Here is a 57,671-nt window from a genome sequence, read left to right as displayed (position 1 = left end):
CTTCCACGGGTTCCACATCATTACCGTCATTGGCGACCACGCTTATCTTACCGCCGGCGTATGTAAGCCAAAAATAGCTGGAGGCACCGCCGTTTGAAATCCGCAGGCGGACTTTATCTCCGGCTTTCAAGCCTTTCAGTGATGTATCCTCATTTTCGCTTTTGCCATTGATGAGAAATTTGTCATAATAAACGTCGCTTACATCCATTGCGAGCATTCGTTTCCATTCATTGTGAAGTTTTGTTTTGAAATGTCCTGATTTTATGGCTTCTGCATAGCTTTGTGTGGTTCCTTTTTTTATGGCAAACCAGTCTGATGCATTGTGGAGCATTCTATGTACATTTTCAGGTTTAAGGTCTGTCCATTCGCTCAAAACGATGGGAATGGTCGGTAAATCGTCTATCCCTTTTCTAAAGGTTTTATCATCTGATCTTTTATTTAATATCATAGAACCATACATGCCAATCTGTTCTTGAAGGCCAAAATGGCTGTGGTACCAATGGGTACCGTGTTGTATGATGGGAAACGTGTATTTATGGACAGTATGTGGTGGAATGGGCATTTGGGTAAGATAGGGAACGCCATCTTCTTTATTGGGCAAAAATAGGCCGTGCCAGTGAAGGGCCGTTTCTTCATCCAACTCATTGTGAACATATATTTCGGCAATGTCGCCTTCCGTAAATGTAAGCGTTGGCATTGGTATTTGCCCATTTACCGCAATGGCGCGTTTTTCCTTACCGGTAAAATTAACAATGGTATCGCGTACAAATAGATCGTAGCGCACTATCTTTTGTGCTTGCAAGGAAAGAGTCCCCAGAAATAGAAACACCAAGAGTATTTTTTTCATTTCGTTATCAAAAATTAGATTATTGTAGTGCTTCAGTTTTTAGTGTCAACGGTTTCCACAGTTGAGCCACAGCTTAACATTTGTGAACCGTAATACGGATTTTTAATAGTCTTGTCCTTGCTCAACCAATTGGCATCCTGCATTGGACAATATTGGTAATACAGAGTTTCCTTGGAGCTGTAAAAAGTTATGATATCGCGTATATTTTTCGACAGGGCTTTGAATTTTTCCCGTTGCTTGACGATATCCTTGGTGTCTGAGATGCCATTTGCAGCCCCCATTATAGAAGGCATCACTTTGATTACTGCGGTTTGTTCTTCCGCTTTAAGCTTTTCTATTTTCAGGGCCTTAATCGCGTTCAAAAGTTCTGCGGCTTTTGTAGTTGCCGTGGTGGCATTGGTTTTTACCAAGGCATCCTTTATGGCAAAATAATTGTTGAATACCGCGTCTAAAGCGTTTGACTCCATCATTTCAGGCATAGCCATATCTGAATGGTTCCCAGAAGTAGGCATATTCATTTCCATCTTTGATTCGGGCATTTCCACTGCCGATTTAGTTTGAGCCATAGTCATTGTAGGCCCTTTTTTCGACCTTTCATATTTGCAACACTCCGCAAGTTGTGCATACGTATTATCCGGCGCCAAATAGTGCTCATTGTCATAACCTGCCAAGGCTATTCTTTTTAATATTTCGTCCCGATTCGTTTTTTTGGAATCGAAGTTTATTTCCGCCATTTTGGTGTCTTTGTTCCAATTAATATTGGCGGTATTTTTGATGTTTCCAGCGTTTTCGATAGTGGCTTTACACATATCGCAGTTCCCGAAAATTTTTACGGTTTCGGTTTTTGCGTTTTTTATTTGGGCGGTAAAGGCGGTTGATGATAGCACCATAAGTACAATCATTAAATTTTTTAATGATTTCATTTTTATAAATTTTAGATAATTGTATATGAAAACGAATACTGACCAAAGCCTTGTATTCAAAAAAGGACAGCTTAAACACTGTCAAAAAAAAAAAAAAATTAAATTAGCTTATTTCTGGCGGTTGCCAGATGGAGAGAGATATTTTTTTTGGAGTGTTCTGAACACAGGTGTGGTCAATTTTCAAAACATACTTATAAGTAAGGTTTGCCTGTTCGGCATCTTCAATATAAAAAGGGATACTGACCGAACTTGAAAAATGGCAATACTTGCTACTACACGAACCACCACAACCCTTATCGCCAATATGGTCGTTATCGCAGCTCGATTTTTTTTCAGGAGCTGTGTCTTGACTTGAGCAAATGTGATTTTCTGTGTGATGTGTTTTAGATGAATTTTCAGATGCCCAAACTGTACTGGTAGAAAACACCAATAACAGGATAGATAGGGCAATTATGTAATTCTTACTTTTCATCTTTTTCAAGGAGCAAATATATTATTAATATGTCAGATTATATGTTAAAACTAATGGGCGTTGTATGCAATTTACTTCGTTTATTATTGACAACCAATAAGTTGTGGCATTCATTAGGTTCTATAAAACCAAAGGATTCTAAATTTCAGCTTACCAGTGCACCCGACCAAACTTGAAGCGGCAATCATAACAATTCATTTGCCACTTTGTTTTAATGTTAATACTAAACGCACGGTTTTGGGTGGCGCTGAAGTAAGTGCCAAAATATCCCCGGTTAGCTGCACTTTTTGGATATTTTCTTAAGAATATTATGGCTGTCGCCAAATTTGCAGAGTGCATCGCAGTGTTCCCTTAAATCGGAGAATAGAATATATTCAATTTTGTGGCTATTTCTTAAAGATGGTCTAGTAAGTTGCATTACCACTTCTTTTTCCCTTTTATCAGGCAACACGATGTACAGATGTTGCTCGCTACTTATAAAGGAATGTGCCAAATCCGTCAATCGCAAAATACCGGAGTAGATAGAAGTACTCTTTTCGACTTCAAAAGCACAGATGGGGTTGTTGGTGTCTTTTTCAAACCAGACCACGTCTATGAGCTCAATGGTTTTTTGTGTTTCTTTGTTTGGGCTCAATGCAGGAAATTTTGACAGGCTTAAGAACGAAAAGTTGTTGCCTTGATGGCATTTGGAACGGTCATTGGAGGCACTGATAACATCATAGCCCAATTGATTGCCTATTTTTAAAAGGTGGTACTGCATCTCAGAATGCAGATCTATTTCCAACTGTTCATTTACAACTTCTTTTCTTCTTTTCGCTACTTGATTTTCAAATTTTGTTCTTTCTTGCTCGGTTATAAATTTCTCGTTTCCAATAATCATCTTTTTTGAGCCAACTTCAAATAGCAAGCCCGTAATAGCTCCCAAATCATTTGATAAAACAGACCTGTATTTTTCATTAGTTTCAACTATGGTCTCCCGTAGTTTTAGGTATTCTGACCACGAGCCCAGTTTCTTTTTATCATTGAAAAGCGCATTGTAGCCATTTATTATAGCAGTATTGAAGGGTGGAATCATGGTAGGGTGCAAAAAATAGAGAATGCTTGCAACGGCAGGACCTAATCCTTTTATTTTAAGCTGGTCCAATTTAATGATTTCCTTAATAATGGTTTCTTCCCCAGCATTGTAGTCAAAACAGTTTTCCAAAAATTGGCCGAAGGCTATTTTATTGGTTTCATTTTCATAAATATCCGGGATCCTCAATTTGGGTTTCCAATAAAACGGGTGGGCAACCCCAACAAAAATTTGCTTCTGTTCGGCAATACAGGACAATACGAATTCCAGGGAGCTTCCCTTGAAGTCATTCGGGAATTTTTTCTCCTTTATATCATTAATGACCTGCTGTACACCTCTTCGGATGGAGCGAAAGGCCTTTAATCGATCGTCATTGTTCACAAACCAAGTGTTATAAACACTTTCAGTATCTGTTTTATACTTTGCAATTAATTCTTCCAAGTTGTTATTATGTTGTTGGTTGTTCGGCCTTCGTCCTTAGTATTGATTTATAAAGTTATGATTATTTTATCTGTTAATTTATTTTTTTTTAGGTCAGAGGGAAACCCCCTGTTAATCTGCAATGTGTTAATGGGCATTTCATGACTATAAAGCGTTTAATATTTTCCATCCTGTTTCGTTTGGACGATGGTACCATAAAATAGAGAGCCTTAAATCTCATCCAAGCATTTACGATTTTTATCAATCGATTTTTTAAACTGCGTAGGTGTCAAACCGGTTATCTTTTTAAACTGATTGCTCAAATATGCCACACTACTATAATTCATTTTAAAGGCTATTTCACTCAAGGTCAGTTCATCATAAACTATAAGTTCTTTTACCCGTTCAATTTTTTGACAGATGATGAATTGTTCAAATGTGATACTTTCTACGGACGAGAAGAGAGCGCTCAAATATTTATAATCCAGATGAATATTGTCACCTATATAATCTGCCCATTTAATATCCAATTCTTCAGATGAGTGATGGATTTTATCTACAACTAATGTTTTCATTTGTTCAATAAGCTGACTTTTACGGTCGTCAATCAAACTGAAACCAGCATTTTGAAGTCGTTTAGACAAATCAGCTTTAGCTTTAACATCTATAGAGGATCGTAATTTGACCTCTCCCAAATTGACTGAAACATAAGCAATTGCAAGTTGTTCCAGAATATAGGATACTGCTGTGATACATCTTGGACAGACCATGTTTTTTATATGGATCGATTCATTCATATTATAATTGCTTCAAAATAAAGTTAACCCTGATCTGTATAAAGAATAATAAACAGCAGCTAAAACAGAAATCACAAAAATCAATACCATCATCACAAAAGCTACAATTTTATCGGTTTTTGTAATATCACTTTTGAATTGATGTTTTCCTTTTCTTCGCTTTCTTCGCTTTCTTCTGCTATCACTCACCATCGTCTTACCTTATAAAACCAAAACAACCTTATGACCTTATTGAGCTTTCTCGATTAATTTATAACCTGTACTATTCTAATGTTGCTGTTACCTCACCACATGTTAACATTGCTGCTCCATAATAGGGGTTGCGAATTTCTGTTTCCAAACTTAACCAGTTTGCACCTTTGTTATTATTGACCATTGGGCAAAACTCGACATACACTTTTTGATTGACCCCAAAAAGCTGTACACTACTTATCAGATGGGCAGAAAGGTGCTTGAAATGTTCTCTTTGTGTTGCTATATCCGAACTGTTCCCAATGGCATTAGCAGAGGTTTTTAATTCCTTCTGAATAGTCATCCAATGGTTGTGTGCTTTTTCATCAGACAAAAGCTTCATATCTACTTTCTTCAAGGCTTGGCTTATTTGCTTTCCTGCCTGTTGTGCATTTTTAGTATCATCACTTACCAAAGCATCTTTTAAAAGGATGTAATCATCAAAAACCTGTTTTAACTGATTTTGAAATTTACTTGAAACTACTATCCTTTCCTTCATTTCTGAATGGTTGGTTTTATCCGTTTTCTCGCCAGAACTATCTTCTTGCATTCCTAAATGCCCTTCGTGGCCTGTCGTTGTTTTACCACCTTTTGCATTCATCATACTTTTTTTGCCCTGTAGCTGTGCTGCGGCATCTACGGTAAACGTTCCGTTAGTGACCACTTCATCTCCATTTTTTAAACCTTCAAGAATGGTATAGGTATCGCCATTGGCATTGCCCAGTAAAACTTCCCTCATTTCAAAAACAGACTCATTTGGGTTTGTTTTGACATATACTACAGAGCGTTCTCCCGTCCACATAACAGCGGTTGACGGGACAGAAACTGAATTAGTAGCACTTGCTTGAGTACCCTCGATGACTCCTTCCACAAACATTCCTGGTTTAAAGAGGTCATTCTTATTATTAAGCACTGCACGCACCACAATAGTTCGCGTTGCAGAATTTAATAAGGGATCAACAAATGAAACTTTAGCATCAAATACTTCATTGCGATACGCATTGGTAGTCACTTTAATGGTTTGCCCCTTTTTTAAGGAGGCTATTTGGTTTTCATAGGCATCAAATTCGGCCCATACTGTATTAAGGTTCGCAATTTTATATAGGGGTTGTCCTTGCTTTAAGTAATCCCCTTCTTCTACCATTTTCTGCGTTACCGTACCTGAAACCGTTGCAAATATTGGAAAGTTTTCTTGTACCTTTCCGGCGGATTCTATCGCGTTGATTTGCTTTTCTGAAAGTTTCCAAAGTTTCAACTTGTTTCTAACAGCCTTATAAAGTGCAGGTTGTGATTCTTTCAAGGATGAAGCGGTAAGTAGTTCTTGTTGTGCCGCAACCAATTCTGGTGAATAGATGGTTGCCAAGCGTTGTCCTGCTCCAACACGTTCTCCTGTTGAATTAACGAACAGTTTTTCAATTCTTCCTCCAAAATAGGTGACCTGTACTGCATTGGACTCTTCATTGGCTTTTATCTTACCCGACAATTTAAGAGAACTATTTCCCATTTGTCCTTGTCCTACAACCGAAGTTTGGATATTGGCCAGCGCCATTGCGTTATCTGTCATTTTAATTTCATTGGCACTAAGACCTTCTGCCCCCGTTTCGGCAGGAATTAAGTCCATTCCACAAATAGGACAATCTCCAGGTTCTGGTTGCATAATTTGAGGGTGCATGGAACACGTCCACATTTGGTTAGAAGCAATTTCTTCTGAATGGTCATGGTCGTCTTTGGCAGAATTTGTCGTCTTACCACCAAATAGTAGAAAACCTCCCAATAAGCCAATTATTAAGGCTATACCTATGTAAATGATATTCTTTTTCATTATTTATATTTTTATTTATTATTCTCTAATCGCTTGATCATGGCTTTCATTTCTTCAATTTCCTTTCTTTGAGCTTTTATAATATCATTCGCCAGTTTTTTAACTTCCGGATCTTTAATAGCTGCTCTTTCACTCGTTAAAATAGCAATGGAGTGATGTGGAATCATAGCTTTCATCCAAAGGACATCTCCAATAATTGGAGCTTGGGCTCTCACAAGGCCATAGGCCCCGCCAAAAAGAATAATGCTCCCCAAAACAATTGCTATATTCTTCTTTTTGTTTTGGTACATGTTACGCATAGCCACAAACATTATTATGGCCATTGCAGCGATACCTAAGCAACTCATATAAAAACGAGTAAGACTAAAATAGACGTGATCTAGTTGATACGTATTTAGGTACATGGTAATGTACATTGCTACAAAAGATGCTGCGAGCATTCCTACAAATTTTGTGTAGTTATTTTTCTTCGAATTTTGATGCGAATTTTCCATTTTATGTTGATTTTAGTGTTACTTGTTTTCGTTTCTTTTTAATTATTTTTCTAATTGTAGGCGATGATGTATACCAAAGTAAAAAACCACTTAATACCGTAATTAAGCCCAATAGTGAAAACGCTCGCAATACTATTGTGTTAAAATTATCCCGACCTCCATAATCCATTGTGTGGGTCATCCACAAAAAATCGAACCAACGCCAATCCCTATGCCTTACAGTTTGAAACACACCATTTTCAACAGCTACATAAGCCTTTAAATTTTGTGGTGTCTCATACGAAATCTCATAGGCCGGAAGTGGACGGCCACGATATTCGTGATGGTCTCCAACTACATCAATCAGTTCAATACCAGATATTTTGAGGTCTGAAAGCATATATCTTTTAGCTACCTGTTGTGCTTCATCTATAGTAATACCATTTTTTTTATCTCCCGTTTTGGCGTTGTAAAGTGTAGTCTCGTTTATCCAGTAATAAGGCTCTTTAGCTATTTCCAATAATTCCAAAGTTTTAATGGGCTGCAAAGTTTCAAGTTGAGCAGTCCCCATTAAGTTGTTGAAAAAAGTCTGTTCAGGTTGTTCTTTCTTAAATTGGTCGCCGTGGATTTCATCAATATCCGTCCAACTAAAGTACATTCCGCTAATGGTCCACATCAGAAATTGTATGCCCAAAAAGAGCCCCAGATAGCGGTGTGCTTTTCTAATTTTTAACGCCGTCTTTCTTTTAAACATTAGTTCGTTACTTCAAATGGGAAATCAATGGCAACCTTTTCCCAACTCATACTAATATTGCCTGATGTATTGCTGGTCTTGGTTATTTTATATTCTAGATGCTCCTGAATATCCTCGGAAATTTTTGGAATTACTTTAAATCGTAACACGTCTTCTTTTTCGTCATATTCGTCTTTTCCGTGTTGGTCCCAATTCGTGTTGAAAATAATCGTCCATTCTTCCTTATTGGGAATTACAAAAAAACCATATTTTCCTGCTTTCAATTTTTTTCCATCCATTTTTAAATCTTTGTTTGTTTCTATCCAAGTTGCCATATGTGCACCAGCTTGCCAAACAGCATCATAAGGAAGTAAACCGCCAAAAACAATACGGTCGCGAACTCCTGGGGATGAGTATTCTATATGGATATGAGCATCGTCTATCATAACCATCGTTGACGTATGTGGACTTAATGGTTTTTTTGGCGACTGCGATGTAGTTTCTGTTTTTGAGTTTTCCAAAATCGTTTTGGTTTCTTTTTTTTCTTGATTACAAGCCATTAAAAGAAGTGTACCAAACAAAATACTAAAAGAGATATGTGCTTTCATAAAATTCTATTTTTTATTTCTTGATGAAGAATGCGTTTTAATAATTTTCCATTTTCCTTCATTTTTTTTCAGAATAGAGGTTGCCACTCCTTTTTTACTAATGGTTCTTGTTTCTCCCTTTTCATTAGGGTTGAGTACAATGGTATAGATATAGGTTTCCGTAGTAAACGCATAAGGCGCATCTACTTCTACTTCAATTTCATAATCTGAAAATGTGAAGCTTTTAAAATGCCCCAATTCCGGTCCCAAATGATGTTCTATATAGTGTGTATATGACCCCTCGACACCTCCTGATTCAAAAACCTTGGAATCTTCACTAAACAATTCAAATGTGCCTTCGGTTGTTAGGTTTTGAAGGGCATCTTTATATGCTTCCATAATTTTGATGACAGCCTTCTTTTCTGTCTCTGTATTTACAACTTGGCTAAACATTTGGACTGATCCAAATGTCAAGAGCGTTAGAAAGATTGTGAGTTTTAGTGTTTTCATAGGATTGTTTTTTTAAGGGTTTATTTATCAACGTGTATTCTATTAATATTTGCAATACCAAATACCAGCACCAAAAAGCTCAAAAAAATCTCCATCATTACCAAAAGTTTACCTGTGATAGTTAATGGTACTACATCTCCAAATCCAACAGATGAAAAAGTAATTATGCTGAAATATAGAAACTCAAAAAACTGTAATGAAAATGAACTGTTGAGTACTGTTGTGGATTTAAAATTTTCTGAACTCAAAATATATAATGCGTGATAATCTGCTGAAAACGAGAGGACAATCAAAACAATCAACACCCCAAATAAAGTAAGCACGTGTGTAAGCTGATGACTTTCGCCTATTATTTTACTTAATTGTATAAAAGTGAGCCTGACAATAAAAAACGTTTTAATTAAAGCCAAACCAACAATTAAAAGAGACAGAAATACAGTTTCGGAATCCACACTAGCCCAGAGTGTATAACTTAACGATAACCCAATGACCACACTTGCAGTAAGTAATACCTTTTTGAATAGTTGCACGTAAAACCCTGTGTTTTCGGATGTTCCTATTTTATTTACTTTAGCCATTTTAATCTATTCTCTTAACTAAATAATTGAAGTACCAAGGCACTCCCAACTATTAAGATTGGTATATCTATACTATATAATTCAAGAAATACTTGACGCCACTTTTCTCTTTTTCGGTTTCAATACTGGGTTTGCAACATTCTTTCATACTCTTATATTTGTGCCTAATTAAGAGAAAGAGTTTTACTATCAAACCAACAAAACAGATTCCCCTTCTCTTATTAGGACTTAATTTTTCTTATCAAATTTCATTGTGCCTGACAAGGGAAGGATTTCAATTACGATCAACCTTGTTTTCCTTCCCACGACAGGTCTTAATAACTATTCAGATATCCTTATCCTTTTACAACCTTCTGTTAACTAATAACCAGAACATCGAAAAGGTTTTATACAATGGAATATCTATTGAATAGTTTTTTGAACTTTTCCACATTTAAGCATTTTGCTTCCATAATACGGGTTTTTCACTTCGTTGCTAGTGCTTAACCACGCACTGCCTTTATCATACATTGGGCAAAACTGTTCGTAAAGCGTGCTTTTTGTTCCCGTAATGGCAACCAAATCTGTTATATCCTTACTTAAAGTTTTAAAATGTTCGCGTTGATGGTCTATTGCACTCTCAGAAATATGTTCCGCGTGTTCGATAGCATCTTCAATGATATCAGCAAGTTCTTCTTTCTCTTCCTTTGAATAACTGCCAGCATCGAAAGCTTTTAGAGAAGCTACCAATTTTGACCCCGCTTGGGCTGCTTTTTTGGTGTCATCTCCCACCAAAGCATCTTTCAAATTGAAGTAATCACTTAAAATTACCTCTGCTTTTACATCACTTTTCATAGTTGTCATTTTACTATGATCCATTTTCATATCTCCGTGATCGTGGTTCATTTTTTCCTTTTCCTGTGCATTGGTAAAAGAAACGGCTAACAATAGTATTGCTACAATACTCATTTTTAAATTTTTCATTTTTTCTAAATTTTAATTATAAACTATCTTTTAATTGTGTAATAAAATTGATCACTTCTTCTGCTTCGGTTTCTGAAAACTTTGCATCTGTATGAATCAAAGTGTAAGAGTCCAAGGGCATTTCTCCACTTTCTATCTGTTTGATAATTGATCGAAGTTTACTTGATTTTCTTCGGCTTGAAAGCGAATCCCATTCGTTGAAATTAAGTTCAGCTTTCCCTTCCTTGATATGATCTTCCAAAATCCAAGCAGCGGGTTGAATTTTATTATACCAAGGGTATTGGGTATTATTACTGTGGCAATCATAGCAGGATATCTGTAACTTTTTTTGGATAGTTTCTGGAACATTATTGACCAGCATAAAATCAGTTGACGGGACAGTATCACTTTGATTGCGTGTCGTGGGAATAAATTGAATTCCCACAAACGCTACCAATAAAACCAAGGCTATAATTTTTATAATTTTCATAATAAATTTCACCTAAGACGTTAGGAACTAATACGTAAGACTTTTGGAATAATTATTTTAGTCTTACGTCTATCAGTCTTATGTCCTTTTTTAATTTATCTCATTTTGTACCCTACCGCAATCCAACATTTTACTTCCGTAATAAGGATTTTTAATGTCCTTGCTCATACTTAACCAAGCACTACCCCCATCATACATTGGACAAAACTGTTGGTATAAGGTGCTTTCAGATCCTGTAATGGCAACCATATCAGTTACATCCTTGCTCAATATTTTAAAATGCTCTCGCTGATGGTCTATGTCGCTCTCAGAAATATGTTCTGCATGTTCTACAGCGTCTTCAATTATATCCTTTAATTCAGATTTTTGAGTATCCGAAAAATTAGATAAAATATCAAGATTTCCTAAACTTGTCACAAGAGTTGCCCCTAGTTCTTTGGCTTTGGCATTATCATCTGCAACCAAGGCATCTTTAAGGTTGAAGTAGTCTTTCAATATCAATTCTGAATCGCCGTCTCCACTCATTGCCATTTCTTTTCTATCGCCATCGCTATGACCATCACTGTTCTCGTGATTCATTTTTGAATGATCTTCATCTGCACTCATTTCAGAATGGTCTCCATCTACGGTATTTTGTTCCTTTTTGCCGTCTTTACAAGACACTGTCGTTAAGGTTATAAATGCAATTGCAACGATACCTAATGTTGATTTTAATTTGCTCATTTTGTTATTGATTTTAATTGTTAATATTTGATTTAAATTCATTGTTTCCTTTATTGATATAGCTGTTTATAAAACTTAATAATCTTCTTATACAAGTTATATGTCTTTCAAACTTCTGCATTGCTTCTTACCCTTATTTATTTGAGTTTATGCTTTGCTTAATTTCTTATACTCTTCTTTGGTTATTTCACCTTTTGCGTACCTTTCATTCAATAGATCCAAAGCCTTTGAACTCATGGTACTCTTTATTTTCTTTCTTCCTGCATAGATAAAAATGCCTAGTATTATAACACCAAAAACGATTAAAAAATCCCATTTATAGTCCATAGCTGTATTTTTTTAATTATTAAAATCTTACTGATAGCCCTCCACCTGCTCCAAAACGGTTGTCATAACTACCCACAATTGAAAAATTTCTAGACAAGAAATACTCAATCCCGGCATTCCAAGTGACTTCCTCCTTAAAATTAATGCCTTGTGGTAACTCGTCCACCCATCCAAAGTCTGCTTGATACTCGTATACTCCAAAAACAACAGTTCTTGGAAAAATAGTTATTGCACGACTCAAACTAATTTGTGGACGTAGTTTACTGTCCATACGGACATCCAAATTAAATAGATAGGGTGTTAAATATCTAACTCCCGCTATAGCGGTTGTACTAATTTCATCAAGACTATCCTCTCCTTCATTTTCCATATTCACACCACCAAAAACACGTAGATAATCGTGCAGATAGCGTTCATAGGTTACTTCTACCTCAATATTTTCATTCCAGCCATATTCTGCGATCACATTGAACTGATTTCGGATATTGGATGTCACAAAATTGAATTCCGCCATATGTGAAGCTACATCAGCCATTCCCCAGGAATACCATAGGTCTGTTTCTTTAATTAATTTCGAAACAGGATATGCTTCCATTCTAACATCTCTAGGCGTATCATAGCTCATTACTCTAGCCATACCACCCATCATATGGTATAAAATATGACAATGGAAAAACCAATCTCCATATTCATCCCCATAAAACTCGATAGTTATTTCTTCCATTGGCGGAACATTTACGGTATGTTTTAAAGGCGAGTATTCCCCATTTTTATTAATAACTCTAAAAAAGTGACCGTGTAAATGCATAGGATGGTGCATCATTGTAAGGTTATTTAGAGTAATTCTTGTGACTTGGTTTCCCTTTATTTTTATCTTATCAGTTTCAGACAACGGAACACCATTCATACTCCATATATAGCGGTTCATATTCCCGGTGAGGTTCAATAAAATTTCATTTACGGGTGTATCTGGCGCATAGGTTGTTTTTTCAGGGGATTTCAAATAATCATAGTTGTATTCTGAAAACATACCTGCCTCGCCGGCATGCACGTCCATACCCTTCATATCGTTGGAATCCTTCCCATCCATATCCATCGTTTTAGACTTTGCAGGTTCCTCCATTCCTGCGTGTTGGGCAGGCGGGTTCATCTTACTGTTTTCCATTTTAGAATGATCCATATGTACCATTGTAGAATCCATCTTCATATGACCATCCATCCCTTTCATATCATCCATTTTCATATGACCATCCATCCCTTTCATATCGTCCATTTTCATATGACCATCCATCCCTTTCATATCATCCATCTGCATTCCATATTCCTCTTTCATCTCAAAACGTTCGTCTTTACCCGGTTGAAATTTAAGCGCATGCGCACCCATTTTCATTTTCATTTTGGCCATTTCCTGCATCATTTGGATTTTGTCAGGTTTCGGCACAATTTCCGCAGGCAAAATTTTACCATTACCGATGTAGGCCAAGGCAGTACCAGAACCATCTTGCGCCATTGATCGGAATTCAATTTTACCATCTTCGGGAACTGTTATTATAAAATCGTAGGTTTCTGCAATGGCGATAAAGGTTTTGCTGTGTTCTATAGGAACAATGTCCTTACCGTCAGCCGAAACCATGGTTGGTGCTTGCCCACCAAAGGTCATCCAAAACTGTGAAGAGGCAGCACCGTTGATAATCCGTAACCGTATTTTTTCGCCTGGTTGAAATTCGGGATATTCCGCAACCTCCTTACCGTTGACCAAAAAAGCAGGATAATAAATATCTGCAATGTCCGCACCTCCCATTCGTTGGCGCCAGAAATCCAATTGTGCGCCAAAAGCACCTCGTGCAATCACTTGATTTAACGGTGTAGAGGTACCTTTCTTCATTTGGTACCACTCATTACCACGCTTAAGATTTCGTAGCACATTCATTGGTTTTTCATTTGTCCAATCGGACAGCATCAACACTAGATCTTTATCATAGTCCAAGGTTTCTTCTTTTGGATGGATGACAATTGAGCCAAAAACACCGCTTTGTTCCTGTAGCATGGTGTGCGAGTGATACCAATAGGTACCATTTTGTTTGATTGCAAACTCATATTTAAAAGTAGTTCCGGGCTTTATGGGTGGCGTTGTTAAATAAGGAACACCATCGTGAAAATTCGGTAAAAGAATTCCGTGCCAATGCACCGAAGTTTCAACGCTCATTTCGTTTTTCACGTAAATGACCGCATACTCGCCTTCGGTAAATTCGAGTGTTGGGCCAGGAATCGTGCCGTTTACGGTCATCCCCATTACTTCCTTACCCGCTTTGTTAACCATTTCTTCCTTGAGCGTTAAGGTATATTCGTGAACCGGTAAATTATCGACATTGCCTTCCTCTGACTGAGCAAAAACAGCATGAAACGGGATTGATAAAAGGACTAAGAAATATTTAATATTTTTCATTTTATTTTTTTATATAGTTACCATTATTCTCTCTAAGATGTTGACTCAGAACGTTATAATTTTAATTCGTTAAATAATTAATCAGAGCGGACTGAACATAATAAAGTTTTATGGTCTCAATTTGTGCCATTTGAAATTTTAACTGTAATTCCTGAATATCTAAGACGTCATTAAAATTAATAGTGCCCGTCTCATAGTTTTTGATAAGAATTTCTTCGGCATCTTCAGCTTGTTTCAGGTTTTGCTCTTGTGTGTTGAATTTAATTCGCGACTGATTACGTTGAGAAATGGCTTTTGATAAATCAGCTTTTAGCACATTCAGGCGTTCATCTTTTTGGGATTGAATTTCCTGTTTTCGCAGTTCATTTTGTTTGGTCTGGGATTTATATTTAGTATTGAAAATTGGTATTGACACCGATAGCATAGGCATCACCATATCTTTAAAAGAACTGGTGATCATTGGGCTATTTTCTAGATTAATATACTCCACTCCAAAACCTACCATCGGACCACTTTCTTTTTGGTTTAACAACTCAGATTGTTCAATAGACTCATAAAGTTTGTCATATTTGAGCAACTCAGGATTTACAGATAGGCTCTCGTAGCTATAAAAATTATCGTCTTCAGGAATTTCCAGAGCGGAAACTACTGAGACTTCTTTATCATACTGGCGGTTCATTAAACTATTCATTGCTGCCTGTATCCCTTTGTTTTGCTGAGTTAAAACCTCTACCTCCTGTTGTAGCTCGTTCTGCCTAATTTGTAACCTCAAGACGTCTACTGCTGATGCCTTGCCCACTTCTAAGGAAGTGAGAGCAAGACGTTCATAAGTCTCCAAGAGTGCTATATTTTTATCAAGTACTTCCTGTTTGGCTCTAATATCATAGAGCAGATAATAGAATTGCGAAACGGAAAGCGCAAGCTTTCGTTTTGCGATGGTCACTTCCACAAATTGGGCATCAGCCATCGATGCCGCATAATTTTCCCTTGCGGATATGGTTCCAAACCACGGCAACATTTGCATTACGGAAGCTTTAAAACGTTCCATAGGATTATCCATCTCCGGAGCGATGGCCATAACACCGAAATTAAATTCGGTATTTGGCAATGTATTAGCTTCATTTACTTTTTCAGAAGCAATCTGAAACTGGAAATCAAACTTTTGAATCTCTGGACTATTGCCGATCGCTTCTTCTATTAGGATCCCTAAATCTTGTGCATTTACTTCCGCGAAAGCGAAAAAAACAAATCCTATAATATATATATATCTCATTTTGTGGCTCTTTTTAATTGAAATTCTTGTTTCCAGCTAAATAGAACTGGCACAACAAATAAGGTTACAAGTGCAATTAACATCCCGCCAAATGAAGGGATTGCCATTGGAATCATTATATCACTACCACGACCAGTTGATGTCAATACCGGTAGTAACGCAAGTATTGTAGTAGCCGTTGTCATTAGACACGGACGAATACGTTTTTCTCCAGCTTCAACTACAGAGGCTCTAATTTCCTGTTTTGTTTCGGGTGTATTTCTATCAAAGGTTTGGGTCAGGTAAGTTGCCATAACCACACCGTCATCTGTTGCAATACCGAACAAAGCAATAAAACCAACCCAAACGGCAACACTTAAATTAATAGTGTGCATTTGAAAGAGGTCCCGTAAATTTTCTCCAAAGAAATTAAAGTTTAAAAACCAGTCCTGCCCATAGAACCAAATCATTAAAAATCCTCCAGCAAAGGCAACTGCTATACCCGTAAATACCATTAAGGAGGTTGCTACAGAGCGGAATTGAAAATACAAAATCAAGAAGATGATTGCCAAAGCCAAAGGCACAACAACTGATAAGGTTTTTTCTGCCCGTAATTGATTTTCATACGTCCCTGTAAACTTATAGTTGATCCCTTTAGGCACAATCAGTTCTCCCGAATCGATTTTTCCTTGGATAAGCGCTTGTGCATTTTCTACCACATCTACTTCTGCAAAACCGTCAATTTTGTCAAAAAGAACATATCCCACTAAGAAGGTATCCTCACTTTTTATGACTTGTGGCCCTTGCTCATACCTAATAGTAACAAGCTCACTCAATGGAACTGGACTTCCTTTTTCAACAGGAACATAAATATCCTTGAGATCATTTGGATTGGCACGCAACTCCCTTGGATAGCGCACTCGAATACCATAACGCTCTCTACCTTCTACGGTTTGTGTAAGTACCATCCCTCCCACGGACACTTGTATAACTTGCTGCACCTGTTCAACGGTAATTCCATACCTCGCAAGTCGTTCTCTATCAATATCCAATAACAAGTATGGCTTACCTACAATACGATCAGCAAATACAGCTTCATTCTTGACACCTTCTGCTTGCTTTAATATGCCTTCCAGCTTCAATCCAAAGGCTTCAATCTCTCTTAAATCCTGCCCTTTTACCTTAATTCCCATTGGTGCTCGCATGCCTGTTTGCAACATCACCAATCGTGTTTCAATGGGTTGTAATTTGGGTGCTGAGGTAACCCCTGGGAGTTTTGTAACCCTCACAATCTCCTTCCAAATATCATCTGGAGACTTAATCTCCGGCCTCCAGTTTCTAAAGTACTCTCCATCATCATCATCTGGAATAAGTTGTGAACTCGTCACAGAAAAGGGATCTTTTAATTTGGATGTTTTGTAATTTGAATTATCATCTTCCAATTCATTATTTGGATTAATAACCAAACTCCCATCCTTTAGAACAAACAGTCCATCCTCATTTATTTTAAAGCGCTGTCTTTTTCTATTCTCATTTAGTTTGTACTCTGATTTATATTGAATTATATTTTCATACATCGATAAGGGTGCTGGATCCAATGCCGATTCTGTACGCCCGGATTTACCAACGACTGTTTCAATTTCTGGAAGGCTAGCTACTGCCATATCCAATTGCTGCAATACCCGCTTGTTTTCTTCAACACCAGAATGTGGCATTGAGGTAGGCATCAATAAAAAGGAACCTTCATTAAGGGATGGCATAAATTCTTTACCAGTATCACGCATAATCAACACACCCAAAATCACTATGGCGGTGGGGACGGAAAGAAATAAAACCTTATTACGCAGTGCCCAACTTAAAATTCGCACATAATACTTTCTGAAAAGTGTAAATACACCTAAAAGACCAAAACAGATAAGACCTACAAAAATTAGATTTATAAAGAAGCTTCTATCAACTCCCAATGGCCTCCAATATTCTCCCAGTAAAAATATAAGAGCAAATGCAGAGACGAATATGTTGATAGTATTGGCGCGTTTTGCGGTAATCATTTCCTTTAACGAAAGAATACCAACCGCACCAAATGCTATTAATATTAATCCTAGCGGGTATCCGAAAATAAGGGATACAATACCCAGAATAATCATCGCTCCATTTAAAATATAACTAAAAGAAGTCTTTATGCTTCTCTTTTTAAATAAATAGGCTGCAAACGGTGGAATTAAAAACAAGGACACAGTTAAGGCTGCTATTAGGGCAGCAGTTTTGGTAAAAGCCAATGGTCTAAACAATTTACCTTCAGCACCGATCATTGTGAATACCGGAATGAAACTTATAACAGTGGTCAGTATTGCCGTCAGTATTGCCCCAGAAACTTCGGCAGTGGCATTGTACACAATGGTATCCATTGGCACATTTTCATCACTTTCGTCTATATGCCTCAGCACATTTTCTGTAAGGATAACCCCCATATCTACCATTGTTCCAATAGCAATAGCAATACCCGATAAGGCCACAATATTCGCATCTACGTTAAAGAGTTTCATCGAAATAAAAACCATTAACACCGCTATAGGCAATAATCCCGAAATCAATATGGAAGCCCGCAAATTAAATACCATTATGATGATTACGAAAATGGTAACTAAAATCTGTAACGACAGTGCTTCCTCCAGCGTGCCTAAGGTTTCTTGTATCAATTCTGTTCTGTCATAAAAAGGAACAACGGTAAGTTGTGACGTTCTACCATCACTCAATGTTTTAGAGGGCAAGCCTGAGCTCAATTCATTTATTTTCTCTTTAACGTTATTGATGACCTCCATTGGATTTGCGCCATAACGTGCTACCACAACACCACCTACAACCTCTGCTCCTTCTTTATCCAAAAGTCCTCTTCTGGTAGCAGGTCCGTGAGAAACTTTTGCAATATCCTTTAAACGTATTGAGGTAAAATTTTCTGAAGTAACCACAGCATTTTCCAAATCTGCAATGGATTTGACATACCCCAAACCACGTATAAGATATTCGGCCTGATTGATTTCTAGGGTTTGGGCACCAACATCCTTGTTGCTTTGCTTAACCGCTTTGACCACTTCATTCAAGCCAATTTTGTACTGTTTCATCAACTCCGGATTGACATCTACCTGATATTCCAGAACATACCCACCAATAGAGGCCACTTCTGAAACTCCGCTTGCTGATGACAAGGCATATTTGACGTAAAAATCCTGGATGCTCCGTAATTCTTGTAAATCCCAGCCACCAGTTACATTTCCGTCTTTATCACGACCTTCAAGGGTATACCAATAAATCTGTCCTAACCCCGTCGCATCTGGCCCAAGGGCTGGATTTACGGCATCAGGTAAAAGTCCTGCTGGTAATGAATTTAACTTTTCAAGGATTCGGCTGCGGCTCCAATAGAACTCGATATCCTCTTCAAATATGATATAGATACTGGAAAAACCGAACATAGAAGAACTACGGATGGTTTTTACTCCTGGGATACCGAGAAGCGATGTAGTTAAGGGATAGGTAATTTGGTCTTCAATATCCTGTGGGGAACGACCATCCCATTTGGTAAATACAATTTGTTGGTTTTCACCAATATCGGGGATGGCATCTACAGCTACAGGATTACGTGGTAGGGAACCAGTATTCCATTCAAAAGGGGCATTAACGACTCCCCAACCCACAAATAACACAAGTAGCAAAACAGCTACCAGTTTATTCTCTATTAGAAATTTGATGCTTTTATTCAGCATAGAAATGATTATTAAGTAATTATAAATTTTTGTTTAAAAACTGGTAAACAAACAGGTATGTCCAAAACAAGTTAATGCAGGACTACTGTGGTAATTACTTAAAAATCAAATAAGGAAAGTTTGCTCTAAAACTTGAATATCCCAGACCAAGAGAGGAGGGGTGTAATTTTTATAGTAGTTTAAATCTACTTGAGATTCGAAGAATAAATTTATATAGGTGTGGATAAAAGCAGCAACAAATAGTTGTTGGTCTTTATCCATTTTATGAAACGATATTTTCAAATTGTCTTGTCCTTCGACAACTGCTTGTTCATCACTGCAACAATCTTTTTTTGAGATATCACATTCCGAGGACGACGGTTGCTGTTGAACTGCCATAGCACAAGTTTCAACGTGTCCAAACAACGAGGCATCCACTAAAATACCACCACAATAATGACTATCAACAGTAAACGATACGGTTGACAGTAACACTACAAGTGCTAAGAAGACTGATGATATTTGCTGTTGAACTGTTTTCATTTAAGATCACAAAGTTATAAAAAAATAATTCTAATTCCAGTATTTAACAATTCTTTTGGATTTTAGGAAATAAATTAACCCTCATAGGTGCTTTGAAAAGTTGTGCAAAAAAAACTCTTTTAAATATAATTTCATATGATATATATCATGGTTTTGTTAAATCTTTAATAGTACATTCGGTTGATCTTCATCATATAAATTATTGACAAATAAATAATTGAATAACATCACTTAAATTAAAAAAAAAAATCAGAATGTTAAAAAAAATACTTTAACTTCATAACGTGAAATCTTTCTTTACTAAAATATTGACCTTTATATTAGCAGTGATCATGCTGTTTTCTACCTCTTCCTTTACGGTAGATATGCATTTTTGTGACAATACATTAGTGGATATGGCATTTTTTAGTAAAGCGGAATCCTGCACGGACATGGTTCAAAAAAAAGATAATACCTCTAGACAATGTGCTTCAATACAAGAAAAAGACTGTTGTGATAATCAAACCGTTGTAAAGGAAGGAGATGATACTTTTAAAAAATCAACTAGTGTTTTAGAAATTGAGACTCTAGTTTTTATAAACTCCTTAGTCTATTCCTATATCAATCTTTTTGAAGAACTAGAGGAAAATATAGTTTCTTTTCCGGTTTATAGACCGCCCTTGTTATCTACAGATATAATTATTCTCAACGAGACCTTTTTAATTTGAATCTTTACATCGCAGGTTAGATTCAATCTGCATCATTTTAATAGCCGTGTTTTCACTTCTGGCTACATGTGTTGTACCCTATTCTCAACAACACCAAACATCATTAAGCCTATTAGGCCTTTACCTTTTAAAATATTGAGTTAAAACTCAGTGTCAAAATATGATATACTATGAGCGAGCCAAAAGAATTTTGGGTTAAGAATATGGTCTGCAATCGCTGTCTTAAAGTAATTACGCAGGAACTACAGGAACTTGGAGTAACGGTACTGTCATTAGAACTTGGAAGGCTATTGGTAGAGGCGCCAAAAAAAACGAACAATGAGATTGTCAAGGCAGTAACAACGGTACTTCACGCCAATGAATTTGGAATCGTTCAGAATGAAGAAGACATGCTTACGGAAAGAATTAAGATTATTCTTATCGAACAATTGCAAGAACTACCCTTACATATTAAGATAAAAACGTCTGAACTCTTGGCTTCAAGTCTTCATAAGAATTATAAGGCATTGAGCAAATTATTTTCCACCAATGAAAAAACAACTATCGAAAAATACTTTATCAAATTAAAGATCGAGAAAGTTAAAGAACTCATTCAGCTTAAACAACATTCCTTTTCAGACATAGGATACTTATTGGACTACAGCAGTATCAACCATTTGTCCAGACAGTTTAAGGAAGTCATTGGTGTTAGCATGACCGATTATAAAAATACGGAAAACTGGAAGCGTAATTTTTACGATGAAATTATATAAATAACCACGAAAGTTATGCAGATGAAAGCTCCAGGCAATCTTTAATTTTAACAAATTAAGTCAAACAAAATGAAAAAATTGATTTCGGAAAATTTAGTAGCGGTTAAAGATACTAACAAGAAATGGCGTGATAAAAAATTGCTGAACTAAATGCCAGAGATCAATAATCAAATAATATAAAAATGAAAACAAAAAAAATCTTAATCAGTATAACGTTTACCGGCTTGCTATATGTCCTGCTTGTAGGTTTTATTAATCAACCAGAAAATGTTTATGAAGACATTCAACAAAAAAAATGGGTAGCTCCAGCGAGTGCAGATAAAATAGTCAATCCTCTAAAGGATGATGCCAACGCAGCAGCTTCGGGCAAAAAACTATACAAGGCAATGTGTTCTGTATGCCACGGTCCAAAAGGCAAAGGAGATGGTATGGCAGGAGCTGGTTTGACTCCTAAACCAACAGATTTAATTAACGAAACATTTCAGTCACAGTCAGACGGTGCAATTTTCTGGAAAATAGCTGAAGGAAGAGCCCCTATGGCTTCATATAAATCTTCAATTCCAGAAAAGAAACGCTGGGAGATTATTAACTATATAAGAACCCTTAAATAATGAAAGAATTAATAACAATTATAGCACTTTTAGTTTTTGGCCATACTATTTATGGCCAAACATATAACAATTTTGAAACTGATAGTATTACTGATTCTGAACCATTTAAACCAAGCAAAACCCAGTTTATGATAAGGGGATATGGCCATACGGGGCTAAATTCTATAAACAATGATGGAGAAACTGAATCATCTTACGTAGGCTCTGCTTTTGCTCCCATCTTTCTATTTAAACATTCTGACAGACTGATGTTTGAAGCAGAGTTGGAGTTTGTATTAGAAAGTAACGAACTTGAAGTAGGTCTTGAGTATGCGGATGTGATGTATGTGCTAAACAAAAACATGACCGTTCGAGCCGGTAAGTTTCTTCTTCCATTCGGAACATTTATGGAAAGATTCCATCCTGCATGGATCAATAGGCTACCAACAAGACCATTGGGCTTTGGCCACGACGGAATTGCACCATCATCAGGTATTGGCGTAGAGTTAAGGGGAGCTTTTGAACTTGGAGGACCAAAACTTAATTACTCGGTTTATTCCACCAATGGCCCAAGATTAAAAGACGGTAGTGACGAACCGGAAGAAGCAGGCATGCTCATGTTTCAAAATTTTGAGGACAACAATAACAGTAAAGCCTTTGGAGGACGTATAGGGGTATTACCTTTTGCCGATTCTTCAACTGAAATAGGCTTTTCTACATATTCAACAAGTAAAGTTGGAACTAGAGATTCAGAATACGAAGATGTTGGAGCTTTCTTATACGCTATCGATTTTGCTTTCGTGAAGCAAATCCCTGCATTAAAGGGATTCATCGATATAAAAGGGCAATATAACAATTCAGATGTAGATGATGCTACGTATTCTGAAGTTCATGAAGATGGAGATGAAGAAGAATATACCTTCGATAACAAAAGCAACTCCTTTTATACCCAATTGAGCTATCGTCCAACAATGGCCAGTAGCGACTTTTTAAAAAAACTGGAATTAGTTGGAAGGTATTCAAATTTAAATGCTCCTGAAGGTGCCGAGTGGGAAGAACAATCTGATCAATACGCTTTCGGTTTAAATTATTGGTTGACATGGAGGTCTGTAATTAAAGTTGCTTACCAAACAACAGATAGTGTTGGTGGTCATGATGGAGGGGGTACAGCCAACGGCTTTTTCGTTCATTGGGCAATTGGATTCTAATAATCTTGAAAAATTAAAAATTATGACAACAATATATAAAATATTTATAGCTGGATTAGTACTACTTTTTGTCGGAGTAATGATAACTAGCTGTACTTCTACCAAGGATACATATGCAAACGCAACAGAGGTTGAAGATGAATTTAAAATCGAAAAATCTGGTGCTCAAATGTGGGGAGAAGCATGTAACAGATGCCATTTGGCTCCATCTCCAGCTGATTATAATGACACAGATTGGACCACAATAAGCTTACATATGAGAGTACGGGCAAATCTAACAGAAAAGGAAATCACAAAAATTGAAACCTTTTTAAAATCTGCCAATTAATAGCTGATAACACATTCCCTTAACCTATGATTTAAAAACGGGGTTTTTGGGAATGTGATTATAAATTACAAATGAATGTTTAACTCAATAAAAAATAAAATCATGAAAACACCACTAATTATTTTATCTGCAATTGGGCTTTTAAGCTTAAACAGTTGCAAACAAGATACAGATGTAAACACAATGATGCACAACAACGGAGATTACTATTACTGGGGAATGCATATGGGCTGGTGGATTGCCGTGCCTCTAATTTTAATTGTACTGATAGTATTATTTTATAATTCCAGAAAAAAGAACAAATAGCTTTTGTCATTGAAAAAGACGTTCCATGGATAAAAATTTCTCAAAAATTATGCTATGGTTAAAACTTGAACTTATGACGTAACGAAAGAAATTGATATCCAAACAGCCAATAAAGAAAATAGGCCGTATCAATTTTTATAAATGTATAATTCTTGAAAGACAAAATGTACGATTTGTCGAAATACTAGATATAAAATTTAAAACATTTTTAACACTAAAAATAAGTAAAGAAAATTTTTATGGAAATTTTAATAGCAGCAACAAAAACCTGTCCTCATAGACCTCTGCTCGAGAAAATACTTCAAGAAGCATGGTTGCCTTATAAGGTAAATTATTTCGAGGATCATCCCGAAATATTTGAAAAATATCAATTGAAACACTCACCGTTATTGATTGTAGATAAAAAAGTAGAATCTATTGGTATGCCCGAAATAGATATAGTAAACGATCTAAAGGCAAGAAATAGGGATATATCAGAGATTAGAACCCCCAAAAGAGATAAGAACCATATGATTCCCAAAAATATAGGAACAGAATCTGGCTTAGTGGAAGTTGACGTGACATGGGGCAGTATTCAATCGATAAAGGCAGCACAATCCGTGCATACGGTTGGTGAGGTAGAAGTATATCAGCACCACATGAAGGGTTTGCCTATTATCGATGCGCGAAAACCTGATACCTCTGATGGAATAACTGTTCCAGGCTCAAAAAATATTCCTTATGACCAATTGATCGGTAGAATGGATGAATTGGACGAAAATAATCCCAGTATATTTTTTTGCAATGGTCCACAATGCCCACAGTCATCAACAGCTATAAAGAATCTCTTGGGTGCAGGTTATCCAGCTGATAGAATTTTATATTACAGGGGAGGAATACATGACTGGATTACGTTAGGTCTTCCAGTACAAAAATTATGATAGTAGCAAGACATAATTTTAATTAGGCAAATGAATTTAAGAACCTTTGAAAATTGATTGAAAAAGCATAAAAATTAATAACAATTAAATCAAAAATTATGAAAACACTACTGATTATTTTATTCGCAATTGGGCTTTTAAGCTTAAACAGTTGCAAACAAGAAACAAATCCTCAAGCATTAATGGAAAGTCCTGAAACCCGAACAGAGGTTTTTAATGCCATTACCCAGAATGACGATTATATGACCGAATTTATGCAAAATATGCAAGCTAATAATCAGGCTATGCAAATGATGCAGGGAAATAAAGGCATGATGAATATGATGATGAAGGGTGAGGGTATGAACATGATGCAAGACAGCACTATGACAATGAATATGATGCATTCAATGATGAAAGACGGAAAAATGATGAATCATATGATGCAAATGATGCAAAATGAAGGCATGATGAGTGAAGATTGTATGCAATCCAGTATGAAGATGATGGGCGATAAGGGAATGAATACGGGAGACATGCACAATTAACATAACATTAAAATCAAGAAGTTATGATGTAGGTATGAATATACCATTTGTCCTTCTGGCAATTTGATGGTACAGCAATAATAAAAAACAGATAAACTCTGAAACTATGAAACTCATATTAATCACTCTTATCCTTTTAGGATTGGGAATTGCAGGAATAGCCATAAAACTTTGGGCTAAAAAAGACGGTAAGTTTGCAGGAACGTGTTCAAGCCAAAACCCTATGCTCAATAAAAATGGAGAGCCATGTGGATTTTGTGGCAGAACTCCTGACCAGGTTAAAGATTGTGACGAACCTCCCCATTCTTAAGCGTCAATGGCCAAGTATAAACAATTAGTGTAACCGAATATTAAATAATCTAAAAATGAAAAACATGAAAACAAAAGTAAAACTTTTAATGACAATTGGATTAGTTGGAACAATGCTTAGTTGCAAATCATCCTTCAATGCTACCGAAACAATGCAGGTAGCAGAAAATAGAAATGCCATTTATCAAGAAATCATTGCAAACCCTTTCCAGTTGACCAATTTCATCAGCGAGGCACAAAAAAGCGAAGAGGCCAAAAAGACTTTGATGAAGGCCCATATGGAACAGATGGAATCTGGGAATATGAAAATGATGATGGAAAAAAACCCTGAAATGAAAGAAAAAATGCAATCCCATATGCAGATGATGATGGAGAAAAATCCGGAAATGATGCAAAAGATGCAGTCCAAAATGCTCGCTAAAATGATGGAGAGTGAAAAGGGCCGTAAAATGCTGATGGATGAAATCCACAACAACGAAATGATGAAAATGGAAATGAAAGCAAAGATGATGCAGATGATGGAAAAAAACCCTGAAATGATGGAAGAGATGATGCAGAAAATGATGGAAAAAAATCCCGAAATGATGAAGAAAATGAAAGGAAAAATGAAAAAGGAAAAATAATAAATTCCTGCTCTAAAGATTGTGGCAACTACAAATAAGAATAATTAGTTAACACTTAAAACTAGACAATTATGATGATGTGGTGGTGGATATTGATACCGGTTGTGCTTGTATTAGGCCTATTTCTTTACAATGGAAGAAATAGACAAAATACTGTGAAGAGAGAAAATCCTACGGGTATTCTGGACAACCGATTCGCCAAGGGCGAAATATCCAAAGAAGAATATGAAGAACAAAAACGAACGTTGAACACTAAAAATTAAAAAACAATGAAATATTATTTTAATAAAACAATCAACGGCACTTTCCAAGAGGTTATCGATAAAGTCACAATAGGATTGAAAGAAGAAGGCTTTGGCATACTCACAGAGATTGATGTAACTGAAACCCTAAAGCAAAAACTGGATGTAGACTTTAAAAAGTATAGGATACTTGGAGCTTGTAACCCATCCTATGCCCATAAGGCATTGGAAGCCGAAGATAAGATAGGCACCATGTTGCCCTGTAACGTAATTGTCCAGGAAGTATCAAAAGGGGTCATAGAAGTAGCAGCGGTAAATCCGATGGCATCCATGCAAGCGGTCAATAATGAAATACTGGCAGAAATTGCAAGTGATATTACCGCCAAATTGAAACATGTAATCGAGGAACTTTAGAAAAGGAAACGATGGAAAATGTCAATAAAAAAAACAAACAGGTTTCGCAACAAGATTATTCAGAAAGTCAAAACACCGCGTACTGTATTACGAGGAGGTTTGGTAGCATAACCTTTGAAGAAACAGTACAAAACGTAAAAAATAACTTTACAAAATTAGGTCTTGACCTTGTTGGCGAATTTGACGTTAAACAATATCTAGACTCTAGCTTTGAAAAGATGCCACGGCACCTCATTCTAATGGTATGTGAAACAGAAACCGCATCAAAATTAATCTCTAGCGACATTCAAATGAGCATTCTTTTTCCGTGCCATGTAACTATTAAAGAAGTAGAAGATAATTCTATTATAGAAGTGTCCATAGAAGACACCGATACCACTTGGTCTTCCTCCATGAAAAAAGATGTAATGGACGTGGCAAAAAACACGAAGGAAACCTTGAAAAAGGTGCTTGACAATATAGAACAACTTCATGTAAAATTATAAATCTGGAACCTCGGGGAATTAAACCCTCAATGTGGAATTAAAATTAAATTCAATTTAAATGAAAAACTTACATAAAAATAAATCAACAGGTTTGGAAAACAAATCTGAAGAAGGGAAAAACAGTGCTGATAAAGAACAAAACGGAAGTGACAAAAAAAAAGAAGCTACTATCAAAACAGTAAATCCCGCCACTAACGAAGTGGTAAAGTCGTTTAAAGAAATGACAGAACAAGTAATTGAAGCTGCAATATTCGGTGCAGACAAAGCCTATCAGAATTGGAAAAAAACTTCCTTTGATGAGCGGGCAAATCTATTACATAAAGTTGCCTCGTTGATGCGTAAGAAAAAAGACACTCTGGCTAAACTGATTACTTTGGAGATGGGTAAACTGCTCAAAGAAAGCCAAGGTGAAATTGACTTGAGTGCCGATATCTTAGATTACTATGCCGATCATGGAGAAACTTTTCTTGCCGATAAAGTACTTGACCCGGAATATGGAGAGGCTATAATTCGAAATAGTCCCATTGGAGTATTGTTGGGTGTGATGCCCTGGAATTTCCCCTTTTATCAGGTAGCTCGTTTTGCGGCTCCCAACATTATGGTGGGCAATACTATATTGCTTAAACATGCCTCCAATGTACCACAATGTGCTGCTGCTATTGAAAAACTGTTCAAAGAAGCAGAAGCTCCTGAAGGACTATATACCAATTTATTCATCACTGGCAAACATGCATCAGCATTGGTTTCTGATAAAAGAATAAAAGGTGTTTCCTTAACAGGAAGTGAAGAAGCAGGTGCAAGCCTTGCCGAAGCTGCTGGAAAAAATCTTAAGAAATCTGTTCTGGAATTGGGTGGCAGTGATGCATTTATTGTTCTGGAAGATGCTGATATGGATAAAACCGTTGAATGGGCAGTGGTTGGCAGGATGAACAATACAGGTCAATGTTGTGTGGCCTCCAAGCGCTTTATTGTAGTAGAAGCTGTAGCCGATGAATTTCTGAAAAAATTTAAAGAAAAACTAAGCACATTAAAAGTTGGCGACCCGATGGACGAAAATACGCAGCTCGGACCTTTATCAAGCGAAGAAGCGGCAGTGCATATAGAAGATCAAGTGAAACGTTCTGTTGCATCAGGGGCAAAAATTTTATTGGGAGGAAAACGCATTGACCGCAAAGGTGCTTATATGGAAGCCACCATTCTTACCGATATAATACCAGGTGTGCCGGCTTACTATGAGGAATTGTTTGGACCAGTTGCTTCTTTTTATCGCGTAAAAGATGAAGCTGCAGCAATTGAACTCGCAAACGATTCCCCATTTGGATTAGGTGGCTCCATATTCACCAATGACATTGAACGTGGAAAGAAAGTTGCCGATCAGATAGATACCGGAATGGTATTTATCAATCACCCTACCTGGACCAAAGAGGACCTGCCCTTTGGCGGAACCAAACGTTCTGGTTACGGACGTGAACTTTCTGAGTTAGGGATACAGGAATTTGTAAATAAAAAACTGATTCGTGTAAGTGGATTATCAGATCCATTTTAAAAGTATGATATGACAAAACCGCGTACGAAGTAATGGCTTTTGTTATATTTTAATTTAAAGACAATAAATAAATAAAAGGTTAAAATGAAAGATAAAAGCGAAGTTATAATTGTTACGGGAAGCAGTGGTATGATAGGCTCGGGCTTAATTCATAAGCTGGCTGAAAAATACCATGTCGTTGGATTTGATCAAGATGGCTATCCCTTTCCGCCCGTAGAAGCAGAATGTGTATGTGTGGACCTCACCAGTGATGACCGAATGGCCTTTGCATTCGAAAGAATCCGCTACGCTTACGGCAACAAAATAGCCTCGGTTGTGCATCTCGCGGCTTATTATGATTTCTTAGGCGAACCCTCTGACCTGTATGATAAAGTGACCGTGAAAGGTACTGAGCGGATGCTGAAATACCTACAGGATTTTGAAGTGGAGCAATTCATTTTTTCAAGTAGCATGCTGGTTTATAAACCTTCCTCTCCAGGAGTTTTAATTACTGAAGACTCACCTTTGGAGCCTAAATGGGACTATCCGAAATCTAAAGTCACCACCGAAAAAGTAATGCACGAGAAACGGGGTAAAATTCCTGTAGTGATGATGCGTATAGCGGGTGTGTATAGTGAAGAGGGCAGTTCAATTCCCATCACTAATCAAGTTCAGCGCATCTATGAAAAACAACTCTCAGCTCGGCTCTATCCTGCCAATACGGCCCATGGCAGCACCTATGTACACCGCGATGATCTCCTCGATGCGATAGTCTTGACCATAGACAAGCGTAAAGACCTACAAGCAGAAGTTATCATTAATATTGGAGATGATGAGACCTTGACCTATCAGGAATTGCAGGACATTATCAGTACATCAATCTCTGGTAAAAAATCTCCTATTATCCATATTCCAAAGTGGTTTGCCAAAGCTGGGGCATTTGTGCAAAATCTATTTGGAAAAGCCTTTATAAAACCCTGGATGATCGACCTGGCCGATGACCATTTTGAGATGGACAGCTCCAGGGCTAAAAAGTTGTTGGGCTGGACACCCAAACACGGTTTGCGAGAGACCCTGCCCAAAATGGTTGAAAACTTAAAGGCCAATCCAAAGAAATTTTATCAGGTGAATAATTTGAATAAATAATAAGGATTGGAAATTCATTAACCCTAATCAAATCGTATTATGAAAAAAAATGATCCTTCCTCAATGTCCCATCAAGGTGATGAGGACAAATCTTCAAAAAAGATACAATACACTTGCTCCATGCACCCTGAAGTAGTAAGTGATCAGCCCGGAAAATGCCCTAAATGCGGAATGACACTAGTGAAAAAAGAAGAAGCAAAAAATGAAATGTCAGATCACAAAATGGAAGGGATGGGCACACGAGGTGTTACCCGGCCGATGATGGATATGGAAAAGCATGAAACTATGCATGGTCATGAACACATCGATAGTGGTGCCATGAAAATGAGTGCAGATGATCGCATGAAAATGCTGAAAGATCACCACAATCAAACGCTCTGGGTCTACTGGGTCATTGTGTTGTTGGGTTTTTGGATGATCGCTTCACCACTCACTTTTGATTATGGAAAAAATGTAGTAGAACCTGCTGGAGGAAGAGACGTATGGCTTTCCCTCAGTGATCGCATTGCCGCCATGTATTGGAGCGATATCATCAGTGGATTGTTACTGGTTATTTTTGGTTGGCGATCCCTTAAGCCTAATCGTCCTTATAGTGTTTGGATCACTTGTTTTATCGGAATATGGATCAGCATGGCTCCATTCATTTTTTGGGCACCAACTGCTGTAGCCTATTATAACGGCACCATGGTTGGGGTCTTAATTATTGCCTTATCCATCCTCATACCCGGCATGCCTAATATGATTAGCTTTATGAAAATGGGTGGCAATGTGCCCACCGGCTGGAGTTACAACCCCTCCAGCTGGCCACAGCGCTCTATTATGATTGGCCTGGCATTTATCGGGTGGCTGGCCTCCCGTTATTTGGGAGCATTTCAATTAGGCTATATAGATACCGTCTGGGATCCATTTTTTGGGAAAGGCACCTTAAACGTTTTGAACTCCGATATGTCGCATAGTTTTCCCATTTCAGATGCGGCCTTGGGCACGCTCGCCTACACCCTAGAATTTTTGATGGGATTTATGGGCGGTACTTCCCGATGGCGTACTATGCCGTGGATGGTCACCTTTTTTGGTATTTTGGTCATTCCACTAGGTTTTGTGAGTATATTCTTAGTGGTTTCCCAGCCACTTACTGTTGGCGCTTGGTGTGCTCTTTGCCTGTTTTCTGCCATTATTATGCTTCCTATGATTCCCTTGCAAATTGATGAGGTCATTGCTATGTGGCAGCACATGGTGCAGCGGAAACAAAAAGGGGATTCGTTATGGAAAGTATTTTGGAAAGGTGGTGATGCACTTTCTACTGAAAACGATCAACGTTCTCCTGAAATGGCAACATTTGTTGACAGCCCGTGGAGGGTATTCAAATCCTCAATATGGGGAATGACAGCTCCTTGGCAATTAACAGTTTCTGTAATTATTGGCTTTTGGTTGATGCTTTCCCCCAGTGTTTTCCGGATGGGAATAGAAACATCCGCCGCCAATCTGAATCACTTGGGAGGAGCACTCGTAATCGTTTTTGCTGTAGTGGCTATGGCTGAGGTACTTAGAAGTTTTCGCTATTTCAACGTGTTGTTAGGCCTGGCACTGGCAGTGATGCCATGGATGATTAAGGATAGCGATATGGCGCTTACGATAAGTAGTAGCCTAGCTGGGCTTTTCGTATTAGCTCTTTCCTTTTCAAAAGGGAAAATCAAAGAAACGTATGGCCTCTGGGATAAATATGTGGTGTAAAACAGATTTATTTGTGAATCTGGTAGGGCATTTACAAGCACTAATAAAGATTTAATAAAAAATAAAATAAATGTTTAACTCAATAAAATATAAAATTATGAAAACACTACTAATTATTTTATCCGCAATTGGGCTTTTTAGCTTAAACAGTTGCAAACAAGAAACAAATCCTCAAGCACTAATGGAAAGTCCTGAAACCCGCACAGAGGTTTTTAATACCATTACCCAGAATGACGATTATATGACCGAGTTTATGGAAAGCATGCACGGCAACCAACACTCAATGGAAATGATGCAGGGCAATCAGAAAATGATGGGTTCTATGATGCAAGGAGAAGGTATGCAAATGATGATGAAGGACAGTACAGCGATGCACTCAATGATGAACAGAATGATGAATGACGGGAAAATGATGGGCAGTATGCTGAAGATGATGCACGAAAAAGGAATGATGAGCAAGGATTGTATGGAATCCTGTTCGAAGATGATGAGCGAAAAAGGAATGGATATGATGGACAATATGGATACTCCAACAAAAAACGATCATAAAGAACATCACTAATTTATAACACATTAAAAATCTAAAACAATGAAAAACAATCACTGGATATGGATGGTCATCGGTTGTGGACTACCTCTTCTCTTCATCTTTTTAGCACCTTCATTAGGTATAAAAGGCGGTTCATCCCTCTTTATTTTTATCATTTTTATGTTCGCCATTCATCTGTTTATGCCACACGGGTCACATCAACACGGGGGTCATAATCCTTCTCAGCATAAACAAAATGAAGAAGCCAAGAGTGGCAAAAACGCACCATCCGACAAAACTGAAAAGCAGCACGAAGGACATCATCATTAAAAGTAAAAACAATGAAACATCCATGATTAATTTTTAAACACACAGAGGAATGTCTATTATGGATGTTCCATCTGTCCTTTAAAAAACAAATATTATAGACAGATGAAACAAAAATTTCAAATAAACGGAATCAGTTGTGGTGGATGTGTAGCAAGGGTCAAAAAGACTTTGGAAGAACACCCCAACATCGAAAAAGCAGAGATTTTCTTGGCACCAAAAGGAGCTACACGTATCACAATGAATGAAGCACTTTCGGTAGCCGAATTACAAAAGCAGCTTGATGAGCTCAAGGGCTATACTATAACAGAAATTAATAACAACTAAAAATCAAAATTATGCATTTTTACGACGGACATTTTGGAGGTATGCACCTCATATGGTGGATTATATGGATCATCTTAATCGCTTGGATATTCTTTATCCCAGCAGATATCCCATATCAAAAGACAAAGAAAGAAAGCCCACTGGATATCCTAAAAAAACGCTTTGCAAAAGGCGAAATATCCAAGGAAGAATTTGAGGATTCAAAAAAAATATTGAACTCAGAAAGCACTAAAAACCTTAATTCCTAAAAACTGATATTATGAATCACTACGGCGGTATGCATTATATATGGTGGATTGTCTGGATATTTTTCTTGGCCTGGGTATTTTTCATTCCCACAGACATCCCTTATCAAAAAACAAAAAAAGACAGCCCACTGGATATATTGAAAAATCGTTTTGCAAAAGGCGAAATATCCAAGGAAGATTATGAAGAATCCATAAAGATTTTAAAATCAGAAAACTAACACAAAATTATAAAACTATGTATCGATTAAACATAAAAAAACTCGGTTTTGCTTTCGGTCTTACAGGAACCTTAATTTATTTGGGCTGTATAATTGTAATGAAAACAGCAGGGCAAGAAGGAACAACTATCTTTTTTAACAGTCTTTTACATGGCTTGGATACTACCAGTATCATTAAAATGGACGTGCCTCTAATAGAAGTGTTAATGGGAATAGTACAAACTTTTATCCTTTGGTGGTTAATAGGGGCTTGTATTGGAGCTTTTTATAATGCGCAAATAAAAATTAAAAAATAGATAGACCTTATTAAAAATTATTATTCGCCTTCACTTTTAAAATGTACTGGTCAGGATTGTATGAACACCTACATTGGCGAAAACTTATACACTTAAATAAATCACATAATTAATTTAAAACTATATAAAATGAAACAAATTCCTTCAAATCAAGAAAACAGTAACGCACAAGTCGTTGCGATTAAAAACCCAATGGATAAAATTTATCGATTGGCCATTAGTGCGTTGATGCTTTTATTTCTATCACTATCGCTTCTATCCTGTAATGACAAGAAAAAAGAAGTTGGCAAAAGCACATCACAGGAAATTATTGAGGCATCCAAAATGACAGATGAAGCCGTTGCTTCCACCCAGAACTATGACATTGTTCCAACCGAAAAAGTGTGTATGGTCAACGATAGGTTTATGGGTGTGTCGCAAATACCTATAGACGTCAATGGAACTATCTACTACGGTTGTTGTGAAAATTGTGTTGAAAAACTACAGAAAAATATAGACGATGTCCGTTTTGGAAGCAATCCACTTACCGAAACAAAAGTAGATAAGGCTTCGGCGATTATTGTTCAGGACAAACGCAGCGGAAATGTTTTTTACTTCGCTTCCAAAGAAGATGCCCAAGTATTCATAAACAAGAATAAAGCATAGGATATCTCAATTAATAAACATTCAATTATGAAAATAGTATTAGCAATAGACGGTTCAGATTTCAGTAAAGTAGCTGTTAAGGAACTTGCAAAAATGACTTTGCCCATTGATAGTGAAGTTCATGTTATAAACGTATATGAGCATCCGGAAATGTCATCGCCGGAGCTCATTGCAACTACGGGATCTCTTCAAAGCTACTATCTAGAGTTTATAGCCAACGCACAAAAAATAGGAGAGAAAATTGTGTCCGAAGCTCTAACGGTATTAAAAGAAAAAAACAGCGCGCTTACTATAACAACAAGTGTTGTTAGTGGTCTTCCCAAAAAAGAAATTTTAGACAAGGCGGCATCTTTTGATGCAGATTTAATTGTTGTTGGTTCACAAGGTCAAGGAGCATTTTCACGCCTTTTATTGGGTTCAGTTTCACAATATTTAGCAACGCACGCCAAGTGTTCGGTAATGATCGTGAAAGAAAAGGATGAAAAGTAATTTATAGAGCACACCAATGCACCGAAAAAAGTCATAAACTAAAAGATAAGTTATGAAAGTCAACCACTCAAATAATATTATAAAAGAATCTACTCGCAAGATAATAGATAAAATCTTCCTACCAGATCCTGAATTGCCCGTATGGGCGTTATAGATGGAGGATGTCCAGGATATTATGGTTTTTTATAAAGACCCATAAAACATCTGATATCCATCGTCGTCTTTCTAAAAAAAATAGTGCTAGGTTATACTTAGGCGGTAAGCTCTGTTACTTATGAAAACAGCAACCGCCTGATTGTTAGAGATTTTAAAAAAAGAATATACATTATCAAAAACAGCCAATAAAGAAAATATCCAACACAAAATGCAAATGAAGACGACATTTACTTCCATACAAAGTCTGTTTAGTGCCACAACAAAAAGTCTTAACAACACAGGTATTGTACTTCTTATCACCGTTATTATTGCAATGGTGTGGGCTAATTCCCCTTGGCAAGAAATGTACCGCAGTTTAATGACAACGGACATCTCATTCGCTTTAGGTAGTTTTGAAATCTCTGAACCATTACTGCTCTGGATTAACGACGGGTTGATGGCCTTGTTCTTCCTACAGGTTGGATTGGAATTAAAACGTGAAATATTGGGCGGGAAACTATCGACTCCTCAAAATGCCATACTTCCTATCGGAGCTGCCATAGGCGGTATGGTGTTTCCTGCCCTAATATACTTTCTTTTCAATACCTCGGGCGAAGCTTCTCAAGGCTGGGGCATTCCTATGGCAACAGATATTGCTTTTTCATTGGGTGTATTGGTGCTTTTGGGAAAACGTTTGCCCATTGCTCTACGGGTATTTTTGGTAACACTCGCCGTTGTAGATGATTTAGGCGGTGTATTGGTAATTGCGCTGTTTTACACTTCTGGTATTTCTACTATGGATTTGTTTCACGGCCTACTGTTCTTTGGACTTCTGATCATCGGGAATTATGCTGGTATTAGAAAAACCTGGTTCTATGCTATTATAGGAATAGGCGGCGTTTGGTTGGCATTCTTCTTTTCAGGTATCCATCCCACAATAGCAGGTATCCTCACGGCAATAGCCATTCCGGGAAGAGCAAAAATTAATGAGGATACATTCCTGAAACATTTAAGCAATCTACACTCAAGATTTATAAAAATCAAACCCATAAAAGGAACACTTATTTCCAACGAGCAACTCGAAATATTGGAACAAATAAAAAAAACTAGTTCAGAAGCCGGAACCCCACTCCAAAAATTGGAAAAGTCGCTAAATCCTATCGTGAGTTTTATAGTATTACCACTTTTTGCACTTGCCAATGCGGGCATCCATCTACACGGAGAAGTCGGTAATGTATTGCTCAACCCAGTTAGTTTAGGCATCGCTACGGGATTGGTTTTTGGCAAATTTCTTGGCATTGTTTCTTTTACAAGATTATTCGTTGCATTAAAACTGGCAAAATTACCGGATAGGGTTACTTGGAATCAAATCTACGGCGTTGCATTTCTTGGAGGAATAGGCTTTACAATGTCAATATTCATCAACGAATTGGCATTTACAAACGAAGAATTTATTTATTCCGCAAAAGTGAGCATTCTTTTTTCTTCAATCGTAGCAGGAATTATCGGCTCCATCATTTTAATAAAAAGCTCCAAAAAATTAAAAATAACATAATAATGAAAGAGACCACAGGTAAAAACAATAAACTTTCACTAATAGGTTCCATATCTCTTGGCACTGGCGTAATGATTGGTGCTGGCATATTTGTGCTTATGGGACAAATAGCCGAGTTGGTGGGCGATTTATTCCCGATTGCTTTTATTGCAGGTGCCATTGTGGTAGGATTCAGTTCTTATTCCTATGTAAAATTCTCAAATGCTTTTCCTTCCTCTGGAGGTGTCGTGAAATTTTTAAATAAATCCTACGGGCCTGGAACCACGACCGGTGTTTTCTCCTTGTTGATGTATGTTTCCATGGTAATTTCAGAAAGTTTGGTAGCAGGTACTTTCGGAGCCTATACGCTTCGGTTGTTCCCAGAAAGTTTCGCTGGTTACGCATCCATTCTTGGTATTCTCCTTTTGGTAACGGCATATATCGTGAATATTTTAGGGAACAAAGTAATTGGAGCGACAGCCACCTTTACGGCAATTATTAAAGTTGCGGGTATAGCATTGCTTGCCATTGCTGGTCTTATAGTTTCTGGATTTGCAGATATTACCGGAAACTATATTCCAAAAAATACCGAAGCCTTGCCAAAGGGATTTGGCTTTGTAGCTGCATTGGCATTGGCAATCCTCGCCTATAAAGGATTTACAACAATCACGAATCAGGGAGGAGATATTAAAAACCCACACAAGAACCTTGGGAGATCCATTGTGTTTTCAATTCTTATCTGCACTGTCATATATGTAGCCTTGGCATTGGCTGTTGCAGGAGGTTTAAGCATTCCTGAAATAATCGAAGCAAAGGACTATGCCTTGGCAGCTGCCGCAAAACCCATTTTTGGGGAATGGGGTTCCTGGATTACCATCGCAATAGCAATTGTAGCGACAGTTTCAGGCGTCATCGCAAGTGTGTTTTCAGCATCACGCTTACTGGCAATGTTGAGCAATATGAAGCAGGTTCCATCTCTAAAAAAAATAGGAAACTTTAAAAATCCTGCACTCATATTCACAGTGGCTCTAGCTATTTTACTGACAGTGCTATTCGATTTAACAAGGATTGCTTCCATCGGTGCCATATTTTATCTCATTATGGATATCGCTATCCATTGGGGACTTTTCCGCCATCTTAAAGACGAAGTGAAATTTAAATCCATCATCCCGTTAATAGCCATTATAATGGATATTGCAGTGCTTACTGCCTTTCTTTATATCAAATATATGAACGATCCATTGGTGCTTATCGTTGCGGCAATTGGGATAATTCTAATGATTGCTGCAGAACGCTTTTTTATGATTTCGCATACTGACGATGAGGGGAATATGCCGATGGAAATGGAAACTACAAGTAACAAAGACAATAAAACATAATTAATAAAAATCAATTTACATGAAAAATATAGCAGTTATAGGATACGGAGTCATTGGAAAAAGGGTGGCCGATGCCATCAATCTACAAGACGATATGAAACTTTTAGGCGTGTGTGATGTTATTAGCGACTGGCGCATTCAAAACGCGGTAAGAAAAGAATATGATATTTACGCAGCCACTCAAGAAGCGGCCGATAAAATGAAGTCCGAAGGAATTTCAGTAAAAGGCAATATGCAGGAGCTTTTAGAAAAATCAGATCTTGTGGTGGATTGTACCCCTAAAAAAATTGCGGCTCAAAATGTTGCGATTTATAAAGAACAAAATATCAAATTTATTTTACAGGGAGGTGAAAAACACGAAACCACAGGCCATTCCTTTAGTGCTGAAAATAATTATGAATCTGCTATAAATCTAAACGCGACAAGAATTGTTTCCTGTAACACCACCTCTATTTTAAGAACATTAACTGCCCTGAAAACAGCCGATTTATTGGATTATGCCAGAGGTACACTTTTAAGAAGAGCTACAGATCCTTGGGAAAGCCATTTAGGAGGTATTATGAACACCATGGTTCCCGAAAGAGATATTCCGAGCCATCAAGGCCCTGACGCTCAAAGTGTCGATCCAGATTTGGATGTCATCACTTCAGCAGTAAAAGTGCCTGAAACCTTAAGCCATATGCACTACTGGAACGTGAAATTGAAAAAACAAACCACTAAGGAAGAAGTACTAAAGGCTTTTAAAACCTCCAGCCGTATTAAACTGATTCAATATGACCAAGGTTTGGTGTCCAACAATACCATTAAGGAAATGTTTCTGGATATGGGAAGGCCTTGGGGCGATATGTATGAAGTTGCCCTTTGGGAAGATATGCTGAAAGTAGTGGGCCATGAACTGTTCTATGCCTATGTGGTCGATAACCAAGCTATCGTAATCCCAGAGACCATCGATGCTATTCGTGCACTGACCGGAATTGAAAAAGATGGACATAAATCCATCGTTAAAACCAATAAAAGTTTAGGAATAAAATAAACTCAACTAATATGAAAACAAGTGAAAACATAACAGAACTCTTGGGAAAAAAAGCTTCCTTCTATTTGGATCACGTTTGTGAAAAAATAACCAAGGATGAATTGCAGACCCCAAGCAAGAACAGTCTTGACAAGGTATTTGGCAATAGTAACAGAAATCCGCAGGTACTGAGAAGTCTTACCCAATTATACAACCACGGAAATCTGGGAGGGACTGGATATTTAAGTATTCTTCCTATAGACCAGGGTATTGAGCATAGTGCAGCCTTTTCTTTCTATAAAAACCCCGATTATTTTGATCCGGAAAACATTATAAAACTCGCTATCGAAGCTGGTTGCAATGGTGTGGCATCTACTTTTGGAGTCTTGGGATTGAACGCCCGAAAATATGCCCATAAAATACCGTTTATAGTAAAGATCAACCATAACGAGCTCCTCACCTACCCCAATAAATATGACCAAACCCTATTTGGCAAGGTAAAAGCGGCGTGGGATATGGGTGCAGTTGCGGTGGGTGCAACAATTTATTTTGGTTCGGAGGAAAGCAACAGACAGCTTAAAGAAATAGCCGAAGCTTTTGAAGAAGCACACAATTTGGGTATGGCAACCATTTTATGGTGCTATACCCGTAACGAAGATTTTAAAAACGAAAAGGAAGATTTTCACGCAGCTGCCGATATAACAGGACAAGCCAATCATTTGGGCGTTACCATTCAAGCAGATATCATCAAACAAAAATTACCGACCAATAATTTCGGTTTCCAAGAAATAGGGTTTGGAAAATATGATGATGAAATGTACAAAACGCTTACCACAGACCATCCCATTGACCTATGCAGGTTGCAGGTAGCCAATTGCTATATGGGAAAAATAGGATTGATCAATTCAGGCGGTGGCTCTAAAGGCGAATCAGATTTGACCGAAGCGGTAACAACGGCTGTCATCAATAAAAGAGCTGGCGGTTCTGGGTTGATTATGGGAAGAAAGGCATTTCAAAAACCTTTCAGTGAGGGAATTGAGTTATTGCAAACCGTACAAAAAATATATTTGGAAGACAGCATCACGGTGGCCTAATTATAATCTAAAAATTGAAATGATTTTGAAAAAAATCAAGTATTCAAATACAACTAAAAATTAAGAAACTATGAAAAACATACTAGTACCTACAGACTTTTCAGAAAACTGTGCTAAAGCAGCCAATCTGGGGATTGCTATGGCAAAACTTTATAATTCGGAAATCCATTTTTTCCATTTGATAAAAACCCCCGTGGAATGGATCCATCTTGACAAGGAAAAGGAAAAACGGTACCCGGAAACGGTGAAACAAATAGGGAGTGCTAAAGCCTCTCTAAGGGAACTGGATAAAAAAGCGGAACGCGAAAAACTTGAATGCAGGACCTTTCTGGAATTTGATGGTGGACAGGCCAATATCCTTAAACATTCCGGCCATTTCCACCACGATTTTATTGTTACGGGAAGTAGCGGCACACGAGGCGGAGTACGTGAGTTACTGGGAAGCAACGTAGAGAAAATTGTGAGAAAAGCTGATGTCCCGGTAATTGTGGTTAAAGACCAGGAAGTGTCGTTTCCTTTCAAGGATATCGTTTTTGTTTCAGATTTTCTTCAAGATGTGAACGAAGCATTTAAGAAGGTTATTTCGATAGCTGAAAAATGTGGAGCGAATATCCATCTATTGAGAGTTAATACTCAGACTGATTTCAACAGTATTGATCAAGGTCTTAATCCCATCAATGAGTTCCTGAAAAAATTCCCCGATCTGGATAAGTATTCAATGCATGTCTATAATGAGCCTGACGTGGAAACTGGTATAAACAACTTTTTAAAGTACAAAAATGCCGATTTGATCGCTATGTGTACTAGCGGACGTACAGGTTTTTTAAGTCTGTTTTCCAAAAGTATTGCTGAAGGCGTAACCAATCATTCAGAATTACCCGTGATGACCATTAAAGTGTAACGATGAAAAAATCAGTTCTAATAAAAAAATATTCCGGTGAATACCAAGCTTTTGATGTCAACAAACTGATCAATTCACTGCGGCGCTCACAGGCAGATGAGGATATTGTTCAGGATATAGCCCGTATGGTACAAGAGCAGATTGAAGAAGGAATGACCACCAAAAAGATCTACCAATTGGCATTCAAGATGCTAAAGGGTAAATCACGTGTAAGTGCCTCAAAATACAAACTCAAAAAAGCCTTGATGGAACTGGGACCTACTGGTTATCCTTTTGAAAAATTGGTAGGAAAACTATTTACGCATGAAGGGTATATAACAAAAGTTGGTGTGATTGTACAGGGTAATTGTGTGCAGCACGAAGTAGATGTGATAGCTCAAAAAGACAACAACCATTATATGATTGAATGTAAATACCATAGCGATCAAGGACGATTTTGCAATGTAAAGATTCCGTTATATATCCATTCAAGATTTTTGGATGTAGAGAAACAATGGGAACATCAACAAGACCACGAATCAAAACTTCATAAAGGAGGCGTGTACACCAACACGCGTTTTACAACAGATGCAATACAGTACGGAAAATGTGTGGGAATGTTAATGACTAGTTGGGATTACCCTATGGGAAACGGTTTAAAAAATAGAATAGATAAGTTGGGATTACATCCGATAACGGCCTTAACAACTCTCACTAAAGCCGAAAAAACAAAGTTATTGGATAAAGGCATTGTGCTCTGTAAAGAGCTTTACGAAAACCCTACGCTATTGGAGCAGATGGAAATTGACAAAAAAAGACACAAAAAGATTTTAGAAGATTCAGAAGCGCTATGTAAAAGCACTTAATGATTAATGATAAAATGCTTAACAATCTTAAAACAGAACTTATGAAATGAGCCATAACAATTCTTGATACCAATCGAGATTTATAAAGGCGAATTACATATGACTGATAAATAACAATAAAATTTAAACAGATGAAAACTAGAGAATTGAAACCACAGGATAGCATAGATTTCGAACCATTTTACCAAGCCTTGGAGGATGACCCAAAACTACTTGAAGAGGCTCTTGAAATATTATTGGGGATGGTAAATTTTGAACCCAAATCCATAAAGAAGTTGGCGCTTCTTATCAAAGAAGATTCCCGTAATCTATACAATGAAATAGCGGAAATGAGCGCATCTAGCCAAGACAAAGGAAACACCACCTCTTGTTGTAGTGGACACTAAATAAATACTATAAAAATGAAAAACGCTAAAATAAACATCCACTTTTTGGGAGCAGCAGGTACAGTAACCGGCTCAAAATATTTAGTGGACACAGGAGATAAAAAAATACTGATAGACTGCGGACTTTTTCAAGGGCTAAAGGAATTACGCCTTAAAAACTGGGAATATCCGCCTGTGGAAGTTTCAGAAATTGATATGGTCTTGCTTACACACGGCCATTTGGACCACACAGGATATTTACCAAGACTGGTCAAACAAGGATTTAATGGCCCTATTTATGGTACCAATCCAACGTTGGATATTGCAAAAATCATTTTGAACGATAGTGCGAAAATTCAAGAACAAGAAGCCGAACGTGCCAATAAGGAAGGTTATTCAAAGCATAGTCCAGCAGAACCATTATACGACTTAAAAGATGTAGAAAAAACTGTTCCACATTTTAAGGGCATTCCACAAGCACAATGGATTCCGTTATTTGATGGTATAAGAGCTCGTTTCCAATACAACGGACATATTCTAGGTGCAACTTACATTGAGTTGGATATACACGGAAAACGTTTTGTCTTTTCAGGAGATATTGGAAGAGCGAACGATTTATTGCTCTATCCACCTCTGAAACCAAAAAAGGCGGATGTACTTTTCATTGAATCCACTTATGGTGGAAGGTTTCATCCGGATGAAGTGGAAGCACTTCCGCAGATTGAAAAATTGGTCAACGACACCATTAATAAAGGAGGAAGCTTATTCGTTCCAAGTTTTTCAGTAGAACGTGCCCAACTAATGATGCTGATTTTTTGGAAATTATTGAAAGCAAAGAAAATTCCAAAAGTTCAAATGATAATGGATAGCCCAATGGGGGCTAGTGTATTGGAATTGTTTCATCGCACGAGGGATTGGCACAGATTGGAAGATAATGAATGTGATGAAATGTGTTCACATTTTACGGTCGTAAGCAGTTATCGGGAAACTATGGAATTACGAACCGATAACAAACCAAAAATCGTGATTGCAGGAAGCGGAATGCTTACTGGCGGAAGAATGCTCAACTATCTCGAAACCCAGGCACAAAATTCAAACAACACTTTGCTCTTTGTGGGTTATCAGGCCGAAGGAACTCGGGGAAGAAAATTATTGGAAGGTGATAAGGAATTGAAAGTGTACGGAAAATGGGTGCCGTTTCATATGGAAGTTGCAGAAATTGAAGGACTGTCGGCACACGCAGACCACGCTGAACTTATGGATTGGATGGGCAAAATAAAAAATAAACCAGAGCGGATTTTTATTATACACGGTGAAAAAGAAGGTGCAGAAGCCCTACAGAAAGACATAAAGGAGATCTATGGCTGGGACGCTGAAATCCCGCAATTATATAGCATTGAAGAAATAGAATAGGTTTTGGAAATCCAGAAAATTGAAATATTATGGAACAACACGCGAATATATTAAAATACAAACATCTCGGTATTTATACCCAAAACGAAAACGTGGTGTATATGCATGAAGACTGCCACGTCTGTATTTCTGAAGGGTTTGAGGCACTCACAAGAATAAGAATATCATATGCCACCCACTCTATCGTGGCAAGCCTTAACATAATCAATTCAGATATGCTGTTGCCCAACGAAATCGGACTGTCTGATGCAGCGGCAAAAAAGTTGAATGTCTCCGAAAATGAAACCTTATATGTTTCGCACTTGGAACCTATTGAATCATTAAGCCACGTCAGGGCCAAAATATATAACCAAAAATTGGATTATTCAGCATTTAATGAAATCATAACCGATATCGTTGAAGGCGACTATTCCAACATCCACCTTTCTGCATTTATTACAGCCTGTGCTGGTGACCGATTGGATATTGACGAAATATCTGACCTTACCAAGGCAATGATAGCCTCTGGTAAGCAAATGAATTGGGACAAAGAAATCGTGGTAGATAAGCATTGCATTGGCGGATTACCTGGCAATAGAACCACACCATTAATAGTTGCCATCGTTGCCGCTTATGGGCTTACGATGCCCAAAACATCGTCACGAGCCATCACCTCTCCAGCCGGCACAGCAGATACTATGGAAGTAATGACCAATGTGGCGCTCTCTTTAGAAGAAATAAAGGCTGTAGTAGAAAAAGAAAGTGGATGTATCGTGTGGGGTGGCACGGCGCAATTAAGCCCTGCTGATGATATGCTTATTAAAATTGAAAAAGCCTTGGATATTGATAGCGAAGGTCAGCTCATCGCTTCGGTACTTTCCAAAAAAGCTGCGGCAGGATCCACACACGTCGTTATTGATATTCCTGTGGGCGAAACCGCCAAAGTACGCAGTACCGAAATGGCTCAGAAACTAAAAAATCATATGGAAACCGTGGGTAACGCTGTTGGGCTTAATGTGAAAGTTGTTATTACCGATGGTACGCAACCCGTTGGAAGAGGTATTGGTCCTACTTTAGAAGCCATCGATATATTAAAGGTTTTGAAAAATGAAGCTGATGCACCCAAAGACCTAGTGGAAAGAGCGTTGTTTTTGGCAGGGGAACTAATGGAACTTTCTGGAAAAGTTGAAAAAGGAAAAGGAAGGAGAACTGCACAAAAAGCACTCGAATCTGGAAAAGCTTATGAAAAATTTATCGCCATTTGTAAAGCCCAAGGCCGCTTTTCAAAACCTGTTTTAGCACCCTATAAAATCGAGATTAGAGCAGAAAATTCAGGAGTTTTAGAAAGGATTGATAACAGAAAGATTGCAAAACTTGCCAAACTTTCGGGTGCACCTCAATCTAAATCGGCAGGGATTCTTTTAAATATCCATTTGGAAGATATTATCAAAGAGAACCAATTACTATATACTATATACGCAGAATCCAATGGCGAACTTAACTATGCTATGGAGTATAAAAATAACCATAACGATATTATAACCATAATTTAAAAAAGACACTATGCAAACAATATTATTCAGCCTTCCCGGAAATGAAAAGCTCACAGAACTTTTGGCGAAGAAAATGGATGCCGAAGTGGGCAAAGCTACATTTCGAAAATTCCCGGATGGGGAATCCTATACGCGTATATTATCTGATGTAAAGGATAAATGTGTCGTATTGGTCTGCACCTTACACGAACCAGACGAAAAATTGTTACCACTCTATTTTATGAGTTATACCGCAAAATCGCTCGGCGCGATGTGTACCTGTTTGGTTGCACCATATCTCGCCTATATGCGTCAGGACAAAATATTTAATGAAGGTGAAGGCGTTACTTCTGGTTTTTTCGGGAAATTGATTTCAGGTTTCGCCGATAGTATTATCACTGTAGATCCTCACTTGCATAGGATAAGCTCTTTGGGCGAAGTCTATCACATCCCCAATAAGGTCATTCACGCAGCCAATGCTATTTCAGAATGGATAAAGGAAAATGTTGAAAACCCTGTTCTTATTGGCCCCGATTCTGAAAGTGAGCAATGGGTTTCTGAAGTTGCTAAAAATGCAGGTGTACCTTTTACTGTTTTACAGAAAGTGCGTCACGGCGACCGTGATGTGGAAGTCTCGGTTCCAGATGTAAATAAATACAAGGATGCCACACCTATTTTAGTGGATGATATTATTTCTACCGCGCGTACAATGATTGAAACTGTAAAGCATTTAAAAGAAGCGGGGATGAAACCTCCAATATTAGTTGGAATTCACGCTGTTTTTTCCGGTAATGCCTATCAGGACTTGCTCGATTCTGGAGTGAAAAAAATAGTAACTTGTAATACCATCCCCCATTCTTCAAATGCTATTGATTTGAGCGATATAATGGCAAAAGAAGTTGAAAAATTGATGCGTCACATATGAAAAAACAAAGCTTCATTCTATTTTTTCTTTTATTCAATCTTACAATGACTGGACAAACCGAAATGCTCATTGGGCAGGTTTCAGGCAGAATCGTAGTTCGGGAAAATTTTGATGAGGAAGGTGCTTTTTTAAACAAACAAACTTTTGAAGCGGGAAAAATTATTGAGAAAAATGGATATTATGAAATTGAGGTAATCACACAACTGTTTGACAAGGACAAAAAAACTACCGACAAATACACCACCACCTATCGCTGTAAACCTGATGAAGCCAGTATAATGGTAATGGCTTTTCCGTTTTCCAACCCAAAGTCAAAGGAAACTGAAATCAACACGACTTCAAAAAAATTTAAAGAATTATACGATTTGGATAACCTGGAGGATATTGAATTGGAAATGAGTTTTGATTCGGGCTTGTTAAATTTCTTTGGTTCAAAAAGCACGATAAAGATTTACGACCGGAAATTGGTGGATAATAAAACCAATCTTAAATCAAAAATTAATATTAAGGCCTATGCATGGGGAATTCGCATTAAGCAACTCAACTATACCGTTAACGAGAAATTAAATGGAAAAGGTTTATTGACCTTTCAGAAATTTACCGAAGTCGATGGTAGTTATTTTACAATGAACTATAAATAAGCCCATAATGGGCAATTAATAAAACAATCATGACCAACTATCAGAAAAGATCGAAGGGATGATCAAAAAAAATATCAGATGAAAAATTATGATACTCTTTCCGAAGCCATTAACACCCTAATAGACAAGGGCTACACTTATGATTTTAACCTGAAGTCTCACGTCCTGGAATGTGCCTCCTTAGAACTGGAAATCCATCCCGAAGATTTTGAAGTGGACAAAATATGCCGTTTTGAAGGAATGAGCAGTACCGATGACAATAGCATTTTATATGCTATTTCTTCCAAAAACGGCATCAAGGGTCTTTTGGTAGATGCTTACGGCGTGTATGCCGAAAATATTTCGGAAGCAATGCGGAAAAAATTACGATAACACTTAAATAGAACAATATGGACAATCACAAAGATCACAAGGACAAAATAAAGGACCACTCAAAGATGGACCACGGCAAAGAAAACCATTCAAAAATGGATCACTCAAAGATGGATCACAGCAAGGAAGATCATTCTAAAATGAACCATGGTAAAGATGACCACTCGGGTCACAATCCAGGGCACGGACAAATGGGACACGACCATCATAAAATGATGATTGCCGACTTTAGAAAACGGTTTTGGGTAACGCTTGTACTTACCATCCCAATACTGTTCTTCTCGCCCATGATTCAGGATTTTATCGGGTATGAGTTCCTGCTTCCAGGAAACCAATATATCCTATTTGCACTTTCCTCGGTGGTCTATTTCTATGGTGGCTGGCCGTTTTTAAAAGGATTCCTGTCTGAAGTCAAAAAAGCAGCACCCGGGATGATGACGCTTATTGCAATGGCTATCACAGTAGCTTATGTGTATAGCTCGGCTACGGTATTTGGTTTAAAAGGTGTCGACTTTTTCTGGGAACTGGCTACACTTATCGCTATTATGCTTGTAGGTCACTGGATAGAAATGAAAAGCGTACTTGGAGCGTCCAAAGCATTACAACTATTGGTAAGTATGATGCCGGCCGAAGCACATCGCGTAAAAGGAGATATCATTGAAGATATTTCATTGGAAGATTTATTAATAGATGACATCATTTTGGTCAAGCCCGGAGAGAAAGTTCCTGCCGATGGGATCATTATAGAAGGCTCAAGTTATTTAAACGAATCTATGCTTACCGGAGAATCGAAACCAGTAAAAAAAGAAGAAAAAGATAAAGTAATTGGAGGGTCCGTTAACGGTAATGGTAGCATAAAGGTTAAAGTAGAGCATACAGGAAAAGACAGCTACCTCAACAAAGTCATCAAAATGGTAGAGGAAGCTCAAAAAACCAAGTCCAAAATGCAAAACCTTTCCGACAGGGCAGCAAAATGGTTGACTTATATCGCCTTAGCTATTGGTTTTGGAACATTGGCAGTTTGGTTGATTTTAGGCTTCCCATTTGTATATGCATTGGAGCGGATGGTAACGGTTATGGTCATTGCTTGTCCACACGCACTTGGTCTTGCAATTCCGCTGGTAGTTGCCATTTCTACCGCAGTATCTGCACAAAACGGCTTGTTAATTAGGAATAGAACTGCCTTTGAGGAATCACGTAAAATTTCAGTGCTGCTTTTTGACAAAACTGGAACATTGACCAAAGGGGATTTTGGGGTTACCCGAATTGAATCTGTGAACACATCGTATTCAACCGAAGAAATTTTGCGACTCTCCAGTGCATTGGAACAAAGTTCTGAGCATCCAATTGCGGTCGGTATCATTAAGAAAGTGAAAGAAGATAATATGACCATCCCAAAACTTGAAAACTTTAACGCGATTACCGGCAAAGGCGTGGAGGCCAATGTAGAAGGTAAGCAAATAAAAGTAGTTAGCCCTGGTTATTTAAGAGATGAAAAAATCACTATTCCTGAAGATGCTTATAGTGATGCTGCTGAAACTGTTGTATTTGTATTAATTGATGGGCAACTAGCGGGATATATAGCCCTAGCTGATGAAATAAGACCAGAATCTGCCGAAGCTATCAAAATATTCAAAAAGAACAACATCAAAGTCTTGATGGCAACTGGAGATAATGAAATTACAGCAAAAGCGGTCAGCGATAAACTTGGTTTGGATGGCTATTATGCTGAAGTCTTACCACATCAAAAAGTAGAAATCGTTAAAGAATTGCAAGAAAAAGGGGAATTCGTGGCCATGACTGGAGATGGTGTAAACGACGCACCCGCCTTGGCACAAGCAAACGTTGGTATTGCCGTTGGTTCTGGTACAGATGTAGCTGCTGAAACAGCCGATATTATCTTGGTAAATAGCAATCCACAGGATATTGCCAATCTAATTTTATTCGGCAAGGCTACCTACAATAAAATGATTCAGAACTTAATATGGGCAACAGGATATAATGTCGTGGCCATTCCATTAGCTGCCGGCGTTCTATATTCTTCTGGGTTTGTATTAGGACCAGCAGTAGGAGCTGTATTTATGAGTTTAAGCACCATAATTGTGGCCATTAATGCGCAATTATTAAAGCGAAAAATTGGTAAAAAATAAATGAAAAGGAAAGAAAAACTCAACAGGATATTTTTAATCCTGTTGAGTTTATTTGTAGTGATGTTGGGCTATGGCATTTTATTACCAACCCTCCCCTACTATACCGAAAGATTAGCATTAAAAGAGAATCTCGATACCGATTCAATCAATTTCCATATTGGATTGCTCACAAGCATTTACCCATTTTTCCAGTTACTATTCGTGGTGGTTTGGGGAAAGCTTTCAGATAAATATGGTCGCAAACCTATTATTATTTGTGGTCTGGTGGGATTTGTAATTATGCAATTACTTACTGGTCTTGCCACGTCCTTGACAATGCTCTATATCGCCCGAATTTTTGGAGGTGTTTTTACATCTGCAGTTATTCCAGTAAGCAACGCCTATTTAAGCGATATTACTTCTGAAAAACGGAGAACAAAAATAATGGCTTGGTCTGGTGTTGCCATTAGCTCTGGGGTTATTTTTGGTCCTGTCATTGGTGGCTTTCTGTCACAAACTAACATTCATATAAAATATAGAATTGGTTTGCTACATTTAGACCGATTTTCTGTGCCATTTTTATTCGTTGCCTTACTAGGGTTGATAGTCCTATTCGTTGTTATGAAATGGCTTAAAAACACAGCTCGTGCACATAAATTTACAACACAAAAAGCAAGTTTACGTTTCACATTTACTAAATATTTTATAGTATTACTAGTGCTATCGTTTATCATCCAATTTGTGGTGACGCTATTTGAAACTGTCTTTTCAATCTATGGTAAAGATGAATTGGGATTTAACAGTAATCAAGTTGGTTTTGGTTTTATGCTTTGTGGTTCAATAATGGCTGTTTTACAGCCTGTATTTGCAACTTACGGAGAGAAGCTTCTATCCACAAAGAAACAAATTGCTCTAGGATTATTTATATCCGGGTTATCCTTAATTGCCTTTCCATTTTTTAACAATGAATTTTTGGTCTATGGATTAATCGTTGTTTTTGCTGCTGGAGGTGCAATGGTAACACCAAATTTACTTTCTGCGGTTTCATTAATATCAAACAAAAATATTGGCAGGAACATTTCCATACAAAGTTCGACAAATAGTATTGGTCAGATTCTAGGGCCTATTTTAGGAACTTGGCTGATTACAGGCGGTTTTTACTATCCCTTCATAATTGCTGGAATCATTGTTTTGGTTGCTATGGGACTAGTTCATTTGTTGAAACGGCATAATAAAGTGATTAATTAAGGTCCATCTAACTTATATCCCAGCTCAAAATATTTTAGCTAATAAGTTTTTAATTACAATCAACTAATAATTTAAAACAGGAAACAATAAAAGCATAGAGATGCACAATAAATCAAAAACTAAAACACAGAGTAAAGTGGGTTTTAAAAATGTAACTGAAAACACAGAATATATTAAGCTAGTACATTCAGGAGAAGATTATTTTTTGAGACTAAAGGAAATAATTAACAAAGCAAAAAAAGACATTTATTTACAAACTTACATTTTTGAAAATGATGGCACTGGCAATACCATCGCCGAATGCCTGAAAAAGGCTGCTCTGAGAAACGTTAATGTTTATATTTTATTGGATGCCTATGGCAGTGCCTCACTTTCCGATGGTTTTGTTCAGGATTTACAGCAACACGGTATTCAACTGAGGTTTTTCTCTCCTTTATTTTCCCTAAATAATTTTTATATAGGTAGACGTATGCATCATAAAGTTGTTGTAGCCGATGGAAGTATGGCACTGATTGGTGGTATTAATATTGGTGATAAATATCATGGAAACAAGAATACCGAACCCTGGCTTGATTACGCAGTACAATTATATTGTCCTGCTGCAGAAGATTTACAAAAACTATGTCACGATTATTTCTTCAAAAAGGGAAGTTCTAGAAAAATACTACCAGTTTTACATTCTGCTGGTGATGCTCGTATTGGAGTTTTACAAAATGATTGGCTGCAAGGAAAAACAGAAGTTTGTGATGCCTACACAAGAGCTATTAATAATGCCGAAAAGGAAATAGTTATTGTAGCCTCGTATTTCTTGCCAGGAAGCAAATTGACAAAGGCATTGAAAAAAGCTAGTACCAAAGGAATAAAAACAAAAATAATTTTAGCAGGCATTAGCGATGTACCATTAGTGCGCAGAGCAACAGAACATTTGTATGCATCTTTACTTGGTCAAAATATTAAGATATATGAGTGGAACAAATCTGTAGTACATGGCAAAGCAGCTATGATAGATAACAAATGGTCTATTGTAGGCTCGTTTAATCTGAACAGTCTTAGCTGTTATGGAAGTATTGAAATGAACGTAGAAATTCAATCCGTCGAATTTGCTAAAAACCTTCACTCAAACTTTGAAAAGGTTATAAACGAGTGTAGTGAAATTACATTGGACACCCTTAGAGAAAGAACAGGGATGTTTAAAATTTTAACCGCTTGGGTTTCTTATCAAATTGTACGCACATCTATGCTTTTTCTCACTTTTATTCCACATCTAAGGTTTTAAAAAACTACAGGCTATAAAGTCTTGTCCACCGACATGTTATATGCTCAAAAGCTATATAACAATTTAAATCATGCGAAGATTGGGAAAAACAAGGACAAAATTGATAATCAAAACAGAACTTTAAAATAATTAAAAATCACACCTTCTAAGAAGGTGGCTTTAGATAGCCCCATAGCGGGCGAGAGGGGCATTGGTCAAAAACCAAACCTTTGTTGTTGATCCTCAATCCGCTTTTCTTCTTTCTCTTGGTATTAGACATGTTTTTTAATCATTTTCTCATCTAATCCAACGGTACTCACAAAATAACCACGAGCCCAAAAGTGATTGCGCCAATAAGGTTTCTTTTTCAGTTTGGGATAACTCTTGAACAGTTTTATCGCAGTCTTACCCTTTAAAGTAGCCATCAACTTTGAGATAGAAACTTTGGGTGGAACTGAAACCAACAAATGAATATGATCCTCTTGAACATGCAGCTCCTCAACCTCACACCTCTTCCATTCACAGAGCATTCTTATATCTTGCTCAACCAATTCCTGCTAACCAGGTGGGTTTTTAAGGTAAATTAAAATCCTTCTAAAACTATTTTACCTTTTGCCTTTCCTGTTTCTAGGAAAGCATGTGCTTTACGAAGATTTTCAGCATTAATAATTCCGAAATTTTCGCCTAAAGTAGTTTTAATGGTTCCGTTGTCTATGAGTGTAGACACTTCATTTAAAATGTTGTGTTGCTCTTGCATATCTTCTGTTTGAAACATGGATCTGGCAAACATAAATTCTATATGTGTTGAAACTGCTTTATGTTTAAAAGGCATGACGTTCATGGATTTAGGGTCATCAATAAATCCAAACTTACCTTGAGGTTTTATTACTTTTACAATCTCTTCTGCGTGCTGCTCGGTACCATTTAAACTTACCACGTAATCTGGGGCAGGAAGTTGATACTTTTCAAACTCTTCACTTAATTTATGTCTATGGTTAATGACTGAATCTGCACCCAATTCTTTCAACCAAGAGGTGGTTTCTTCTCTGGAAGCTGTGCCAATGATGTTCAGTTTTGTTAGCTTTTTAGCCAATTGAACTAAAATTGAACCTACACCACCAGCGGCACCAATAACTAAAAGAGATTTATTAGCATCGTCGGTAGTCACTTGTAGCCTATCAAATAATAGTTCCCAAGCGGTAAGTGTTGTCAATGGCAAGGCAGCAGCTTCCACAAAAGATATACTTGATGGTTTTTTACCCACAATACGTTCGTCTACTATTTGGTATTGTGCATAACTACCTTGCCGTGTAAAATCGCCAGCATACCAAACTTCATCTCCAACCTTAAATAAGCTAACATCTTCGCCAACTTCTTTTACAATTCCGGCTGCATCCCAACCAATAACTTTCCAGCCATCTCCTTCAACGGGCATTCCGGCTCGAACTTTATAATCGACTGGATTTACAGATATCGCCTTTATTTCTACTAATATATCTCTACCCATGGCTTTCGGTGTGTCTAACTCTATGTCTTGTAACGATTCAATATGTTCTATTGGAAGGTTTTTTTTGTATCCTATTGCTTTCATAGTACTATTTGTTTAATTACCAATTTTATTTACTTCAATATTTCTTTCGGTGTTTTGTGCGGTCTTTCGGTAGCCTTTTTAAAATCTGAACTTCTTGTAAACTTAAATGTTATGATTAATTATACTGAAAAATAAATATTCCACTACACAAAGGTTTCATAAACATTTTACCAACAAAATAGCTTTTGAATTTTTCAATCAAACTCTTCAGTGTTCTTCCATTCAAATCACCCTGGCACACAAGCGTTTCGTTGTCTTCAATATCCGAAATCTCCCAAGATTCACCTATACTTTTTTGATTGTATTTTTATTTAGTATTGTTTTTAACTTATTCCCACCCTATATTCGGTAACAGTAATTGGGTTCACATTATAAAGGAAATAATTCCATATTTTAATTTCAAAGTTGTGATGTTTATTTCAAAAATCCACTTGCAAAAAGTTTAGCCATTCCATTTATATAATCATAACCGTTTTTAATGCCATCTTCTAAATTTTTGGCATGGTTTAAAACAGCGTCCTTATAATCTATACCAAAACGCTTTGCTGTTTTATCATCCAAATCAATAGCACCACAAAAAGCGGCTACTTTGATGTTAAAAGCTTTCGCCGATTCTAAAACACCTTGGATTGTTTTACCTGATAGTGTTTGAGAATCCAACTTACCTTCGCCAGTAATAATCCAATCGGCGCCTTTTATTTTTTCATCAAAAGCCACTAAACTTTTTACCAAATCAATTCCAGATTTTAATTCAGCATTTAAAAATACTGATGTGCCAGCTCCCATACCTCCTGCTGCACCAGCACCTTTTATATTCTGAACATCCATAACAAATTGCCTTTTAAACAGTTTTGCGATATTTTTAAGCCCTTTATCTAATTCTTTTATTTCAACTTCTGATGCTCCTTTTTGAGGCGCGTACACAAATGCGGCACCATCTTTTCCGTATAACGGATTTGTTACGTCACAGGCAACTTTAAAATTAACAGATTTTAAGGCACCTATGGCATAACTGGTATTAATCATCCTTATTTTCGATAAATTCTTCCCGATAGGTTTTAGTTCCTTACCACGCGCATCTTCAAATCTATAACCTAATGCAGTTGCCATACCAATCCCACAATCATTGGTAGCGCTACCGCCAATTCCTAAAATAATGGTTGTAGCACCTTTATTGATAGCATCCAATATCAACTCTCCAGTGCCTAAAGTGGTGGTATAAAAACAATTTTGCTCTTCAGGCTTTAAAAGATACATTCCTGAAGCTTCCGCCATTTCAATAAAAGCGGTTTTTGTAGCGTCCATATAAAGATAGGAGGCTTCAATTTCTCTAAATAACGGGTCATTCACCTTAACTTTAAGACGTTTCCCTTTTAAATGGTATTCTAAAATTTGAATCGTGCCGTCGCCACCATCGGCCAATGGTAACTTTATGAATTCTGTAGACGGCAAAATCTCTTTAAAACCTTTTTCTACGGCATCACAAAATTGCATTCCTGTTAAAGAACCTTTGAACTTATCTGGCGCGAGAACAATCTTCATTTTTAAATTGAATTAGATATTTAACTAAAAATAGTTGGTATGAAATAACTGAATATCAGAATAGCTATAAAAAAGACCACCAAAATATAGACTTCTTTTACCATAAAATCTTCTTTCTTAATGGCGACATTAAAATTAGAAATCTCTTTTACTTCAACATTTTTGGTAAAAGCACTTACCACATAGGCCACAACCAACGAGATAATCACTCCGGTAACATTTAACCATATCCAAAAAATGTGAATCCCCAAATCTATATTGAATATTTGTTGCATGGTTTTGGACAAAATCAGATTAACAACTACAGCCGAAATGATACCAGCATTCATCCCAATATGATTGACTTTTTTTGAAAAGAAAGCAAGAACAAAGGTCACCAATACAGGACCGTAAAATACCGAACTCACCGCGTTTATGATTTCAATAACTGCACTCTTACTGCCACCAAATAAAAACGCACTCGCTATACAAACAACGCCCCAAAATACTACGGAACCTTTTGAAATAAACATGTATTTCTTGTTGCTCAACTTTACTTTTCCTCTGTTAAAGATGTCTTCAACAGTGACTGCTGACAGCGAATTTACGGTGGAGCTCAACGACGACATGGCTGCCGAAAGAATACCAACCATTAAAATTCCTATCAGTCCGTGAGGTAAATATTTTATGATGAAAACCGGCAACATTAAATCTACTTTCATCCCTGTTATTGCATACTCTTCAGGAAAATATTTTTGTGTGGTCAGTGAAATTTCATTTAAAAAATCTGGCGCAATGGAAACCAAGCCACCAATAACCAGTCCCATAGTACAGTAAATCAATACCACTGGGAAACGAAGTAATCCGTTTGCCAATAATAATTGACGGATGGTTTTTTCGTTTTTAGCAGATAACATGCGTTGTGCTTGGGTTTGGTCGCAGCCATAGTAGGAAGCATATAAAAACAAACCACCCAAAAGCATAGGTAATATGCCATATTCGTTGCCTTCACCAATTCCTAAATTATAATCTATCACTTTTAAACGTTCCGGGTCAAAACCTTGTGGCAACCCACCGTGTTCTTGCAACAAATTCCATCCATAATACAAACAAATAATCAGGCCTGCAAAAAGTACAATCATCTGAATGGCATCTCCATAAACAACAGCTTTCATTCCTCCTTGCCAAGAATAAACGATTGTTATAATAGAGATAATCAAAATGGTATAAACAAAATCGATATCTAAAACGGCCTGGAGAATAATAGCAACTGCATATACCATCACTCCCGTAGCCAACGCACGACTTATTTGAAAAACTATGCTTAACACCAAACGCGTGGAAGCGTGAAAGCGTTTTTCTACAAACTCATAAATACTCACGACACCCGACTTGAATAAGGGCGGAATGATGACAATCATGATAAAAATCATCGCTAACGGAACAGCAAACTCAAAGCTGAGCCATTTCATGCCTCCTCCCACTTTAAGGCCAACAAACGCGGGTGCTGAAATAAAACTGATGGCCGACAATTGGGTAGCCATAGTAGAAAGGCTTAACGGAAACCAACTCATGCTTTTTCCGCCTAAAAAATAATCTTTGGAATCTTTGTTGTCTTTAAAGAAAAAGCCCATTCCCAAAAAGAACCCGATATAAAGAATTACAATACTATAGTCAAGCCAATTCATAATTTATAAGTTTTAGTGGTTGTCTTGCAACATATCAATCAATAATGCAGCACTCCATGAGAAATCATTGCCTCCATAACCTGTATTTCCATTTTTGTACTCCTCTTTTCGAGAGTCGAAATACTCATAAAAACCTGCTTTTTCAATGATTTCAATAGTGTCTTTTTTTACACGTTGTGCAATATCAACATATCCATAATTTTTTAAACCATAATAAAGTATCCAGTTAAGGTTCACCCAAACTGGACCACGCCAATACTTTTTTGGATTGAAGCGTTCACTTGTCGGGTCAAAAGATGCACAAAGATATTGATCGTCATTCCCGAATTTTTCCATCATGACATTAACCAAGGATGCCGCTTGTTCTTTACTAGGAATGTTGGCAAACAACGGTGAAAATGATGATGACGAAATGTGTCTTAATGGTTTTTCATTTCTTAAGTCATAATGAATATAAACACCTAAATCCTTATCAAACAATTTTTCGTTAAAACTCTTAATAGCTTTATCCTGCCACTCTTTAAGTTGCTGGATTTTATCTTCATTATTACCAATAAGTTGATATAAATCTATCAAACTTTGATTGGATTTTATCAGCATGGTATTAAAAAGTGGGTCTTGTACCAAAAAAGGCGACAATTCCGCTATTTTTTCGTCCCGATACTGATGTGCCTTAGCAATATCTATAATGTGTAAGTAGTGATCGTATTCTCTTTTTGAAGGTCGTTGTGAAGCATCAACATGTGACGTATCTCTTCTAACAAAACTGTATTCTGGTGGATCCATGGTCGACCAAATATCATCCCAAATAGGTGAATTGTCTGTGCCAGATTCCCAGTTATGGTAAATATAAACGAGCCCTTCATTTTTTGGATCCCTATTTTCATAGAAATATTTATGGTTAAAGTAAACCTTATCAATAACTCCTTCTATAAATTTTAAAGTTGCTTTTTTATCTTTACTTATCCTATACATATCCTGCAACACAAAACCTGTAACAGGAGGTTGTGTCATACCTGTAGATTTGTATTTTTTAGAAGCTTGCGAACTCAAATCCGACTGATGAAAATCGGGACCAGGGAAATACGAATCAGTCTCGGTATGAAATATAATGTGTGGAATAAATCCGTTATCCCATTGAGAATCCAACAGTGTTTCTATTTCTTTTTCAGCTTTAGGCATATCAAAATGCGCAAAACCGATGGCTATAAAACCTGAATCCCAAAACCATTGAAAGGGATATAAATTCGCGCAGGGCACACTGAAGCCATCTTTCCAGTTTTTATTTAAAA

Annotated in this window: 63 protein-coding genes (2 of these 63 cut by a window edge); 39 read left to right on the top strand and 24 right to left on the bottom strand. The window is 37.3% G+C overall.

Features of this window, described 5'->3' with window-relative positions:
• From JEM65_RS18445 to JEM65_RS18355, 19 genes are all read right to left on the bottom strand, one after another.
• Window positions 1-847: the 5' portion of a multicopper oxidase domain-containing protein gene (locus JEM65_RS18445; RefSeq protein ID WP_199602816.1), read on the bottom strand. The gene continues 1,436 nt to the left of window position 1, outside the view; 847 of the gene's 2,283 nt are visible here — the first part of the coding sequence; its start codon is at window positions 845-847; its stop codon lies beyond the left edge, outside the window.
• 32 nt (window positions 848-879) lie between these two features.
• Window positions 880-1,770, bottom strand: coding sequence for a DUF3347 domain-containing protein (locus tag JEM65_RS18440; RefSeq protein ID WP_199602813.1), 891 nt, complete (start codon window positions 1,768-1,770; stop codon window positions 880-882).
• 103 nt (window positions 1,771-1,873) lie between these two features.
• Window positions 1,874-2,242 (bottom strand): hypothetical protein, encoded by a 369-nt coding sequence (locus JEM65_RS18435; RefSeq protein WP_199602812.1) that lies wholly within the window; start codon window positions 2,240-2,242, stop codon window positions 1,874-1,876.
• 274 nt (window positions 2,243-2,516) lie between these two features.
• On the bottom strand, window positions 2,517-3,755 hold the full coding sequence (locus tag JEM65_RS18430) for a hypothetical protein (RefSeq protein ID WP_199602811.1): 1,239 nt from the start codon (window positions 3,753-3,755) through the stop codon (window positions 2,517-2,519).
• A 209-nt stretch (window positions 3,756-3,964) separates the two neighbouring features.
• The gene (locus JEM65_RS18425) at window positions 3,965-4,531 is read right to left on the bottom strand and encodes a helix-turn-helix domain-containing protein (protein ID WP_199602809.1); all 567 of its coding nucleotides are present in this window, start codon (window positions 4,529-4,531) and stop codon (window positions 3,965-3,967) included.
• Window positions 4,532-4,793: 262 nt separating this feature from the next.
• On the bottom strand, window positions 4,794-6,584 hold the full coding sequence (locus JEM65_RS18420; RefSeq protein ID WP_199602807.1) for an efflux RND transporter periplasmic adaptor subunit: 1,791 nt from the start codon (window positions 6,582-6,584) through the stop codon (window positions 4,794-4,796).
• Window positions 6,585-6,595: 11 nt separating this feature from the next.
• Window positions 6,596-7,078 carry a DUF305 domain-containing protein gene (locus JEM65_RS18415; RefSeq protein WP_199602805.1) on the bottom strand — a complete coding sequence of 161 codons (483 nt, stop codon included), beginning with the start codon at window positions 7,076-7,078 and terminating at the stop codon, window positions 6,596-6,598.
• 1 nt (window position 7,079) lies between these two features.
• Window positions 7,080-7,811, bottom strand: a complete 732-nt coding sequence (locus JEM65_RS18410) for a PepSY domain-containing protein (RefSeq protein ID WP_199602803.1) — start codon at window positions 7,809-7,811, stop codon at window positions 7,080-7,082.
• Window positions 7,811-8,398 carry a DUF2911 domain-containing protein gene (locus JEM65_RS18405; RefSeq protein ID WP_233530733.1) on the bottom strand — a complete coding sequence of 196 codons (588 nt, stop codon included), beginning with the start codon at window positions 8,396-8,398 and terminating at the stop codon, window positions 7,811-7,813. The genes JEM65_RS18410 and JEM65_RS18405 overlap by 1 nt, the downstream gene beginning before the upstream one ends.
• 6 nt (window positions 8,399-8,404) lie before the next feature.
• Window positions 8,405-8,887, bottom strand: a complete 483-nt coding sequence (locus JEM65_RS18400) for a YybH family protein (protein ID WP_199602801.1) — start codon at window positions 8,885-8,887, stop codon at window positions 8,405-8,407.
• 20 nt (window positions 8,888-8,907) lie between these two features.
• On the bottom strand, window positions 8,908-9,465 hold the full coding sequence (locus JEM65_RS18395) for a potassium channel family protein (RefSeq protein WP_199602799.1): 558 nt from the start codon (window positions 9,463-9,465) through the stop codon (window positions 8,908-8,910).
• A gap of 402 nt (window positions 9,466-9,867) precedes the next feature.
• Window positions 9,868-10,428 (bottom strand): DUF3347 domain-containing protein, encoded by a 561-nt coding sequence (locus JEM65_RS18390; protein ID WP_199602797.1) that lies wholly within the window; start codon window positions 10,426-10,428, stop codon window positions 9,868-9,870.
• A gap of 16 nt (window positions 10,429-10,444) precedes the next feature.
• Window positions 10,445-10,897 (bottom strand): heme-binding domain-containing protein, encoded by a 453-nt coding sequence (locus JEM65_RS18385; RefSeq protein WP_199602795.1) that lies wholly within the window; start codon window positions 10,895-10,897, stop codon window positions 10,445-10,447.
• A 90-nt stretch (window positions 10,898-10,987) separates the two neighbouring features.
• Window positions 10,988-11,620, bottom strand: coding sequence for a DUF3347 domain-containing protein (locus JEM65_RS18380; RefSeq protein WP_199602793.1), 633 nt, complete (start codon window positions 11,618-11,620; stop codon window positions 10,988-10,990).
• 147 nt (window positions 11,621-11,767) lie between these two features.
• Window positions 11,768-11,947 (bottom strand): SHOCT domain-containing protein, encoded by a 180-nt coding sequence (locus JEM65_RS18375; protein ID WP_199602791.1) that lies wholly within the window; start codon window positions 11,945-11,947, stop codon window positions 11,768-11,770.
• A gap of 19 nt (window positions 11,948-11,966) precedes the next feature.
• Complete coding sequence (locus JEM65_RS18370; protein WP_199602789.1) at window positions 11,967-14,393, bottom strand: multicopper oxidase domain-containing protein; 2,427 nt, start codon at window positions 14,391-14,393, stop codon at window positions 11,967-11,969.
• 61 nt (window positions 14,394-14,454) lie between these two features.
• Window positions 14,455-15,666 carry a TolC family protein gene (locus JEM65_RS18365; protein WP_199602787.1) on the bottom strand — a complete coding sequence of 404 codons (1,212 nt, stop codon included), beginning with the start codon at window positions 15,664-15,666 and terminating at the stop codon, window positions 14,455-14,457.
• Window positions 15,663-19,406, bottom strand: coding sequence for an efflux RND transporter permease subunit (locus JEM65_RS18360; protein WP_199602785.1), 3,744 nt, complete (start codon window positions 19,404-19,406; stop codon window positions 15,663-15,665). Before JEM65_RS18360 ends, JEM65_RS18365 begins: the two co-directional genes overlap by 4 nt.
• Window positions 19,407-19,511: 105 nt before the next feature.
• Window positions 19,512-19,928 (bottom strand): HYC_CC_PP family protein, encoded by a 417-nt coding sequence (locus tag JEM65_RS18355; protein WP_199602784.1) that lies wholly within the window; start codon window positions 19,926-19,928, stop codon window positions 19,512-19,514.
• 284 nt (window positions 19,929-20,212) lie between these two features.
• Between JEM65_RS18355 and JEM65_RS18350 the strand changes: the two genes are divergently transcribed.
• The 39 genes from JEM65_RS18350 (at window position 20,213) to JEM65_RS18160 (ending at window position 51,600) form a co-directional block, all read left to right on the top strand.
• The gene (locus JEM65_RS18350; protein ID WP_307810567.1) at window positions 20,213-20,635 is read left to right on the top strand and encodes an HYC_CC_PP family protein; all 423 of its coding nucleotides are present in this window, start codon (window positions 20,213-20,215) and stop codon (window positions 20,633-20,635) included.
• A gap of 170 nt (window positions 20,636-20,805) precedes the next feature.
• A complete protein-coding gene (locus JEM65_RS18345) occupies window positions 20,806-21,387 on the top strand; it encodes a helix-turn-helix domain-containing protein (RefSeq protein ID WP_199602782.1) in 582 nt (193 codons plus the stop codon).
• Window positions 21,388-21,569: 182 nt separating this feature from the next.
• The gene (locus JEM65_RS18340) at window positions 21,570-21,998 is read left to right on the top strand and encodes a c-type cytochrome (protein WP_199602781.1); all 429 of its coding nucleotides are present in this window, start codon (window positions 21,570-21,572) and stop codon (window positions 21,996-21,998) included.
• Window positions 21,998-23,185 carry a hypothetical protein gene (locus JEM65_RS18335; RefSeq protein ID WP_199602780.1) on the top strand — a complete coding sequence of 396 codons (1,188 nt, stop codon included), beginning with the start codon at window positions 21,998-22,000 and terminating at the stop codon, window positions 23,183-23,185. The genes JEM65_RS18340 and JEM65_RS18335 overlap by 1 nt, the downstream gene beginning before the upstream one ends.
• 22 nt (window positions 23,186-23,207) lie before the next feature.
• Window positions 23,208-23,513, top strand: a complete 306-nt coding sequence (locus JEM65_RS18330; protein ID WP_199602779.1) for a hypothetical protein — start codon at window positions 23,208-23,210, stop codon at window positions 23,511-23,513.
• A 102-nt stretch (window positions 23,514-23,615) separates the two neighbouring features.
• On the top strand, window positions 23,616-23,819 hold the full coding sequence (locus tag JEM65_RS18325) for a hypothetical protein (RefSeq protein WP_199602778.1): 204 nt from the start codon (window positions 23,616-23,618) through the stop codon (window positions 23,817-23,819).
• Window positions 23,820-24,058: 239 nt separating this feature from the next.
• On the top strand, window positions 24,059-24,739 hold the full coding sequence (locus tag JEM65_RS18320) for a rhodanese-like domain-containing protein (protein ID WP_199602777.1): 681 nt from the start codon (window positions 24,059-24,061) through the stop codon (window positions 24,737-24,739).
• A gap of 98 nt (window positions 24,740-24,837) precedes the next feature.
• Window positions 24,838-25,266 (top strand): hypothetical protein, encoded by a 429-nt coding sequence (locus tag JEM65_RS18315; RefSeq protein WP_199602776.1) that lies wholly within the window; start codon window positions 24,838-24,840, stop codon window positions 25,264-25,266.
• Between the two features lie 106 nt (window positions 25,267-25,372).
• On the top strand, window positions 25,373-25,576 hold the full coding sequence (locus JEM65_RS18310; protein ID WP_199602774.1) for a membrane or secreted protein: 204 nt from the start codon (window positions 25,373-25,375) through the stop codon (window positions 25,574-25,576).
• Window positions 25,577-25,640: 64 nt separating this feature from the next.
• Window positions 25,641-26,198 (top strand): hypothetical protein, encoded by a 558-nt coding sequence (locus JEM65_RS18305; protein WP_233530732.1) that lies wholly within the window; start codon window positions 25,641-25,643, stop codon window positions 26,196-26,198.
• Window positions 26,199-26,353: 155 nt separating this feature from the next.
• The gene (locus JEM65_RS22495) at window positions 26,354-26,461 is read left to right on the top strand and encodes an SHOCT domain-containing protein (protein WP_233530731.1); all 108 of its coding nucleotides are present in this window, start codon (window positions 26,354-26,356) and stop codon (window positions 26,459-26,461) included.
• 6 nt (window positions 26,462-26,467) lie between these two features.
• Complete coding sequence (locus JEM65_RS18295) at window positions 26,468-26,854, top strand: DUF302 domain-containing protein (protein WP_199602768.1); 387 nt, start codon at window positions 26,468-26,470, stop codon at window positions 26,852-26,854.
• A gap of 11 nt (window positions 26,855-26,865) precedes the next feature.
• Window positions 26,866-27,339, top strand: coding sequence for a DUF302 domain-containing protein (locus JEM65_RS18290; RefSeq protein ID WP_199602767.1), 474 nt, complete (start codon window positions 26,866-26,868; stop codon window positions 27,337-27,339).
• A 58-nt stretch (window positions 27,340-27,397) separates the two neighbouring features.
• Window positions 27,398-28,885, top strand: coding sequence for an NAD-dependent succinate-semialdehyde dehydrogenase (locus JEM65_RS18285; RefSeq protein ID WP_199602766.1), 1,488 nt, complete (start codon window positions 27,398-27,400; stop codon window positions 28,883-28,885).
• An 84-nt stretch (window positions 28,886-28,969) separates the two neighbouring features.
• Window positions 28,970-30,010 (top strand): NAD-dependent epimerase/dehydratase family protein, encoded by a 1,041-nt coding sequence (locus JEM65_RS18280; RefSeq protein WP_199602765.1) that lies wholly within the window; start codon window positions 28,970-28,972, stop codon window positions 30,008-30,010.
• Window positions 30,011-30,049: 39 nt separating this feature from the next.
• On the top strand, window positions 30,050-31,741 hold the full coding sequence (locus JEM65_RS18275) for a vitamin K epoxide reductase family protein (protein ID WP_233530730.1): 1,692 nt from the start codon (window positions 30,050-30,052) through the stop codon (window positions 31,739-31,741).
• 97 nt (window positions 31,742-31,838) lie between these two features.
• Window positions 31,839-32,303: a hypothetical protein gene (locus JEM65_RS18270; RefSeq protein ID WP_199602764.1), complete on the top strand. Its 465-nt coding sequence runs from the start codon at window positions 31,839-31,841 to the stop codon at window positions 32,301-32,303.
• A gap of 27 nt (window positions 32,304-32,330) precedes the next feature.
• Window positions 32,331-32,600: a hypothetical protein gene (locus tag JEM65_RS18265; RefSeq protein WP_199602763.1), complete on the top strand. Its 270-nt coding sequence runs from the start codon at window positions 32,331-32,333 to the stop codon at window positions 32,598-32,600.
• Between the two features lie 102 nt (window positions 32,601-32,702).
• Window positions 32,703-32,924, top strand: a complete 222-nt coding sequence (locus JEM65_RS18260) for a heavy-metal-associated domain-containing protein (RefSeq protein ID WP_199602762.1) — start codon at window positions 32,703-32,705, stop codon at window positions 32,922-32,924.
• 11 nt (window positions 32,925-32,935) lie between these two features.
• A complete protein-coding gene (locus JEM65_RS18255; protein ID WP_199602761.1) occupies window positions 32,936-33,172 on the top strand; it encodes an SHOCT domain-containing protein in 237 nt (78 codons plus the stop codon).
• A gap of 11 nt (window positions 33,173-33,183) precedes the next feature.
• A complete protein-coding gene (locus JEM65_RS18250; RefSeq protein WP_199602760.1) occupies window positions 33,184-33,390 on the top strand; it encodes an SHOCT domain-containing protein in 207 nt (68 codons plus the stop codon).
• Between the two features lie 17 nt (window positions 33,391-33,407).
• Window positions 33,408-33,686, top strand: a complete 279-nt coding sequence (locus JEM65_RS18245; RefSeq protein WP_199602759.1) for a DUF5676 family membrane protein — start codon at window positions 33,408-33,410, stop codon at window positions 33,684-33,686.
• Between the two features lie 129 nt (window positions 33,687-33,815).
• Window positions 33,816-34,331: a hypothetical protein gene (locus JEM65_RS18240; protein ID WP_199602758.1), complete on the top strand. Its 516-nt coding sequence runs from the start codon at window positions 33,816-33,818 to the stop codon at window positions 34,329-34,331.
• A 27-nt stretch (window positions 34,332-34,358) separates the two neighbouring features.
• Window positions 34,359-34,820, top strand: coding sequence for a universal stress protein (locus JEM65_RS18235; RefSeq protein WP_199602756.1), 462 nt, complete (start codon window positions 34,359-34,361; stop codon window positions 34,818-34,820).
• Between the two features lie 370 nt (window positions 34,821-35,190).
• Window positions 35,191-36,510, top strand: a complete 1,320-nt coding sequence (nhaA, locus tag JEM65_RS18230; protein ID WP_199602755.1) for a Na+/H+ antiporter NhaA — start codon at window positions 35,191-35,193, stop codon at window positions 36,508-36,510.
• Window positions 36,511-36,512: 2 nt separating this feature from the next.
• The gene (locus JEM65_RS18225; protein WP_199602753.1) at window positions 36,513-37,868 is read left to right on the top strand and encodes an APC family permease; all 1,356 of its coding nucleotides are present in this window, start codon (window positions 36,513-36,515) and stop codon (window positions 37,866-37,868) included.
• Window positions 37,869-37,887: 19 nt separating this feature from the next.
• Entirely contained in the window at window positions 37,888-38,901 is a 1,014-nt protein-coding gene (locus JEM65_RS18220; RefSeq protein ID WP_199602752.1) for a type II glyceraldehyde-3-phosphate dehydrogenase, read from the top strand.
• 11 nt (window positions 38,902-38,912) lie between these two features.
• Window positions 38,913-39,974 carry a class I fructose-bisphosphate aldolase gene (locus JEM65_RS18215; RefSeq protein ID WP_199602751.1) on the top strand — a complete coding sequence of 354 codons (1,062 nt, stop codon included), beginning with the start codon at window positions 38,913-38,915 and terminating at the stop codon, window positions 39,972-39,974.
• Between the two features lie 70 nt (window positions 39,975-40,044).
• Complete coding sequence (locus JEM65_RS18210) at window positions 40,045-40,875, top strand: universal stress protein (RefSeq protein WP_199602750.1); 831 nt, start codon at window positions 40,045-40,047, stop codon at window positions 40,873-40,875.
• A 2-nt stretch (window positions 40,876-40,877) separates the two neighbouring features.
• Window positions 40,878-41,720, top strand: coding sequence for a restriction endonuclease (locus JEM65_RS18205; protein WP_199602749.1), 843 nt, complete (start codon window positions 40,878-40,880; stop codon window positions 41,718-41,720).
• A 131-nt stretch (window positions 41,721-41,851) separates the two neighbouring features.
• Window positions 41,852-42,106 (top strand): hypothetical protein, encoded by a 255-nt coding sequence (locus tag JEM65_RS18200; RefSeq protein WP_199602748.1) that lies wholly within the window; start codon window positions 41,852-41,854, stop codon window positions 42,104-42,106.
• A gap of 15 nt (window positions 42,107-42,121) precedes the next feature.
• Complete coding sequence (locus JEM65_RS18195) at window positions 42,122-43,498, top strand: MBL fold metallo-hydrolase RNA specificity domain-containing protein (RefSeq protein ID WP_199602746.1); 1,377 nt, start codon at window positions 42,122-42,124, stop codon at window positions 43,496-43,498.
• A 29-nt stretch (window positions 43,499-43,527) separates the two neighbouring features.
• Complete coding sequence (locus JEM65_RS18190; RefSeq protein ID WP_199602745.1) at window positions 43,528-45,030, top strand: thymidine phosphorylase family protein; 1,503 nt, start codon at window positions 43,528-43,530, stop codon at window positions 45,028-45,030.
• Window positions 45,031-45,040: 10 nt separating this feature from the next.
• Window positions 45,041-45,934 (top strand): ribose-phosphate pyrophosphokinase, encoded by an 894-nt coding sequence (locus JEM65_RS18185; RefSeq protein ID WP_199602744.1) that lies wholly within the window; start codon window positions 45,041-45,043, stop codon window positions 45,932-45,934.
• 44 nt (window positions 45,935-45,978) lie between these two features.
• Complete coding sequence (locus JEM65_RS18180; protein ID WP_233530729.1) at window positions 45,979-46,575, top strand: hypothetical protein; 597 nt, start codon at window positions 45,979-45,981, stop codon at window positions 46,573-46,575.
• A 78-nt stretch (window positions 46,576-46,653) separates the two neighbouring features.
• Window positions 46,654-46,947 carry a phosphoribosylpyrophosphate synthetase gene (locus JEM65_RS18175; RefSeq protein ID WP_199602742.1) on the top strand — a complete coding sequence of 98 codons (294 nt, stop codon included), beginning with the start codon at window positions 46,654-46,656 and terminating at the stop codon, window positions 46,945-46,947.
• 17 nt (window positions 46,948-46,964) lie between these two features.
• Entirely contained in the window at window positions 46,965-49,097 is a 2,133-nt protein-coding gene (locus JEM65_RS18170) for a copper-translocating P-type ATPase (protein ID WP_199602741.1), read from the top strand.
• Window positions 49,098-50,324, top strand: coding sequence for an MFS transporter (locus JEM65_RS18165; protein ID WP_199602740.1), 1,227 nt, complete (start codon window positions 49,098-49,100; stop codon window positions 50,322-50,324).
• Between the two features lie 100 nt (window positions 50,325-50,424).
• Window positions 50,425-51,600, top strand: a complete 1,176-nt coding sequence (locus tag JEM65_RS18160) for a phospholipase D-like domain-containing protein (protein ID WP_199602739.1) — start codon at window positions 50,425-50,427, stop codon at window positions 51,598-51,600.
• Between the two features lie 251 nt (window positions 51,601-51,851).
• Here JEM65_RS18160 and tnpA read toward each other — a convergent pair whose 3' ends face one another.
• The 5 genes from tnpA to JEM65_RS18135 form a co-directional block, all read right to left on the bottom strand.
• Entirely contained in the window at window positions 51,852-52,130 is a 279-nt protein-coding gene (gene tnpA, locus JEM65_RS18155; protein ID WP_199602737.1) for an IS200/IS605 family transposase, read from the bottom strand.
• Between the two features lie 32 nt (window positions 52,131-52,162).
• Entirely contained in the window at window positions 52,163-53,170 is a 1,008-nt protein-coding gene (locus JEM65_RS18150; RefSeq protein ID WP_199602735.1) for a zinc-binding alcohol dehydrogenase family protein, read from the bottom strand.
• 414 nt (window positions 53,171-53,584) lie between these two features.
• On the bottom strand, window positions 53,585-54,712 hold the full coding sequence (locus tag JEM65_RS18145; RefSeq protein ID WP_199602733.1) for a glycerate kinase: 1,128 nt from the start codon (window positions 54,710-54,712) through the stop codon (window positions 53,585-53,587).
• Window positions 54,713-54,732: 20 nt separating this feature from the next.
• Window positions 54,733-56,379, bottom strand: coding sequence for a sodium:solute symporter family transporter (locus JEM65_RS18140; RefSeq protein WP_199602731.1), 1,647 nt, complete (start codon window positions 56,377-56,379; stop codon window positions 54,733-54,735).
• Window positions 56,380-56,391: 12 nt separating this feature from the next.
• Window positions 56,392-57,671 carry the 3' portion of an amylo-alpha-1,6-glucosidase gene (locus JEM65_RS18135; protein ID WP_199602729.1) on the bottom strand. It continues 31 nt past the right edge of the window, so only the last 1,280 of its 1,311 coding nucleotides appear in the window; the start codon falls outside the window, past its right edge; its stop codon occupies window positions 56,392-56,394.

The organism is Gelidibacter salicanalis (assembly GCF_016469035.1).
Lineage (GTDB): Bacteria > Bacteroidota > Bacteroidia > Flavobacteriales > Flavobacteriaceae > Gelidibacter > Gelidibacter salicanalis_A.
Note: the sequence above shows the minus strand (reverse complement) of the source record. Positions and strands in the feature narration are given on the sequence as shown.

Excerpts from the sequence above, each read along its gene's own strand:
- JEM65_RS18440 (WP_199602813.1), bottom strand. The coding sequence starts at position 1,770 with ATGAAATCATTAAAAAATTTAATGATTGTACTTATGGTGCTATCATCA.
- JEM65_RS18435 (WP_199602812.1), bottom strand. The coding sequence starts at position 2,242 with ATGAAAAGTAAGAATTACATAATTGCCCTATCTATCCTGTTATTGGTG.
- JEM65_RS18425 (WP_199602809.1), bottom strand. The coding sequence starts at position 4,531 with ATGAATGAATCGATCCATATAAAAAACATGGTCTGTCCAAGATGTATC.
- JEM65_RS18420 (WP_199602807.1), bottom strand. The coding sequence starts at position 6,584 with ATGAAAAAGAATATCATTTACATAGGTATAGCCTTAATAATTGGCTTA.
- JEM65_RS18415 (WP_199602805.1), bottom strand. The coding sequence starts at position 7,078 with ATGGAAAATTCGCATCAAAATTCGAAGAAAAATAACTACACAAAATTT.
- JEM65_RS18410 (WP_199602803.1), bottom strand. The coding sequence starts at position 7,811 with ATGTTTAAAAGAAAGACGGCGTTAAAAATTAGAAAAGCACACCGCTAT.
- JEM65_RS18405 (WP_233530733.1), bottom strand. The coding sequence starts at position 8,398 with ATGAAAGCACATATCTCTTTTAGTATTTTGTTTGGTACACTTCTTTTA.
- JEM65_RS18400 (WP_199602801.1), bottom strand. The coding sequence starts at position 8,887 with ATGAAAACACTAAAACTCACAATCTTTCTAACGCTCTTGACATTTGGA.
- JEM65_RS18395 (WP_199602799.1), bottom strand. The coding sequence starts at position 9,465 with ATGGCTAAAGTAAATAAAATAGGAACATCCGAAAACACAGGGTTTTAC.
- JEM65_RS18390 (WP_199602797.1), bottom strand. The coding sequence starts at position 10,428 with ATGAAAAATTTAAAAATGAGTATTGTAGCAATACTATTGTTAGCCGTT.
- JEM65_RS18385 (WP_199602795.1), bottom strand. The coding sequence starts at position 10,897 with ATGAAAATTATAAAAATTATAGCCTTGGTTTTATTGGTAGCGTTTGTG.
- JEM65_RS18380 (WP_199602793.1), bottom strand. The coding sequence starts at position 11,620 with ATGAGCAAATTAAAATCAACATTAGGTATCGTTGCAATTGCATTTATA.
- JEM65_RS18375 (WP_199602791.1), bottom strand. The coding sequence starts at position 11,947 with ATGGACTATAAATGGGATTTTTTAATCGTTTTTGGTGTTATAATACTA.
- JEM65_RS18370 (WP_199602789.1), bottom strand. The coding sequence starts at position 14,393 with ATGAAAAATATTAAATATTTCTTAGTCCTTTTATCAATCCCGTTTCAT.
- JEM65_RS18365 (WP_199602787.1), bottom strand. The coding sequence starts at position 15,666 with ATGAGATATATATATATTATAGGATTTGTTTTTTTCGCTTTCGCGGAA.
- JEM65_RS18360 (WP_199602785.1), bottom strand. The coding sequence starts at position 19,406 with ATGCTGAATAAAAGCATCAAATTTCTAATAGAGAATAAACTGGTAGCT.
- JEM65_RS18355 (WP_199602784.1), bottom strand. The coding sequence starts at position 19,928 with ATGAAAACAGTTCAACAGCAAATATCATCAGTCTTCTTAGCACTTGTA.
- JEM65_RS18345 (WP_199602782.1), top strand. The coding sequence starts at position 20,806 with ATGAGCGAGCCAAAAGAATTTTGGGTTAAGAATATGGTCTGCAATCGC.
- JEM65_RS18340 (WP_199602781.1), top strand. The coding sequence starts at position 21,570 with ATGAAAACAAAAAAAATCTTAATCAGTATAACGTTTACCGGCTTGCTA.
- JEM65_RS18335 (WP_199602780.1), top strand. The coding sequence starts at position 21,998 with ATGAAAGAATTAATAACAATTATAGCACTTTTAGTTTTTGGCCATACT.
- JEM65_RS18330 (WP_199602779.1), top strand. The coding sequence starts at position 23,208 with ATGACAACAATATATAAAATATTTATAGCTGGATTAGTACTACTTTTT.
- JEM65_RS18325 (WP_199602778.1), top strand. The coding sequence starts at position 23,616 with ATGAAAACACCACTAATTATTTTATCTGCAATTGGGCTTTTAAGCTTA.
- JEM65_RS18320 (WP_199602777.1), top strand. The coding sequence starts at position 24,059 with ATGGAAATTTTAATAGCAGCAACAAAAACCTGTCCTCATAGACCTCTG.
- JEM65_RS18315 (WP_199602776.1), top strand. The coding sequence starts at position 24,838 with ATGAAAACACTACTGATTATTTTATTCGCAATTGGGCTTTTAAGCTTA.
- JEM65_RS18310 (WP_199602774.1), top strand. The coding sequence starts at position 25,373 with ATGAAACTCATATTAATCACTCTTATCCTTTTAGGATTGGGAATTGCA.
- JEM65_RS18305 (WP_233530732.1), top strand. The coding sequence starts at position 25,641 with ATGAAAACAAAAGTAAAACTTTTAATGACAATTGGATTAGTTGGAACA.
- JEM65_RS18295 (WP_199602768.1), top strand. The coding sequence starts at position 26,468 with ATGAAATATTATTTTAATAAAACAATCAACGGCACTTTCCAAGAGGTT.
- JEM65_RS18290 (WP_199602767.1), top strand. The coding sequence starts at position 26,866 with ATGGAAAATGTCAATAAAAAAAACAAACAGGTTTCGCAACAAGATTAT.
- JEM65_RS18285 (WP_199602766.1), top strand. The coding sequence starts at position 27,398 with ATGAAAAACTTACATAAAAATAAATCAACAGGTTTGGAAAACAAATCT.
- JEM65_RS18280 (WP_199602765.1), top strand. The coding sequence starts at position 28,970 with ATGAAAGATAAAAGCGAAGTTATAATTGTTACGGGAAGCAGTGGTATG.
- JEM65_RS18275 (WP_233530730.1), top strand. The coding sequence starts at position 30,050 with ATGAAAAAAAATGATCCTTCCTCAATGTCCCATCAAGGTGATGAGGAC.
- JEM65_RS18270 (WP_199602764.1), top strand. The coding sequence starts at position 31,839 with ATGAAAACACTACTAATTATTTTATCCGCAATTGGGCTTTTTAGCTTA.
- JEM65_RS18265 (WP_199602763.1), top strand. The coding sequence starts at position 32,331 with ATGAAAAACAATCACTGGATATGGATGGTCATCGGTTGTGGACTACCT.
- JEM65_RS18260 (WP_199602762.1), top strand. The coding sequence starts at position 32,703 with ATGAAACAAAAATTTCAAATAAACGGAATCAGTTGTGGTGGATGTGTA.
- JEM65_RS18255 (WP_199602761.1), top strand. The coding sequence starts at position 32,936 with ATGCATTTTTACGACGGACATTTTGGAGGTATGCACCTCATATGGTGG.
- JEM65_RS18250 (WP_199602760.1), top strand. The coding sequence starts at position 33,184 with ATGAATCACTACGGCGGTATGCATTATATATGGTGGATTGTCTGGATA.
- JEM65_RS18245 (WP_199602759.1), top strand. The coding sequence starts at position 33,408 with ATGTATCGATTAAACATAAAAAAACTCGGTTTTGCTTTCGGTCTTACA.
- JEM65_RS18240 (WP_199602758.1), top strand. The coding sequence starts at position 33,816 with ATGAAACAAATTCCTTCAAATCAAGAAAACAGTAACGCACAAGTCGTT.
- JEM65_RS18235 (WP_199602756.1), top strand. The coding sequence starts at position 34,359 with ATGAAAATAGTATTAGCAATAGACGGTTCAGATTTCAGTAAAGTAGCT.
- nhaA (WP_199602755.1), top strand. The coding sequence starts at position 35,191 with ATGAAGACGACATTTACTTCCATACAAAGTCTGTTTAGTGCCACAACA.
- JEM65_RS18225 (WP_199602753.1), top strand. The coding sequence starts at position 36,513 with ATGAAAGAGACCACAGGTAAAAACAATAAACTTTCACTAATAGGTTCC.
- JEM65_RS18220 (WP_199602752.1), top strand. The coding sequence starts at position 37,888 with ATGAAAAATATAGCAGTTATAGGATACGGAGTCATTGGAAAAAGGGTG.
- JEM65_RS18215 (WP_199602751.1), top strand. The coding sequence starts at position 38,913 with ATGAAAACAAGTGAAAACATAACAGAACTCTTGGGAAAAAAAGCTTCC.
- JEM65_RS18210 (WP_199602750.1), top strand. The coding sequence starts at position 40,045 with ATGAAAAACATACTAGTACCTACAGACTTTTCAGAAAACTGTGCTAAA.
- JEM65_RS18205 (WP_199602749.1), top strand. The coding sequence starts at position 40,878 with ATGAAAAAATCAGTTCTAATAAAAAAATATTCCGGTGAATACCAAGCT.
- JEM65_RS18200 (WP_199602748.1), top strand. The coding sequence starts at position 41,852 with ATGAAAACTAGAGAATTGAAACCACAGGATAGCATAGATTTCGAACCA.
- JEM65_RS18195 (WP_199602746.1), top strand. The coding sequence starts at position 42,122 with ATGAAAAACGCTAAAATAAACATCCACTTTTTGGGAGCAGCAGGTACA.
- JEM65_RS18190 (WP_199602745.1), top strand. The coding sequence starts at position 43,528 with ATGGAACAACACGCGAATATATTAAAATACAAACATCTCGGTATTTAT.
- JEM65_RS18185 (WP_199602744.1), top strand. The coding sequence starts at position 45,041 with ATGCAAACAATATTATTCAGCCTTCCCGGAAATGAAAAGCTCACAGAA.
- JEM65_RS18180 (WP_233530729.1), top strand. The coding sequence starts at position 45,979 with ATGACTGGACAAACCGAAATGCTCATTGGGCAGGTTTCAGGCAGAATC.
- JEM65_RS18175 (WP_199602742.1), top strand. The coding sequence starts at position 46,654 with ATGAAAAATTATGATACTCTTTCCGAAGCCATTAACACCCTAATAGAC.
- JEM65_RS18170 (WP_199602741.1), top strand. The coding sequence starts at position 46,965 with ATGGACAATCACAAAGATCACAAGGACAAAATAAAGGACCACTCAAAG.
- JEM65_RS18165 (WP_199602740.1), top strand. The coding sequence starts at position 49,098 with ATGAAAAGGAAAGAAAAACTCAACAGGATATTTTTAATCCTGTTGAGT.
- JEM65_RS18160 (WP_199602739.1), top strand. The coding sequence starts at position 50,425 with ATGCACAATAAATCAAAAACTAAAACACAGAGTAAAGTGGGTTTTAAA.
- JEM65_RS18150 (WP_199602735.1), bottom strand. The coding sequence starts at position 53,170 with ATGAAAGCAATAGGATACAAAAAAAACCTTCCAATAGAACATATTGAA.
- JEM65_RS18145 (WP_199602733.1), bottom strand. The coding sequence starts at position 54,712 with ATGAAGATTGTTCTCGCGCCAGATAAGTTCAAAGGTTCTTTAACAGGA.
- JEM65_RS18140 (WP_199602731.1), bottom strand. The coding sequence starts at position 56,379 with ATGAATTGGCTTGACTATAGTATTGTAATTCTTTATATCGGGTTCTTT.